This is a genomic window from Peribacillus sp. NPDC096447 (assembly GCF_044762725.1).
In the GTDB taxonomy this organism is placed as follows: Bacteria; Bacillota; Bacilli; order Bacillales; family DSM-1321; genus Peribacillus.
Genome location: NZ_JBIWEV010000004.1, coordinates 165,689 through 223,359 on the forward strand (window position 1 = coordinate 165,689; position 57,671 = coordinate 223,359).

52 protein-coding genes and 2 riboswitches are annotated in these 57,671 nt (G+C 42.2%); of the genes, 12 read left to right on the plus strand and 40 right to left on the minus strand.

Going from position 1 to position 57,671, the window contains the following annotated elements; all coding sequences use genetic code 11:
* Nucleotides 1-59 precede the first annotated feature (59 nt).
* The 4 genes from ACIQZD_RS15225 to ACIQZD_RS15240 all read right to left on the minus strand — a co-directional run bounded on the left by ACIQZD_RS15225 (nt 60) and on the right by ACIQZD_RS15240 (nt 6,050).
* Complete coding sequence (locus ACIQZD_RS15225; RefSeq protein ID WP_063234020.1) at nt 60-416, minus strand: arsenate reductase family protein; 357 nt, start codon at nt 414-416, stop codon at nt 60-62.
* A 141-nt stretch (nt 417-557) separates the two neighbouring features.
* Complete coding sequence (locus ACIQZD_RS15230) at nt 558-2,345, minus strand: acyl-CoA dehydrogenase family protein (protein ID WP_402904145.1); 1,788 nt, start codon at nt 2,343-2,345, stop codon at nt 558-560.
* Between the two features lie 69 nt (nt 2,346-2,414).
* Entirely contained in the window at nt 2,415-3,593 is a 1,179-nt protein-coding gene (locus ACIQZD_RS15235; protein ID WP_402904148.1) for an acetyl-CoA C-acetyltransferase, read from the minus strand.
* A gap of 72 nt (nt 3,594-3,665) precedes the next feature.
* Nucleotides 3,666-6,050 carry a 3-hydroxyacyl-CoA dehydrogenase/enoyl-CoA hydratase family protein gene (locus tag ACIQZD_RS15240; protein ID WP_402904151.1) on the minus strand — a complete coding sequence of 795 codons (2,385 nt, stop codon included), beginning with the start codon at nt 6,048-6,050 and terminating at the stop codon, nt 3,666-3,668.
* Between the two features lie 207 nt (nt 6,051-6,257).
* Here ACIQZD_RS15240 and ACIQZD_RS15245 point away from each other — a divergent pair, with 207 nt between their 5' ends.
* Entirely contained in the window at nt 6,258-6,392 is a 135-nt protein-coding gene (locus ACIQZD_RS15245) for a YuzL family protein (protein WP_072273724.1), read from the plus strand.
* Between the two features lie 49 nt (nt 6,393-6,441).
* Here ACIQZD_RS15245 and ACIQZD_RS15250 read toward each other — a convergent pair whose 3' ends face one another.
* Nucleotides 6,442-7,359 (minus strand): proline dehydrogenase family protein, encoded by a 918-nt coding sequence (locus ACIQZD_RS15250; RefSeq protein ID WP_230176187.1) that lies wholly within the window; start codon nt 7,357-7,359, stop codon nt 6,442-6,444.
* A 149-nt stretch (nt 7,360-7,508) separates the two neighbouring features.
* Here ACIQZD_RS15250 and ACIQZD_RS15255 point away from each other — a divergent pair, with 149 nt between their 5' ends.
* Nucleotides 7,509-7,787 (plus strand): hypothetical protein, encoded by a 279-nt coding sequence (locus ACIQZD_RS15255; RefSeq protein WP_350302971.1) that lies wholly within the window; start codon nt 7,509-7,511, stop codon nt 7,785-7,787.
* A 13-nt stretch (nt 7,788-7,800) separates the two neighbouring features.
* The gene (locus tag ACIQZD_RS15260; RefSeq protein WP_350300490.1) at nt 7,801-8,136 is read left to right on the plus strand and encodes a spore coat protein; all 336 of its coding nucleotides are present in this window, start codon (nt 7,801-7,803) and stop codon (nt 8,134-8,136) included.
* Between the two features lie 82 nt (nt 8,137-8,218).
* On the opposite strand, the gene ACIQZD_RS15265 is transcribed toward ACIQZD_RS15260, so the two are convergent.
* The 5 genes from ACIQZD_RS15265 to ACIQZD_RS15285 all read right to left on the minus strand — a co-directional run bounded on the left by ACIQZD_RS15265 (nt 8,219) and on the right by ACIQZD_RS15285 (nt 13,042).
* Nucleotides 8,219-9,391, minus strand: a complete 1,173-nt coding sequence (locus ACIQZD_RS15265; RefSeq protein ID WP_101223666.1) for an FtsW/RodA/SpoVE family cell cycle protein — start codon at nt 9,389-9,391, stop codon at nt 8,219-8,221.
* A 147-nt stretch (nt 9,392-9,538) separates the two neighbouring features.
* The gene (locus ACIQZD_RS15270; RefSeq protein WP_402904156.1) at nt 9,539-10,420 is read right to left on the minus strand and encodes a metal ABC transporter permease; all 882 of its coding nucleotides are present in this window, start codon (nt 10,418-10,420) and stop codon (nt 9,539-9,541) included.
* On the minus strand, nt 10,417-11,340 hold the full coding sequence (locus ACIQZD_RS15275) for a metal ABC transporter permease (protein ID WP_402904159.1): 924 nt from the start codon (nt 11,338-11,340) through the stop codon (nt 10,417-10,419). Before ACIQZD_RS15275 ends, ACIQZD_RS15270 begins: the two co-directional genes overlap by 4 nt.
* A gap of 10 nt (nt 11,341-11,350) precedes the next feature.
* Nucleotides 11,351-12,106: a metal ABC transporter ATP-binding protein gene (locus ACIQZD_RS15280; protein ID WP_101223669.1), complete on the minus strand. Its 756-nt coding sequence runs from the start codon at nt 12,104-12,106 to the stop codon at nt 11,351-11,353.
* A gap of 12 nt (nt 12,107-12,118) precedes the next feature.
* On the minus strand, nt 12,119-13,042 hold the full coding sequence (locus ACIQZD_RS15285) for a metal ABC transporter solute-binding protein, Zn/Mn family (RefSeq protein WP_402904163.1): 924 nt from the start codon (nt 13,040-13,042) through the stop codon (nt 12,119-12,121).
* Between the two features lie 650 nt (nt 13,043-13,692).
* Between ACIQZD_RS15285 and ACIQZD_RS15290 the strand changes: the two genes are divergently transcribed.
* Together ACIQZD_RS15290 and ACIQZD_RS15295 are read left to right on the plus strand one after the other, a co-directional pair.
* Nucleotides 13,693-14,655 carry a LacI family DNA-binding transcriptional regulator gene (locus tag ACIQZD_RS15290; protein WP_402904166.1) on the plus strand — a complete coding sequence of 321 codons (963 nt, stop codon included), beginning with the start codon at nt 13,693-13,695 and terminating at the stop codon, nt 14,653-14,655.
* 255 nt (nt 14,656-14,910) lie between these two features.
* Nucleotides 14,911-15,095, plus strand: a riboswitch (Lysine riboswitch).
* 95 nt (nt 15,096-15,190) lie between these two features.
* Entirely contained in the window at nt 15,191-16,642 is a 1,452-nt protein-coding gene (locus tag ACIQZD_RS15295) for an amino acid permease (protein ID WP_402904169.1), read from the plus strand.
* A gap of 49 nt (nt 16,643-16,691) precedes the next feature.
* On the opposite strand, the gene ACIQZD_RS15300 is transcribed toward ACIQZD_RS15295, so the two are convergent.
* From ACIQZD_RS15300 to ACIQZD_RS15330, 7 genes are all read right to left on the minus strand, one after another.
* Nucleotides 16,692-18,371, minus strand: a complete 1,680-nt coding sequence (locus tag ACIQZD_RS15300) for a glycoside hydrolase family 13 protein (RefSeq protein WP_402904172.1) — start codon at nt 18,369-18,371, stop codon at nt 16,692-16,694.
* A gap of 84 nt (nt 18,372-18,455) precedes the next feature.
* Nucleotides 18,456-19,538: a Ger(x)C family spore germination protein gene (locus ACIQZD_RS15305; RefSeq protein ID WP_402904175.1), complete on the minus strand. Its 1,083-nt coding sequence runs from the start codon at nt 19,536-19,538 to the stop codon at nt 18,456-18,458.
* Entirely contained in the window at nt 19,535-20,635 is a 1,101-nt protein-coding gene (locus ACIQZD_RS15310) for a GerAB/ArcD/ProY family transporter (protein WP_402904178.1), read from the minus strand. Before ACIQZD_RS15310 ends, ACIQZD_RS15305 begins: the two co-directional genes overlap by 4 nt.
* A 23-nt stretch (nt 20,636-20,658) precedes the next feature.
* Nucleotides 20,659-22,170, minus strand: coding sequence for a spore germination protein (locus ACIQZD_RS15315; RefSeq protein WP_402904180.1), 1,512 nt, complete (start codon nt 22,168-22,170; stop codon nt 20,659-20,661).
* 144 nt (nt 22,171-22,314) lie between these two features.
* The gene (locus tag ACIQZD_RS15320; protein ID WP_402904183.1) at nt 22,315-22,860 is read right to left on the minus strand and encodes a YhcN/YlaJ family sporulation lipoprotein; all 546 of its coding nucleotides are present in this window, start codon (nt 22,858-22,860) and stop codon (nt 22,315-22,317) included.
* A gap of 54 nt (nt 22,861-22,914) precedes the next feature.
* Nucleotides 22,915-23,235 carry a quaternary ammonium compound efflux SMR transporter SugE gene (sugE, locus tag ACIQZD_RS15325; protein ID WP_402904186.1) on the minus strand — a complete coding sequence of 107 codons (321 nt, stop codon included), beginning with the start codon at nt 23,233-23,235 and terminating at the stop codon, nt 22,915-22,917.
* A gap of 48 nt (nt 23,236-23,283) precedes the next feature.
* Nucleotides 23,284-23,382: riboswitch (guanidine-I (ykkC/yxkD leader) on the minus strand.
* Between the two features lie 40 nt (nt 23,383-23,422).
* Complete coding sequence (locus ACIQZD_RS15330; protein WP_241592669.1) at nt 23,423-23,752, minus strand: DUF948 domain-containing protein; 330 nt, start codon at nt 23,750-23,752, stop codon at nt 23,423-23,425.
* Nucleotides 23,753-23,868: 116 nt separating this feature from the next.
* Here ACIQZD_RS15330 and ACIQZD_RS15335 point away from each other — a divergent pair, with 116 nt between their 5' ends.
* Entirely contained in the window at nt 23,869-24,048 is a 180-nt protein-coding gene (locus tag ACIQZD_RS15335; protein WP_402904191.1) for a hypothetical protein, read from the plus strand.
* Nucleotides 24,049-24,383: 335 nt separating this feature from the next.
* Entirely contained in the window at nt 24,384-25,004 is a 621-nt protein-coding gene (locus ACIQZD_RS15340) for an RraA family protein (protein WP_402904194.1), read from the plus strand.
* A 55-nt stretch (nt 25,005-25,059) separates the two neighbouring features.
* On the opposite strand, the gene ltaS is transcribed toward ACIQZD_RS15340, so the two are convergent.
* From ltaS to ACIQZD_RS15370, 6 genes are all read right to left on the minus strand, one after another.
* Nucleotides 25,060-27,027 (minus strand): lipoteichoic acid synthase, encoded by a 1,968-nt coding sequence (gene ltaS, locus ACIQZD_RS15345; protein WP_402904197.1) that lies wholly within the window; start codon nt 27,025-27,027, stop codon nt 25,060-25,062.
* A gap of 416 nt (nt 27,028-27,443) precedes the next feature.
* On the minus strand, nt 27,444-27,575 hold the full coding sequence (locus tag ACIQZD_RS15350) for a hypothetical protein (RefSeq protein WP_402904200.1): 132 nt from the start codon (nt 27,573-27,575) through the stop codon (nt 27,444-27,446).
* Nucleotides 27,576-28,126: 551 nt separating this feature from the next.
* Nucleotides 28,127-29,071, minus strand: coding sequence for a siderophore ABC transporter substrate-binding protein (locus ACIQZD_RS15355; RefSeq protein ID WP_483878407.1), 945 nt, complete (start codon nt 29,069-29,071; stop codon nt 28,127-28,129).
* A gap of 212 nt (nt 29,072-29,283) precedes the next feature.
* Nucleotides 29,284-30,042: an iron ABC transporter ATP-binding protein gene (locus ACIQZD_RS15360; RefSeq protein WP_402904206.1), complete on the minus strand. Its 759-nt coding sequence runs from the start codon at nt 30,040-30,042 to the stop codon at nt 29,284-29,286.
* Nucleotides 30,036-30,983 carry an iron chelate uptake ABC transporter family permease subunit gene (locus ACIQZD_RS15365; RefSeq protein WP_402904209.1) on the minus strand — a complete coding sequence of 316 codons (948 nt, stop codon included), beginning with the start codon at nt 30,981-30,983 and terminating at the stop codon, nt 30,036-30,038. The genes ACIQZD_RS15360 and ACIQZD_RS15365 overlap by 7 nt, the downstream gene beginning before the upstream one ends.
* Nucleotides 30,976-31,926, minus strand: coding sequence for an ABC transporter permease (locus ACIQZD_RS15370; RefSeq protein WP_402904212.1), 951 nt, complete (start codon nt 31,924-31,926; stop codon nt 30,976-30,978). The genes ACIQZD_RS15365 and ACIQZD_RS15370 overlap by 8 nt, the downstream gene beginning before the upstream one ends.
* Nucleotides 31,927-32,192: 266 nt before the next feature.
* Here ACIQZD_RS15370 and ACIQZD_RS15375 point away from each other — a divergent pair, with 266 nt between their 5' ends.
* From ACIQZD_RS15375 to shc, 3 genes are all read left to right on the plus strand, one after another.
* Nucleotides 32,193-32,534, plus strand: coding sequence for a DUF1450 domain-containing protein (locus ACIQZD_RS15375; protein WP_402904215.1), 342 nt, complete (start codon nt 32,193-32,195; stop codon nt 32,532-32,534).
* A gap of 218 nt (nt 32,535-32,752) precedes the next feature.
* On the plus strand, nt 32,753-34,402 hold the full coding sequence (locus ACIQZD_RS15380; RefSeq protein WP_402904218.1) for a M14 family metallopeptidase: 1,650 nt from the start codon (nt 32,753-32,755) through the stop codon (nt 34,400-34,402).
* 168 nt (nt 34,403-34,570) lie between these two features.
* Nucleotides 34,571-36,466: a squalene--hopene cyclase gene (gene shc / locus ACIQZD_RS15385; RefSeq protein ID WP_402904221.1), complete on the plus strand. Its 1,896-nt coding sequence runs from the start codon at nt 34,571-34,573 to the stop codon at nt 36,464-36,466.
* Between the two features lie 226 nt (nt 36,467-36,692).
* On the opposite strand, the gene ACIQZD_RS15390 is transcribed toward shc, so the two are convergent.
* From ACIQZD_RS15390 to ACIQZD_RS15470, 17 genes are all read right to left on the minus strand, one after another.
* The gene (locus tag ACIQZD_RS15390) at nt 36,693-37,175 is read right to left on the minus strand and encodes a tetratricopeptide repeat protein (protein ID WP_402904222.1); all 483 of its coding nucleotides are present in this window, start codon (nt 37,173-37,175) and stop codon (nt 36,693-36,695) included.
* Between the two features lie 267 nt (nt 37,176-37,442).
* Nucleotides 37,443-37,991 (minus strand): PepSY domain-containing protein, encoded by a 549-nt coding sequence (locus ACIQZD_RS15395; RefSeq protein ID WP_402904225.1) that lies wholly within the window; start codon nt 37,989-37,991, stop codon nt 37,443-37,445.
* Between the two features lie 65 nt (nt 37,992-38,056).
* Complete coding sequence (locus ACIQZD_RS15400) at nt 38,057-39,412, minus strand: sensor histidine kinase (RefSeq protein WP_402904228.1); 1,356 nt, start codon at nt 39,410-39,412, stop codon at nt 38,057-38,059.
* Nucleotides 39,409-40,104 (minus strand): response regulator transcription factor, encoded by a 696-nt coding sequence (locus ACIQZD_RS15405; RefSeq protein WP_402904231.1) that lies wholly within the window; start codon nt 40,102-40,104, stop codon nt 39,409-39,411. The genes ACIQZD_RS15400 and ACIQZD_RS15405 overlap by 4 nt, the downstream gene beginning before the upstream one ends.
* A gap of 745 nt (nt 40,105-40,849) precedes the next feature.
* Nucleotides 40,850-41,371 (minus strand): peptide-methionine (S)-S-oxide reductase MsrA, encoded by a 522-nt coding sequence (gene msrA, locus ACIQZD_RS15410; RefSeq protein ID WP_402904234.1) that lies wholly within the window; start codon nt 41,369-41,371, stop codon nt 40,850-40,852.
* Between the two features lie 102 nt (nt 41,372-41,473).
* Nucleotides 41,474-42,082, minus strand: a complete 609-nt coding sequence (locus ACIQZD_RS15415) for a response regulator transcription factor (protein ID WP_057278094.1) — start codon at nt 42,080-42,082, stop codon at nt 41,474-41,476.
* 12 nt (nt 42,083-42,094) lie between these two features.
* Entirely contained in the window at nt 42,095-43,216 is a 1,122-nt protein-coding gene (locus ACIQZD_RS15420) for a sensor histidine kinase (protein ID WP_350300515.1), read from the minus strand.
* 94 nt (nt 43,217-43,310) lie between these two features.
* Nucleotides 43,311-44,363, minus strand: coding sequence for a Delta(5) desaturase DesA (desA, locus tag ACIQZD_RS15425; RefSeq protein WP_402904240.1), 1,053 nt, complete (start codon nt 44,361-44,363; stop codon nt 43,311-43,313).
* Nucleotides 44,364-44,652: 289 nt separating this feature from the next.
* Nucleotides 44,653-45,360: a response regulator gene (locus ACIQZD_RS15430; protein ID WP_402904245.1), complete on the minus strand. Its 708-nt coding sequence runs from the start codon at nt 45,358-45,360 to the stop codon at nt 44,653-44,655.
* Entirely contained in the window at nt 45,317-46,948 is a 1,632-nt protein-coding gene (locus ACIQZD_RS15435; RefSeq protein ID WP_402904248.1) for an ATP-binding protein, read from the minus strand. The genes ACIQZD_RS15430 and ACIQZD_RS15435 overlap by 44 nt, the downstream gene beginning before the upstream one ends.
* A 77-nt stretch (nt 46,949-47,025) precedes the next feature.
* Entirely contained in the window at nt 47,026-48,552 is a 1,527-nt protein-coding gene (locus tag ACIQZD_RS15440) for a tripartite tricarboxylate transporter permease (RefSeq protein ID WP_402904251.1), read from the minus strand.
* An 18-nt stretch (nt 48,553-48,570) separates the two neighbouring features.
* Complete coding sequence (locus ACIQZD_RS15445; RefSeq protein ID WP_101223697.1) at nt 48,571-49,026, minus strand: tripartite tricarboxylate transporter TctB family protein; 456 nt, start codon at nt 49,024-49,026, stop codon at nt 48,571-48,573.
* Nucleotides 49,027-49,083: 57 nt separating this feature from the next.
* Nucleotides 49,084-50,106 carry a Bug family tripartite tricarboxylate transporter substrate binding protein gene (locus ACIQZD_RS15450; protein WP_402904254.1) on the minus strand — a complete coding sequence of 341 codons (1,023 nt, stop codon included), beginning with the start codon at nt 50,104-50,106 and terminating at the stop codon, nt 49,084-49,086.
* 159 nt (nt 50,107-50,265) lie between these two features.
* Complete coding sequence (locus ACIQZD_RS15455) at nt 50,266-51,192, minus strand: AEC family transporter (RefSeq protein ID WP_402904830.1); 927 nt, start codon at nt 51,190-51,192, stop codon at nt 50,266-50,268.
* A gap of 155 nt (nt 51,193-51,347) precedes the next feature.
* The gene (locus ACIQZD_RS15460; protein ID WP_402904257.1) at nt 51,348-52,220 is read right to left on the minus strand and encodes a LysR family transcriptional regulator; all 873 of its coding nucleotides are present in this window, start codon (nt 52,218-52,220) and stop codon (nt 51,348-51,350) included.
* Between the two features lie 147 nt (nt 52,221-52,367).
* A complete protein-coding gene (gene fdhD / locus ACIQZD_RS15465) occupies nt 52,368-53,165 on the minus strand; it encodes a formate dehydrogenase accessory sulfurtransferase FdhD (RefSeq protein ID WP_402904260.1) in 798 nt (265 codons plus the stop codon).
* Nucleotides 53,166-53,219: 54 nt separating this feature from the next.
* On the minus strand, nt 53,220-53,582 hold the full coding sequence (locus ACIQZD_RS15470; protein ID WP_095390832.1) for a Na-translocating system protein MpsC family protein: 363 nt from the start codon (nt 53,580-53,582) through the stop codon (nt 53,220-53,222).
* 333 nt (nt 53,583-53,915) lie between these two features.
* Here ACIQZD_RS15470 and fdhF point away from each other — a divergent pair, with 333 nt between their 5' ends.
* A complete protein-coding gene (fdhF, locus tag ACIQZD_RS15475; RefSeq protein ID WP_402904263.1) occupies nt 53,916-56,855 on the plus strand; it encodes a formate dehydrogenase subunit alpha in 2,940 nt (979 codons plus the stop codon).
* An 18-nt stretch (nt 56,856-56,873) separates the two neighbouring features.
* A complete protein-coding gene (locus tag ACIQZD_RS15480) occupies nt 56,874-57,350 on the plus strand; it encodes a helical membrane plugin domain-containing protein (RefSeq protein WP_402904266.1) in 477 nt (158 codons plus the stop codon).
* Nucleotides 57,351-57,671 lie beyond the last annotated feature (321 nt).

Genomic DNA, 57,671 nt, shown 5'->3' on the forward strand with positions numbered 1-57,671 from the left:
CCATTATAAGGTAGATTGTTTGTTTAAGTAAGGAATCAACCAAATATTTCGAGAAATTTTCAGTTCCAAACCTGTTCGAATTGCTCCTCTTTGAAACCTACCGTCACTTTGGTGCCATCCGTAACAATCGGCCTTTTCAGAAGCATGCCATCTGTGGACAATATATCAAGCATCTCTGCTTCAGAAGCTTCTTTCAGCTTATCCTTTAAGCCCAGCTCCCGATATTTTTGACCGCTAGTATTGAAAAACTTCTTCAACTCCAAATTGCTGATTTTATATAGTTGTTCTATTTCTGTTCGCGAAGGAGGATTTTCCGCTATATGGATTGCTTCATATTGCAGTTCATGATTATCCAGCCACTTCTTCGCGTTACGGCATGTGCCGCATTTTGGGTACCAATATAATGTTAAGCCCATCATTTCACCACCTATCAATAGAATACCCGTTTTCATCACGCAATACAACGAATTGTCTTTTGAATTTCCAATGCGATTTCATCAAAGGAAATAAAGGGAATGCCTTTACGGGCATTCCCTTTACAGATTTTGATTCATTGCTTAAAGAGCATATTTTTCAGCTTCGATTACCTTGACGGAAGCTTCACGCTTTTTCGCAATGACATTGATTGGATTATGTCTTGTCAGCTTGCGGAGCGACGCAAGCATGATGCGAAGAGTATCGCCTGTTTCCACTGCGATTAACGTTTCCTTTGCGTGCTGTTCTATTTCATTGAAAGCTTCCTGAACGAAGATTTCAGTGTAAAGCACCTTTTGTTTGTTCTTCTCCAGACCTGTAGCTGCTATTGCTTTTTCCGTACGCAATACCACGGATTCCGCTGCATAGGCAAGGGATGCGATATCAGCAATGTTGGAGAGGATTTCTTGTTCTTGATCAAGAGTTTTGCCGTATTTCTGTGCAGCAAGGCCAGCTGCCAGAATCCCGATTTTCTTAGCGTTTCTAACAAGCATTTTTTCTTGTGCCAATGGCCCATCGCCAGGTTCTTCCGGCATCATCATCATTAATTCCTCTTGCAGGCTTTGAGCCTTTTGAAGAAGCGGCAATTCCCCTTTAAGTGCTTTCTTCAGGAAAGTTCCAGGGACAAGCAATCGATTGATTTCATTTGTACCTTCAAAGATCCGGTTAATCCGGGAATCACGATATGCTTTTTCAATTTCATACTCCTGCATGAAACCATAGCCTCCATGAAGCTGTACGCCTTCGTCCGTAACATAATCCAACACTTCGGAAGCGAAGAATTTATTCAATGAGCACTCAATGGCATATTCAGCGATTGCAGCCGCCATTGATTTCCCATCTTTCACTTGCTCATCCGTCAATTTGCTTTGTCTTTGTTCATAAAGGCCAACGGTACGGTATACAGAACTTTCTGCTGCATAAATTTTGGATGCCATTGTTGCAAGTTTTTCTTTCGTTAAGTTAAAATCGGAAATTTTCGTTTTGAACTGTTGACGTTGATTCGTATAGGCTGCTGTAATCTCAAGGGCACGTTTAGATCCGCCGACAGCACCGACGCCTAATTTATAACGGCCGATATTCAGGATATTGAAAGCGATGACATGTCCTTTCCCGGCTACGCCCAAAAGGTTTTCGACTGGTACATGTACATCTTCAAGGATTAATGTACGTGTAGATGAGCTTTTGATTCCCATTTTCTTCTCTTCAGCACCAGTTGATACGCCATCATAATCACGCTCAACAATGAAAGCGGAGAATTGTTCGCCGTCGATTTTGGCGTATACACAGAAGACATCTGCAAAACCTGCATTTGTAATCCATTGTTTTTCACCATTTAGAATATAGTGTGTTCCTTCGGCATTCAATTTCGCTGTCGTTTTTGCTCCCAAGGCATCTGAACCTGAGCTTGGTTCCGTTAAGGCATACGCAGCAATCTTCTCACCCGTTGCCAGTAAAGGGAGGTATTTTTTCTTTTGTTCTTCATTCCCGAATAATACGATCGGCAAAGATCCGATACCTACATGTGCACCATGGGTAATTCCAAAGCCGCCTGAAAGTGCCATTTTTTCTGTAATCAATGCCGAACTGATTTTATCAAGACCCAATCCGCTGTATTCCTCAGGAACGTCAGCACCAAGTAAACCGATTTCACCTGCATGCTTCAGTAATTTAACGGAACGGTCAAATTCATGGTTTTCTAAATGTTCAACCTGCGGCAGAATTTCATTCACTACGAAATCCTCGGCAGTTTTGGCGATCATTTTATGCTCATCAGAATAATCCTCCGGTGTAAACACTTTATCATACGTAATATCTTCTACTAAAAAGGCTCCGCCTTTAATGAGGTTATCTGTAGTTTGATTGGACATGTTATTTCCTCCTAAGTATTTAAGATAGTAAACCCGCCGGAAGCATGACAGCTTCCGGGAGGGGTGGGATTACGCCAATAATTCAAATACTCCAGCAGCACCCATTCCGCCGCCGATACACATTGTCACGACTCCGAACTGTTGGTTTCTGCGCTTCATTTCATGTAGCAGGCTTAATGTCAATTTTGCCCCCGAACATCCTAGTGGATGGCCTAAGGCGATGGCTCCGCCATTTACATTGACAATCTCTTCATTCAAACCGAGCTCACGAATGATTTGAATGGATTGGGAAGCAAAGGCTTCATTCAATTCAAATAAACCAATATCCGATAACTCAAGACCCGCTAGCTTCAAAGCTTTAGGAATGGCTGCAATCGGTCCGATACCCATGATTTCAGGCGGTACTCCTGCTACAGCAAAGGAACGGAACTTACCCATCGGTTTCATCCCTAATGAAGAGGCCTTTTCCCCATCCATGACCATGACCGCGGCTGCACCATCACTCGTTTGTGATGAATTCCCTGCTGTTACGGATCCTGTAACAGAGAATGCAGGTCTTAGTTTTTTTAGCACTTCAGCAGTGGTGCCTGGACGAACGCCCTCATCCTGTGTAAATGTAAATGATTTTTCCTTTAACTTAAGATCTGGTCCCACTGAACGAAGGGTTACGTCAACCGGTACGATCTCATCCGAAAACTTTCCTTCTGCAATGGCCTTCGCCGCCTTTTGATGACTACGAACAGAAAACGCATCTTGATCGTCACGGGAAATGCCGTATTTTTTTGCAACGGCTTCAGCAGTGTGACCCATACCCATATAATATTCCGGTGCCGTTTCCGCAAGTCTCGCGTTCGGACGTGTTACATGGCCCATCATTGGCAAAAGGCTCATGGATTCCGCTCCGCCTGCAATGACAGTATCACTTTGGCCGAGCATGATCCTTTCCGCTCCATAAGCGATGCTTTGAAGCCCGCTTGAACAGTAACGATTAATCGTTATGGCCGGTACTGTATAAGGCAATCCTGCCAATGCCCCAATGTTACGAGCCATGTTCAAGCCTTGCTCCGCTTCAGGCATTGCACAACCGATAATCAGGTCATCGATGGAGCCTTCATAATTCCCTGCACGCTTTAACGTTTCCTTTACAACAAGAGCCCCTAAATCATCAGGACGTACACTGGCAAGAGAACCTTTTTTCGCTCTTCCTACCGGAGTCCTTGCTCCAGCTACTATTACCGCTTCTTTCATGAGGATCCCCCTTACTCATTTTTAAGCTATCGATCTATTAATCTTCGTTTTGGCCATTTCTTCGTCTATTCATCAATTACGGAGTGGTTTGCCTTTAACAAGCATATGCTGCATCCTTGCCTGGGATTTCGGAGTCGAAATCAGTTTTAGGAATGCCTGTTTTTCTAAGTTCAAGATATACTGTTCATCTACTTCCGTGCCAAATGGGAGTTTTCCCCCTGCCAGGACGTATGCAAGCTCTTTGGCTATAACAAGGTCATGCTCTGATAAGAAACCTGAAAGGCGCATGGATTCCGCCCCTAATAGAAGTGCGGCATATCCCGTTTCACCTACGACAGGAATCTTTGTGCGGGACGGAGCAGTATAACCTTGTTCATGCATGGAAAGTACCGCCTGTTTCGCATCATATAGCTGATGATCCGCATTCACGCTTATTCCATCCGCTGAATCAAGGAAATTATTCCCTCTCGCTTCCTCGGCGGAGGTCGAAACTTTTGCCATGGCGACCGTTTCAAATACTTGGTTGGCCACTTTCTGTAAGTCGAAGTCGATACCCTTCGGCATATTCCTCAACGTCTTGACATAAAGTTCTTTAGTCCCGCCGCCGCCTGGGATCAAACCTACACCAGCTTCCACTAGTCCCATATACGTTTCAGTCGTTGCCTGGATGCGCGCTGCCGGAAGGGACACTTCAGCACCCCCGCCAAGTGTCATATTAAACGGGGCAACCACTACAGGAACTGCACTGTACTTGATTTTAAGCATCGCCTTTTGGAATTGGCTAATGACCATATCGAGTTCAAAAATATTGTCATCCTGCGCTTCCATCAGCATCATTGCAATATTAGCGCCTACACAGAAATTCTTTCCTTGGTTTCCGATGACCAAGCCTTTAAAATTCGCTTCCGCTTCGTCGACCGCCGCATTGATCATTTGTATGATATCCAGACCGATTGCATTATTCGGTGAAGTGAATTCAAGAAGAGCCACTCCATCGCCGATATCCATCAAGCTTGCACCACTGTTTTTCTTGATTACGCCTTTTTGTTTCTTGATCGCTTTAAGATTGATCACTTTAGGATTTGCAACAAGTTCCTTATATTCACCATTATTATAATAGTGAACTATGCCATTTTCTTCTTTATAGAAAGAAGTGATGCCTTTAGCGAGCATATCCTTCACCCATTGCGGAACGGTGATGCCTTCCGCTTCCATTCGGGCTACCGATTTTTCTACCCCTATCGCATCCCAGGTTTCAAAAGGGCCTGTGGACCATCCGAAGCCCCATTTCATCGCTTGATCGATCGCCACGATGTCATCCGCGATGTCCCCAAGCAGTTGGGCAGAATACACAAGCGCCGGATTCAGAACATTCCAAAGTAATTGGCCGGCACGGTCTTCGCTATAAACAAGCGCTTTCATTTTATTTTCCAAGCCCTTGGCCTGTTTAGCCATTTCGATTGAAGGCGTTTTTAATCTTTTTCGTGCATCATATTCAAGGGTTTCGGGATTCAGTTCAAGGATTTCCTTTCCTTTTTTCAAGAAAAATCCTTGGCCTGACTTGCTTCCAAGCCACCCATTCTTAAGCATTTCATTCATGAAATCAGGTATTTTGAAAACTTCTTTTTCTTCTCCATCCACCTGTTCATATACGTTTCTGGCAACATGTGCAAAGGTATCCAACCCAACTACATCAAGTGTCCGGAAAGTCGCGCTAGTTGCCCTTCCAATCAACGGACCTGTAACCGAATCGACCTCACCAACACTGTATCCGCCTTTTTGCATTTCCCGTAGAGTGACCAATAAACCATAAGTTCCAATGCGGTTTGCGATAAAGTTAGGGGTATCCTTGGCTTCGACGACACCTTTTCCCAGTACATCTTCGCCGAATCGTTTCATGTATTCGAGCACTTCTGGTGAAGTTGCTTCAGTTGGGATGAGCTCCAACAACTTAAGATAACGCGGCGGATTGAAGAAGTGGGTTCCCAGAAAGTGCTTTTGAAAGTCCTCCGAACGGCCTTCTGCCATCGCTTCAATTGATATTCCGGAGGTATTCGATGAAACGATGCTTCCTGGTTTACGATGCTGATCAACCTGGGCGAACACACTTTGCTTAACCTCAAGCTTCTCAACGACCACTTCGATGATCCAATCGACATCCTTTAAACGACTTATATCATCTTCCAGGTTTCCTGCCTCGATCAACGCAATGTTTCCCTTAGCCGAAAGCGGAGCTGGTTTCTGTTTTAAAAGTTTCGTAATCGCTGTTTGGCTGATGCGGTTACGCACTTGTTTATTATCTAATGTCAGTCCCTTTTTCTTTTCATCCTCAGTAAGTTCACGAGGTACAATATCCAATAATAAAGTCGGAATGCCGATGTTAGCAAGGTGTGCAGCAATCCCTGATCCCATAACTCCTGACCCTAGAACAGCAGCCTTTCGTATTTGTCGAACCAAGTTCATATCCCCCTTACGCAATTTATTGAATGAATACTCATTCATTTTTAATTCAAAAAAATTTTGAATATTTTTTCTTATTACTAATATAGAATATATTTGGAAATTCCGCAATGATTAAACAGGAAAAAAATATTTTTTTCTCCGAGTTCCTTTGGTTATTTCTCCTCCGTTCAGTAAAAAATAACCGGGGTGGAGGTGACTTATATAATGAAGCGTAAAGATAATCCTTCTAAAGCAGCCGTAAGCGCAGCAAGCGTTAAAGGCAATGCCGGCCCTGGTGCTGAACGTCAACACGGAATCAATAAAGTGAACAGCCAGAACAATCAGTTCAAAAGATAATCCTTCTTAATTTGAGCAGCCGTCCCTTATCCGGGGCGGCTCTCGCTTCCTATTTCTTGAATAGGCCTTTTAAAACGAAAGCAATATTGGCCGGTCTCTCCGCAAGTCGGCGCATGAAGTATCCATACCAATCCGTACCATAAGGAACATACACCCTCACCTTATATCCTTCTTTAGCAAGTTCGAGCTGCTTTTCATTGCGGATGCCATATAACATTTGGAATTCAAATCGATCACGGGGAATTCCCTGATCTTTGACCAAGTCCCTCGTATAATCAATGATTTTGTCATCATGTGTGGCAACGGCTGTGTAATTGCCATTTTGCATATGCTTCTTGATGATTTTCTTGAAATTCTCATCCACATCTTTTTTCTCGGGAAAAGCCACTTCCCTTGGTTCTTTATAAGCCCCTTTAACAAGCCTTAGATTCGGATGGTATGCATCCAGCTCCTCAATATCCTTCTCAGTCCGATACAGATAAGCTTGGATGACAGTCCCCAATTCATTATATTCAGACTTTAGGTTTTTGAATACATCCAAAGTCGGCTGACAGCGCGGAAAATCTTCCATATCAAGCGTCACGAAAACCTGATGGGCCTTAGCTTCATCCAAGATCCTCCGCATGTTATTCATTACGACTCGTTCGGACACATCCAAGCCCATCGAGGTCAGCTTCAGGGATAACTGTGAATCCAGTTCATTTCTGCCAATCATGCGGATTGCTTCAATGCACTCATCTGCCATCTTCCCTGCTTCTTGTTCATCTTCAATGAATTCACCTAAATAATCAATAGTGACGGCAAGCCCTTTCCGGTTAAGATCTGCAATCACTTCACATGCCATATCCAAGGATTCTCCTGCCACGAAACGAGATGCCCCAAACCGCAGCCCGTATTTTTTCGCTGCCTTTGTCATGCCTTTGTTCTTTGATAAAAAAAGGAAAAGATTTTTCAATATTCTTTCCATCTGCATTCCCCTCCAAATCATTTTGGAAAATAGATGCACAAGATTATTTTACCATTTAATTCACTTTTCAGATATTTAGAATCAAGAATAAAAAAAATCCAGAAGGGAAAATTAAGCTCGTTTAAAGAACACTTAAGGAGGTAGCAATGATGGAACAGCAAAATTCGTTTAACAGCCAACAGCAGTCCACCGGCTTTATGAAACAGCCGCCGGAAATGGTTACGGTGAAAGATAGCTTATACTTAACCGATATGCTTGCATGGAATCTGAATGCAGTTAAAAAAGCACATTTTTTTGCCACACAATGCAAGGACCCGCAAATCATTGATGCGTTAAATCGGTGCGGACTCATGCATCAACGCCATTATGATACCATTTTGAAACATTTGAACCCCGACCAAAATCAGGGTCAACAACAATACCAGTAAGGGAGGGTCCTTGATGCCCAATGAAAACAAAGTCCAAAATCCAGAATCTCCCGTGGCAAAGACACCGCAAATGAATGACAGGGATTTTATAAATGATATGCTTTCAACTGAAAAGTACTTTTGCAACTCCCTTTCCGTTGCCCTGCATGAAATGAGTAACCAAGCATTATTCCAAGACATTTTCTCCGTTGCCAAAGAAAATCAGGAGATGCAGCGTGAACTCTATAACCTTATGTTCGAAAAAGGCTGGTATAGTTTAGAAAAGGCGCAAGCTACCAGCTTAGGCCAATCGTATCAACAATTTTCCGGTTATAAAAATCAATTTCCATCTGGAACGAACATCCAATAAGCAAACATTCAGGGGAGTGGATTCTGCTCCTTTTGTTTTTTTGCTACAAATAAAGCCGGCCCATCGAGGGCCGGCTTTATATTTAGATATCCGTTGAAAACATATACTTCTTATAGTGATACCGAATGCTGAATATTAAGCCCATGGCCATCATGTTCCCCATTAACGAGCTTCCTCCATAACTGACAAATGGAAGCGGAATCCCCGTTATCGGTAAAAGGCCTACAGTCATGCCGATATTTTGAAAAACGTGAAACGTCAACATGCTTATAACGCCAACACAGATATATGTATAGAAGTTATTTTTCGTGTCCATTCCCGTTTTTGTTATATGGTAAATCAATAGGAAAAACAAGGAAATGATGATACTTGATCCGATGAAGCCGAATTCTTCACCGATGATGCTGAAAATGAAATCCGAATGACTCTCGGGCAAATACACTTCCCTCGAGCCGATTCCCTTGCCTGTGGTCTGGCCGGAGCCGATGGCCAGTAAGGATTTGGTTAAGTGATATCCTTCGGAGCTGGCATAATTATATGGATCCAGCCAAGAATAGATACGGCCGAATTGATAGGATTTTACCCCTAGGTATTTTTCCAGGATTTCCGGCTTCCAAAGTACAAAGTACAGGACCGCTGAAGCGACGACAATTCCTCCCGAAACGATCGGCAGCAGGATCTTCCATGTTACCCCTGAGATGAAAATCATTCCGAGCATGATGGACATGATGACAAGCGAGGTACCCAAATCCGGCTGTTGCATGATTAACAATAAGGGGGCACCGGTCACTAGACCGATTTTAATAAGCAGCCAGATATCCGTTTGAATCGTTTTCAGCGTGTTTTTGAGATGATGGTTTGAGATAACATTCGCTAAAGCCAGGATGAGGAAAACCTTCATGAATTCCGATGGCTGAATCGAACCGATTCCCGGAATGATGAACCAACTTTTCGCACCATTCCGGACAGGAACGATGCTTTCCGGCATAATGATCAGCAAAAAAAGCAAAAACAATCCGAAGCCATAGGCGTACCAAGATATTTTTTTCAACTGATCAGAATCCAAGGTGATGAAACCTAATACGATTCCGATTCCAACTATATACCAAAAAATTTGTTTAATTAAGAAGTTTTCAGCGTACTGTCCAGTCGTTTGGGCACTATAGATTGCTAAGCAGCTTCCAACGCATAATAACAGCAATATTGTGACCAAAGAAAAATCTATTCGTGATGAAAATTTATTTTGTTCTTCCATACTTAACTCTCCCTTAAAAAGGCTCCTGCGATATATCTATAAATACACTTATTCATTATACTTTAAACAAATAAAATCACAACTATATAGAAGAATAGTTTACAGGCTTCATGGAGTTATTTCCATGAAGCCTGTAGGCAGGGAGAGTTATGCATGTGATTCCTTTGATTTTCTCCGTTTCAGCAATAGGCTGACCAATCCATGGCTTGGGGAAAAGAGAAAGGCCAATCCGAATAATATGGCGGCCGAACCCACCATGCAGCCTGATATCGAGGCATCCAAAATGGTGGCTGAATAGTAGCCGATGACGGAACTTAGCACCCCGACCCCGATACTGACCAATATCATGCTGCTTAAACGGTCTGACAGCAGATAAGCCGTTGCCGCAGGTATGATGAGCATTCCAACTACTAAAATGGAGCCTACACTATCAAAAGAAGCTACAGTCGTCAGTGAAATGAGGCTCATCAATAAGTAATGGAAGAACAGTACAGGAATTCCCATTGCAGCCGCAAGTGATGGATCAAAAGAAACGAGTTTAAACTGTTTGAAGAAAAGGAAGATCAGTATGAGGTTCAGGATAAAACAACTGCCGACTATCCAAACAGCTTTTGGTCCAGCCTCGATTCCCGCGATTGTCATCGTGTTCCAGGGAGTATAAGCTATTTCGCCATAAAGGACATGTTCAAGGTCAAAATCTATTTGTTGCGTATACAGGCTCACGAGTACGATCCCCGTTGCAAAAAGGGAAGTGAATACAATCCCGATCGCCGCGTCGGATTGAACGCCCGACGATTGGAAAAGCTGGATCAAGAATACGGTAAGCAAGCCGAGCGCAGCAGCCCCGATCAGCATTGGAACGGAGTCACGAGTCCCGGTTATTAAAAATGCCAATACGATTCCCGGCAAAACGGAATGACTGATGGCATCCCCAATCAATGTCATTTTCCTGACTATCAAAAAACATCCTAATACACTGCAAGAACCGGCCACCAATGCTCCGACTAAGATAATCCAAAAATCATTCATGATGTGTGGCTCCCTTTCCTTCTATCCTTTTCGAGAGAATATTTCTTTTTCGCCGATACCCTTCTCCATACAGATGAAAGCACTCCGCGTTTAGGTGCAAAAAGCATGGAAAAGAAAAACCATACCGTCGCGGATAAGACAATTAACGGTCCTGTTGGCAAATCATTGACAGATGTACTTATCAACGTTCCAGACACACCGCTCAACATTCCGAATATACCAGACAGGATGACCATGATATGCAGCCGCTCCGTCCAATACCTGGCAGAAACCGCAGGCGTGATCAGTAAAGATGCCATCAGTACGACGCCTACAGCCTGGATACCGATCACTACAGCTGCCACGATCAGCATCATGATGAAATAATCCAGAAAAACAACCGGCAATCCCATCCCCTTAGCAAACCCAGGGTCAAAGGACAGTAATTTGAATTCTTTAAAAAATACGGTACAAGTGAATATGAGAATAAAGGAAACCGTCATCATCATATATACATCGGACATGACCATTGACGCCGTCTGCCCGAATAAAAAGGTATCCAATCCACTCTGGTTTCCATACTCGCTCTGCTGGATCTGCGTAAGCATGACAATTCCGAAGCCAAAGAAGGAAGATAAGACGATTCCCAAGGCCGCATCCTGCTTGATCTTGCTGTATCTCGTAAGCACACTGATCAAGAAGACAGCCACTAAGCCAGCAAAGGCGGCACCTATTAGAAAGTAGGAAGTGGATTTCACTCCAGTTAACATAAAGGCCACACAGATACCGGGTAATGCTGCATGTGCGAGCGTGTCACCAAGCAAAGACTGCTTTCTGAGGTAGGCAAAGCTGCCGATGACCCCGCTGCTTAATCCGAGGAACATCGTGCCAAGCAATATCCACCTTGTATTTGGATCAGTAATAATATCCAGTATGTTCATCGTGTACACCTCATTTTAATAAAAGGCCGGACTTTGTGTCTGATAGTATCGCTAGGCGGCCTCCATATGTTTCCTGTAAGTATTCGGGAATGAACACTTCTTCTGTCGGACCTATTTTCATCACCTTTTTATTCAATAACATCGTCCAGTCGAAATATTCCTTCACGGTGGATAGATCATGGTGCACAACCAGAACGGTTTTGCCTTTTTCCTTCAATTCCATCAGCAATTGTATGATTGCTTTCTCCGTTGCGGCATCCACCCCTACGAACGGTTCATCCATAAAATAAATATCCGCTTCCTGTGCCAATGCCCGGGCCAGGAATATCCGTTGCTGCTGTCCGCCTGATAGCTGGCTGATCTGGCGGTTAGCATATTCAGCCATCCCCACCTTTTCCAGGCACTCCATCCCCTTCTGCCTTTCGGACTTACCTGGCCGCTTCAGCCATCCGAGATGACCATATCTGCCCATCATCACGACATCGAGTGCGTTGGTCGGAAAATCCCAATCCACTGACTCCCGCTGTGGTACATACCCGATACTCTTCCTCATCGATTTATAAGTAGAACCCTTTATTGTGATTTGCCCCGATATTTTGGGGATCAATTCGAGTATTCCCTTTATCAAAGTGGACTTCCCTGCTCCATTGGGGCCTATGATACCAATTAAATTCCCTTCCGGCACCTCAAATGAGACATCTTCGACAACCGGCTTCTTATGATAAGCAATCGTTAAATTCTCGACCTTCAAAGCTGCTTGATTCATAGTTTCTCCCCCTTATTTCAAAGCACGGACGATGGTGTCGGTATTATGACGGACCATCCCGATATACGTTCCTTCTTCCGTCCCTTTTTCACCCATTGCATCCGAGAACAATTCCCCGCCGATTTCCACTTTGTGACCCTGCTTACCTGCCCCTTGAATGACAGCCTCGATTGCCTTCCTTGGTACACTTGACTCTATGAAAATCGCTTTTATTCTGTTCTCCACAAGATAATTCCGCATATCCGTCACATCTTTTGATCCATATTCCGATAATGTATTGATTCCTTGGAGCCCTCTTACGTCCAGGCCATATGACTGCCCGTAGTATCCAAAAGCATCATGTGCTGTAACGAGCACCCGTTGATCTTCCGGTACTTTATTAATTTCCTCTTGAACATATTTATCAAGTTCCTCCAATTGCAGAATATACTCCTCATAATTTTCACGATACTCTGCTTCATGTTCCTGATCATTGGCAATCAATTCTTTCTTCACTGCCTCCGCCGCAACGATCCAAAGCTTTACATCAAACCATACGTGGGGATCATGTTCCGTCGCACTCACTTTGCGTAGCTGATTCTCCTTGAAGTCTTCCGTTACGGCAATCGTTGGTTTATCCTTGCTCATCATTTCAAATATATCCGTCATTTTCCCTTCAAGATGCAATCCGTTATAAAAAATCATATCAGCCGAATCCAGTGTCTTAACATCACCCTGTGTCGCTTTATATAGATGGGGGTCGACTCCCGGTCCCATTAAACTGGTGACCTCGACATGTTTACCGCCGATATTCTCAACCAAATCCCCAATCATTCCCGTTGTTGTAACGACATTCAGCTTGCCATTGCCTTTATCCCTATCGGCCGTATCATTGCCGCACCCCGTTAAAATCAGCAATGCAGCAAGCACGCCCCCAATAGATTTTAGAAAACCCATCCATATTCCCTCCCTTTTTCATCTTTCTAAAATAGTTTGCCATGTGCAAAACTAAGTGTAAATTTTTTTACATTGTCGTAAATGCTAAAAAGTTTCCTCTACACAACTTATTTTATACTATACACAAATATACAAAAAAAGTGCAACTATTTTTTAACATTTCAAAAAGGCGAATGACTTTTTACACAAAGCAAAAACTGTCAGGAATCTCCCCAAGAGAGCTCCCTGACAGTCAGTCATTCCGTACATGAAACGTAACGATGAAGTTATATTTATATTGTGGAGTTTTTATGGTGAATATAAACCATGGGGGCTATTTCGGGACGACGTGAAATTCATGAGTAAATGTTCGGTTCACGAGTAAACGCGGATTTCACGCATTCAAAGTGCATTGCCACTCATTTTTCCTGTTTCAAGGAAATTGCCAAGTACGCAAATCCCAATTCAATTCCGCAAAGCACAAACAGGGTGATTAAGGTTTGGAACATCATGATCTCCTCCTCCTCTAAGACTTAAACCAATCTTAAAGGATGAAACCAATACCAGAACAAGACCTTATTTGAAGAAATCTTCAGCAGGCTCACTCTGATCTCTTGCCCTGAAATGGGTTTCATACTGTACAATATAAAAAAAGAAAAAACGGTGATACCATGACAAATATTAAAGAAATAGCTCAATGTGCCGGTGTATCTGTCTCAACAGTGTCTCGTGTATTGAATGATCATCCATATGTAAGCCCCGATAAAAGAAAGAGCGTCTTGGAAGCGATCGATCGTTTGAATTATACGAGAAACATCAACGCCATTCATCTTTCAAAAGGCAAAACTAATCTTATCGGCATCATCATCCCCTTCAACAATCACCCATATTACGGGGCAATCGTTAACGGAATCACTAAACAGGCAAATGCAATCGGCTGTCATATCGTCATCTTTCAAACAAATTATGACAGAGAGAAAGAAATCCAGGCTTTTAATATGCTGCAAATGAAGCAGCTCGATGGCATCATCGTTTGTTCAAGGATTTCAGAAATGAAAATCCTCTTGGATTATCAAAAATACGGACCGATTATTTTATGTGAAGATACAGCCCAGGCTGAATTCTCATCCATAAGCATTGATCATTATGCAGCTTTCTCCTGTGCCCTTGAGTACGTGATTGCTAAAGGATATAAGAAAATTGGATACAGCCTCGGCCGTAAAAAGAGCAGAAATAGTTCTCATCGAACAAAGGCCTTTAACGATATCATGAGAAAACATAAACTGTTAAACAATAAGGAATGGCTGTTTGAAGGCAGTTATCACATCAAAGACGGTGAACAATTGTTTCAGGATTGGAATTCAATGATGGACAAACCTGAAGCTCTCATCATCACGAATGATGACACGGCAGCAGGCTTCATTCTTACCGCTAAGAAATCGGGTATAAGGGTACCGGAAGATGTGGCCATTCTCGGCTTCAATAATGATAGCCTGAGTGAAATGCTCGACATCACGACCATTTCCTTACCGCTGGAATGGATTGGTAAAATGGCAGTGGATCTATTTGAGAATCCTGAAGTGGTCAAACATGTAAAACTGGACTATGCCCTTATAAAAAGGCGTACCGTTTAGTTATCAGAATGCTTTATTTTGGTATATCGTCATTTGAATTCTTCCTTATTGCCATCTTTGATTTACTAGGAAAAAATAACCACATAAAATAATCATTGCGATATCCCAGAAGTTATTTTATAATTTTGATATAGTAAAGTTTACTCAATTACTAGCAATCTATTAACGATTGCATGAATTTCATGAGTACAATCGTCCGACGTCACTTACAAGCTGGCGCAACGATATTAGAAAATTGAATACTTCCTCATTTACCGATGAGTTAGAGGCTGCAGCTTATAAAAGTAAAACGGACGAGATTCTGGAAAATTAAAGACTCCGTTTGAAAGGATAAGTTGCCGAAGTTAGGGTATATTCCAAGTATATTCTTGCTGGCGGTGTTACCGAACAGGAACACCACTGTCACGTTTTTTCACAAAGCGTGGGGAGCTATCTTCGGAAGGATAAACGGGTTTATTATAAACAGCCGTCGATCTTTTTCGACTGCTGTTTTTTATTTTTCGTTCCCTTCCAATAAAAAGGAGTGTAACATCAATTGTCAAATTCACAATCAGCATCAAGCCCTACTGAACTGAAAAGGAGCCTGAAAGCGCGTCATTTAATGATGATTTCATTAGGTGGAACGATTGGAACAGGTTTATTTTTAGCTAGTGGCGGGGCCATTCATTCAGCCGGACCCGGCGGTGCCTTGGTGGCATACGCGATCATCGGCATCATGGTTTATTACTTAATGACAAGTCTTGCAGAAATGGCTGCGTTCATGCCAGTGGCCGGTTCGTTCCGTGTCTATGCATCCAAATTCGTAGATCCGTCTTTCGGTTTTGCGATTGGTTGGAACTACTGGTATAACTGGGCAATAACCATTGCCGCCGAATTGGCAGCCGTTGTCTTAATTATGAAGTTCTGGTTCCCGGATAGCCCTTCATTCATCTGGAGTGCCATTGCGTTAATCACTATGTTTCTTATCAATTACATGTCAGTTAAAGGTTTCGGGGAAACGGAATTCTGGTTTGCCATGATCAAAGTCGTGACAGTCGTCATTTTCTTGATTACGGGTGTTCTGATCATTCTCGGAATCATGGGCGGGAATGACCCAATTGGTTTTTCCAATTTCACAATGGGCGAAGGTCCCTTTAACGGAGGGTTCTTCACGATTCTTGGCGTATTCATGGCTGCCGGCTTTTCATTCCAAGGAACGGAATTGCTTGGAGTGACTGCTGGTGAAAGTGAAGATCCAGAAAAAAATATCCCTAAAGCGATCAGATCCGTTTTCTGGCGCATCCTCTTGTTCTATATCCTTGCAATTTTCGTTATTGGAATGATCATTCCGTTTACGGATTCACGTTTATTGAGTCAAGATGTTGCCGTAAGTCCATTCACGCTTGTATTTGAACGTGCCGGCCTTGCATTTGCTGCATCCATCATGAACGCGATCATTTTATCATCCGTACTCTCTGCAGGTAACTCTGGCATGTACGCTTCAACCCGTATGCTATGGGACTTGGCACGTGATGGTAAAGCACCGAAGTTCCTAGGCAAGTTAGATAAAAGAGGCGTACCTGTGAATGCACTTATCGTGACCTCTTTAGTTGGCTGCGTTGCATTCTTAGCTTCATTTTTCGGTGATGGCGTCGTTTATATCTGGTTATTGAACGCTTCAGGCATGGCGGGATTCGTCACCTGGGTAGGGATTGCGATTGCCCATTATCGGTTCCGCAAAGCTTACGCTGCACAAGGCCTTGATATGAATGCTTTACCATTCCGTGCAAAAGGCTTCCCATTCGGGCCTATATTCGCACTTGTCCTTTGTATTATCATTATCATCGGACAAGGCTATCAGGCTTTCAGCAGCGATGGGATTGACTGGAATTCAATGTTCGTTTCCTACATTGGCTTGATTCTATTTTTCGTCCTATGGTTCGGCTATAAAATTAAGCATAAAACGAAAATCATTCCCCTAGAGGAATGTGATCTTAAATCAAAATAATACGCAAAGGACCTGTTCTTCCCTAATCGGAAAAGAACAGGTCCTTTTTTCATTTCAAATGATAAACACGGCATTCATATGGTTGCAGGGGTTTACTGGAGATTCCTTCTTCCTCCTGATCATAATTGCCGATCAGCTTTGTGGCAGAATATGCATGCAGCTCTTCAGGCAAAGTATAGGGAGCCTGCTTTTCTTTAAAGTTGCATAGCACCAACAGCTTTTCTTCTTCCAATGATCTCGTGTAGGCAAATATTCGTTCATCATCCGGCAACAGCAGTTCAAAACGGCCATAAACGACGATATCATGTTCCTTGCGTAATTGGATAAGCTTTTTATAAAAATGAAAAATGGAATTGTGATCATTGTAGGCCTTTTCTGCATTAATCTCGGGAAAATTGGGATTAACCTTAATCCAGGGAGTCCCTTGCGTGAATCCTGCGTTCCGGGAGTCATTCCACTGAATCGGTGTTCTCGCATTATCCCGGCTGCGGGCGTGGATGGCTGACATCATCCGCTCTTTTGACCAGCCATGAGAATTGACGAGTTCGTCATATGAATTCAATGTTTCGATATCCCGGTATTCATCAATGCTTTCAAATGCAGCATTGGTCATGCCCAGCTCTTCCCCTTGATATATATAAGGTGTACCCTGAAGCATATGAAGACAAGCAGCAAGCATCTTAGCGCTTTCAATACGATACTTTCCATCATGACCAAACCTTGAGACAACCCGGGGCTGATCATGGTTGTTCCAGTATAAACTGTTCCAGCCATCCCCCTCCAAACCAGTCTGCCATTTGGAGAGAATTCGCTTTAAATCGGTTAGCTTCCATTTATCGTTACTCCATTTCCCTTCTGGTCCGCTCCCTAAATCCATATGTTCGAATTGAAAGACCATATGTAGCTCACCACGATCTTTACCTGTGAATAATTGCGCGTCCTCCGGTGTGACGCCTGGCATCTCCCCAACCGTAATTACGTCATATCCAGAAAGTGCCCGTTGATTGATTTCCTGCAAATACTCATGTATGCGCGGGCCATTCAGGAAAAACGGGCTTCCGTCACCAAACTGCTTCTCATGATGAACGGCTCCATCTGAATAGCTTTGATCTTTTGAAAGGAAGTTGATGACATCCATCCGGAAGCCATCGACACCCTTATCCAGCCACCAAGTCATGATGTTGTAGATTTCTTCACGGAGCTTAGGGTTCTCCCAGTTTAAATCCGGTTGTTTCCTGCTGAATAAATGTAAATAATATTCATCAGTTCCTTCATCATATTCCCATGCTGAACCTTTAAAAATGGACTCCCAATTATTTGGCGCTTTCCCATTCCTGCCAGGTTTCCAAATATAATAATCACGCTTCGGATTATCTTTTGACGATCGCGATTCCTTGAACCACTGATGTTCATCTGAAGAATGGTTGACCACCAGGTCCATCATGATCTTCATTCCACGTTCATGAACTGCCTTCAACAACCTATCGAAATCAGCCATGGTCCCGAATTCAGTCATGATTGCTTTATAATCACTGATATCGTACCCATTGTCATCATTGGGAGATTGATAAACTGGGGATAGCCATATCACGTTCACACCCAGCTCTTGTAAATAATCGAGCTTCATCAAGATCCCGTTTATATCCCCTATCCCATCGCCATCACTATCCATAAAACTTCTTGGATACACTTGATACACAACTGCCTCTTTCCACCATGCTTTGTCCATGCCTTTCCCCCTCTTTAGCCGCATTGACACAATCATTACACCAATACCCTATTATAAAGAGGGAAACTCCAGAATATTCTACTTTTATTCAGCTATTCCGGTTTGAATCATTTCAATATCCAGATCGACCTCGATTGGAATATCGGGATATTCCTCCTCCCAATGTTTTTGATCGAAATTTCTTGTTTTACTTTTAGCGTAATCACCGAGTGCAATTGGATCTATATTGTTCTCCTGAAACATGGTTACCATCTCGTTTAATTTTTTACCAATGACATGCTCGGCCCTGGCCTCTATTATATTCAGGTCCACCGCTTTGCCCAAGTCATAGCCTTGGACCTCTAGCAGACTCGCTTTTATTTTCACTTTAATCCTGACCTTGGGGTCTTGATTGGCATTCGAAATATGATAATGGACACGTGACTCCACGTTATTGATATCAGTAAAGTCATTTTCCTTCCATTTAATTTCATAACTCCCCAGCTTAAAGTTTTCACTAAGGACCTTATATAAAAAGCCGTCTTCATAAGGGATATATTTACCAATATAACGATCCTTTTTAAACAAGGCGATCCCTCTTACCCGTATTTGGTCTCCTGCTGTTTCCAATAAGGGCAAGACCGGATCGATTCCTTTACCATGACACGCATATAAATACCTGTGAAGATCTACATCAGGCAAATTAGTCCTTATATTCTGTTCGATCAGCTCTTTCACTTGAACCCCTGGAGTTTTAATCAACTTCGGCTCCATTTTAACTACATCCTCCGCCTTTCCATGAACGACCGCTAAATACAAATCCCTTCCCACCATCGGGTCACGCCTATATGTATCGACATAATCATTCAACCCCTTACCTGCCAATTCTTCACCATATAGAATGACATTCAGTCTCCCGCCGACAATCGGGTATGGTGTTTTTGCATTTTCTTGCTGGCGGGCCGCCTTTATATCATGGGAGTTCGCTTCATATACTTCTTTACCCAGATCTGCTTCCTCCCCAGGCTGAGGAACGCTGACAACGACCGTACCTTTGATTTTATTGTCTTCGGCATCATCATAACCTACGACTTCAGCAATTAGAATATCCTCTAATATTTGCTTTTCCACGCCGCACGCCGTCATCAAAAAGCCTGCGAATGTTATCAAGAGAAGTTTGATTTTCATGATTTATGACCCCTGACTTTATAGACGATCGACTGCCATATGAATAAGAAAGGAAGATACAAATAAACGATATAAAAACCAATTTGCGAACTGATCGTGTTAAACTTATCGATTCTATAGCGGTTATCCAAAAAAACGCAGGAAACTAAGATGATAATCAGAATGAAAAACAACATTTTTTTCTGTCTTAATCCAAATACTCTTTTTGCTGTCCTGCTCGCTGCCCAAACCCCTATGCAAACATTCGGCAGCACCATGAACAGCCAAATGGAAATCCCTATGTATTCGAACCGTTCTATGAATGGAAGGTCTACGATTTTCCATAACGTCAAAGTTGCCCAAATTACATCTTTCAGCTGATCTTGATGATAGTAGGCTAATGAAACAATAATCGATACTAAATAAATCGACATAGTAAACAACGCCCCTAAGTGAGCCCACTTTTGAGATTTTTCACGATTTTTAATGAATGGATAATAAATGAGGAGTAATTCAAAACCAAGGTAATTCAGGGTCATTTTCTTACAGGCCTTCATGATTTCCAAAAAGGAATGATCAAGAAAAGGACCCAAATTTTCAAAGTGGGCATACTTCAATGGGAAATAGTTCAAAAGGAATAATGGCGATCCGATAATAAGCCCGATTATGCAAAAACCAGTTATGACCCTGAAACCTCCCTCCACAAAACTATACACGAGAATGAGAATGATGGTTATTAGCATCAGGACATTGACACCAGGGAACATCCAAACCTGAATGACTTCTAAATAAGTCCTGATAAGAATGATGGAGATCATTATAAAGTAGAGGATGAATAAAATATTGAAAGCATTTCCGACCCATTTACCAAACAAATCCTTGTGGATGGCGACCAAGTCAATTGTTTGGGGACCCCTGCCTAAAAGCCTGAAACACATCCAAAGCAGAACATTTATGATCAACCCTGATATGAGGACCGATATCCATGCGTCTTGGCCAGCCTCTTTCGCTATGATCCGTTCAAACCCCAATATCCCTACTCCAATCTGCATGCCGGGCATCAGGAAAAAAACAAAAAATGGAGATATTTGTTTTGTTTCATTTGGTTTGACTTCCATACCTTCTCACCGCTTTCTACACCTTATTCATCAATATCGTTATGGGAGTTTCGCGTTTCCGCCTCCTTCCTTATCCTTAGTGGATTTTCCGTCCGCAGAAACTGCGGGCGTTTTTTCTGCTTTGAAAAAGGGAGGCGAATCAGACTATCTTTAAAGTCATGAATTCTTAACGGGTAAAGAGGATCTAAATATGGACTGCCAAGCGAAGTCAATCTCAATAAATGACTTAAAATGAATGCACTGCATAAAGCTATTCCAAACAGACCGTATAACTGGGCTGCAATTAGAAAGGGAAAGCGGATAAGGCGAATCGTATTGCTGATTTGGTAAATCGGCACCGTAAATGAAGCCAAGGCAGCCAAAGCGACAAGCATCAACAAGACATTACTGACAAATCCCGCTTCCACAGCGGCTGTACCAATGACTATACCGCCAACAATGCCGATGGTGGAGCCTACCTTAGCAGGCAGCCTGACCGCCGCTTCCCTCAGCAATTCAATCGTCCCTTCCAGCACGATCGCTTCCAAGATCGGCGGAAAAGGGATTACGCCCCTGGATGAGATTAGGATGGGCAGCAAATCCGTTGGAATCACTTGATAATGATAGGTTAAAACGGCAACATACAGAGGTGATGACAACACGGAAAACAGCACCGCGAAAAGCCGGATCAAACGGAATGAAGTACCGAGATTCCAAATTTGAAAATAATCTTCAAATGACGAAAAGAACGAAATGATGGTATTGGGACCAACTAATGCATGAGGAGACCCATCCAGCATGATTCCTATTTTCCCTTCCGATAATACACTGGCCAGATGATCAGGCCGCTCCGTATCAATCAGTTGCGGAAACATCGAATTCCGATTATCCGTGATCATCTGGCTTACAAACGAAATATCGACGATCGTATCATATTCTATATCTTCTATTCTTTGCATGACTGTCTTAACGATCTGTTGATTTACTATCCCATCTATGTAAAGTACCGCTAACCTTGTTTGCGAGATGCTCCCGACCCGAAATTCGTTGGACTGCAATTCAGGAGTGGGCAGCCGGTTACGGATCAGATTCAAATTCGAATCAAGCGATTCAACAAAGGCCTCCTTGGACCCAACGACCGTATATTCCGACTCGGGGGTGGAAATTTGCCTTTTCACACTGTGAACACATGGAATCAGCAAACACATTTCATCATCTTGCTTGTATTGGATCATGATCGATCCTGTCAAAACCAACCTTTGAATGTCTTTTAGATCAGCCGTCATTTTCATATCTTCCATCGGAATATCGCCTTTTAGTTGCTTAAGGACCTTCTTTGGTTGATTCGACATGACTGCCAACACTTGTTCATGGAGCTGTTGTGCACTAACCAGTGAATTGAAGTAGGAGATGATATAGCCATCATCATTCGGGAATTGGAAGGTAAGAAAATCATTAGATGCTTTAAACTTTTTAAAGAGTTCCCGAAAATCCTTGGAAGTAACCTGAAAGGATGCTGAATCCATTTCCCTCCTGCCCTTAAATAACCTCACCATCCCACCCCCCATTACAAAGTTTTTAGTTCATTCGATTATTGTAACCACCCTATTTAAAGTTAGTCATGATTCACCGATATCCTTAAAATAGGAAAAGACCTATCCGGAATCCACCGGATAAGTCTTTAATTCGATAATAACCAATTACCTTGGACTTGGAAAAATCCGTGTTACAAATTCACGGAACTCTTCAGCGAATCCTGCAACGGGTTTTCCATTCTCGATATCATTCGCATACCCTTCCATTCTTTGAACAAAGTCCGGATTTGCCGACACATAAACTTGGTCTACCGATGGATCGGCTCCCCTTACTGTATCAGCAACCCTTTCTTTAAGGTCATTCGAGATATCCTTATCCCCGCCATCTTTTAATACTGCCCCTACATAAGCATTATTTTCAGTCACGATGACACTTGCGTTACTTACTTCCTTCATGGCTTCGACTCGATTTGAGATATCCTCGGAGACCCTCATATCGTTAATACCATTATCATTATTGTTGTTATTATTAGCATTATTTTCATCATTAACATTTTGCCTTGTGTCGCTAACATTCATCGGATTATCTAAATTATCCTGATGAGTACGATTCAGGCCAAGGTTTTCACTGGCACCTTCTTTATCATTAGTTGCACAACCTGTAATCACTAAAGCCATCATTGCACTTGATACTATCACTTTATAATTCACATTCATCACTCCTCAAAAATCATTTAATATTACTATTTGCGAGGAGTGGATAGTTTATTCAGAAGAAGTAATCTTCAAGCCGATAATTCCTACCAAAATTAAACCGGCGAATACCAAACGCATCGCATCCTTAGGCTCGTTAAATACGATGATGCCTACCAGAACAGCTCCAAGGGCCCCTATTCCGGTCCAAATTGCATACGCTGTTCCCATAGGCAGGGTTTTTATCGCCGATGATAAAAAATAAAAACTAATGACCATACCGGCAATCGTTATGATAGAAGGTAATAATTTCGTAAAACCCTCGGTATACTTTAAACTTGTCGCCCATACCACTTCAAATAATCCTGCAATAACCAATTGAATCCATGCCATCTATCTTCCCTCCAATTACAGAAAAAGCCCGAAAGGTCATAAATCATAACCTCCCGGGCTTTTTTCCCTCCGTGTACGCAGATTCCTGCGCGTTTCTCTTGGACCATTCCGGTAAAATTCAACCGAGGAACCCTAGAAACTTATTATTTCCATACTATATCATGTACATTTCATATCGGTCAAACACTCATGCATCGCTTCTGTTTCTAAGCTTCCACTTGTCACCTTTAATTGAAAACCAAATATTTTTAAAGGGTTCAGGTATTTCTTTAGCCGCATCAACCGTATATTGTACAGACTCTTTTTTATATTGAACATCTTCAGTGATTTCTTGCTGTGTCATGGCGAGTTGGTCCGTCTCCGATTTAATCTGGTCCGTTTTGGCCTGGATGCGTGTAACGGTTTCAGTCACATTTTCAATTGTCGGTTTGGAATCCTTAAATGTTTTAAAAGCAAAAAACGCTAAATAGATAATCGATCCGATAAAGAGGGCAAGACTAATATATACAATGATCACCTAGATTCCTCCTTTTATTTTACCTTTACTATACCCGTAATAATTGGGCAGAAAACGAATCCCTATGTATTTTCTTTTATGCCTGGTCATATTATTGAAAAAAAGGAGGAATGAAAATGAATCAAATGCCTCTGCTTAAAGCCTGTTTTAAAGCTGGACTCCACTTCATCAGACATATGACCATACAGCAGGCTGCCACTATTGCAGGAATCATTTTTTTAATCATTCATCCAGAAGTTTTCAGCCCCCTTTGGCTTACACTGGCAACATCCGTCTTGATTCTGCTCCTGCTTTGAAGATTGTAAGTAGCCTTCCACACTGGTTAAGTTATGGAATTATTCGCTGACACCCACATCAGGAAGCAACATTCAGAATTACATAGGAACCAAGCAGGCAACAGGCAGTCACGTTGGATTTCACCCCCTTCATAACGATGATCTATAAAGTTTAATCAATCGATTGATTAAACAGGAATTTGACTTGAACCCCTTGTGACAGAAGAACTTCCCTCCCCCTTCATATATTGATTACACTACATTTACCATTTTATCAAACGGAAATTTATTAGAAAATTACAAAATTTGTGTATAATTAGGCTATATTCATTAATTCTTAAGGAGGAATCATAGTCATGGATACTCTTATTCAACAGTTCAGGAATTTGCCCACCACGGCGATTTCTGATGCAATGGAAGGGTTGAGCAATTTGGAATCGGCGATTAAACCCTTAAAGGAAGAATTTCGTCTGGCCGGACGAGCTTTGACCGTACAGATGCCCGTCGGTGATAATTCAGCCGTGTTAAAAGCAATCGGCGAAGCCAAGCCTGGGGATATAATAGTCGTTGACAGCAAGGGTGATACATACCGGGCTATAGCAGGAGACTTTGTCGTCGGCATGATGCAGACCATGGAAGTTGGCGGTCTCGTTGTCGATGGAGTCATTCGCGATCTTGAAGCAATTAAAGAATTGAATTTCCCTGTTTTCAGCAAAGGGACGACGGTTGCCTCAAGCGGCAAGGCAGGTGTAGGCCAAACCAATATCCCCATTTCCTGTGGAGGTGTCACCGTATTTCCAGGTGACATCATCATAGGTGACATGGATGGAGTCGTGGTCGTGCCACAAGCCAAGGGTGAAGATATCCTGAACAAAGCGAAGGATAAAATCATGAAAGATGAACAGCGTGCTGAAAAATATGCAGGAAAGCCTGATCAAATTAGAAAGTATATTGCCATGATGACCAATAAAGGATGACGCATATAAAAAACAGGCAGGAAGCGATGGCTTCCTGCCTGTTTTTTCATTAGCCTTATTTATCGGTCTTATCTTCCTTTGAAGCCTCTTCATCATATGTGTAATCATAATCAGCAGGGTCTATCGGTTTAAAACCATTTGGAGTATAGAAACGGAGTAAGTCGCCGTTCACTACTTGGTCTGATAAATTGAGCATCGTTTCAGCTCTCGTTTTATAATTGAGGATGTCATCATTTTCCTCGACCAATTCTCCTGTTTTAGTATCGTAGTATTTCCCTTTGATGGAAGTGACATCCGGTGTTACAAAATCACCATTCCTGAAAGGTACTACTTCATTATGATCTTTTGACAATAAATCGGAACCGAATTGTACATAATCTTTAGATTCAATTCCTAACAGATGCAATAAAGTCGGGAGAAGGTCAATCTGTCCTCCGTATTGGTGCATTTCCCCGCCTTCAACACCTGGAACATGAATCAATAATGGTACACGTTGCAATTGGGCATTCTCAAATGCGCCAACATCCTTGCCAAGCACTTTTGACATGGCTTCTTTATGGTTTTCGGAAATACCATAGTGATCACCATACATAACGATTACCGAATTATCATAAAGACCGGATTCCTTCAGATAATCGAAAAACTCTTTAAGTGCCTCATCGGCATAGCGTGCAGTTTGGAAGTAACTATCAACGGAAGCATCGCCTGTCGTATGCTTACCGATTGTTGCTTTTTCCTGGTCCATGGAATACGGGAAATGATGAGACACCGTTATGAATTTTGTATAAAAAGGCTGTTTAAGCGTTTCTAACATTGGAATCGATTCCTTAAAGAAAGGCTTATCCATTAATCCATAACTTAGTACTTCCTCTTTATTTTCCATATTATAATGGTTAGCATCAAAGAACTGGTTAAAACCAAGAGACTTATACATATTATCCCGGTTCCAGAAAGATTTGTAATTACCATGGAACACAGCAGATGTGTATCCTTGTTGTCCTAAAATAGCTGGTGCCGCTTGATACGTATTTTGGGAACGGTTTGTGAATGCTGCCCCCTGTGGTAAACCGAACAGGGAATTTTCAAGCATGAATTCGGCATCTGCCGTTTTACCTTGGCCTACTTGATGGAAGAAATTATCAAAGTGCATGAAATCTGACTTATCTGCTGCAAGTGAGTTCAAAAATGGAGTTACTTCTTCCCCATTCAACTTATAATCGATCAGGAAATTCTGCATCGATTCCAAATGCAGGTAGATGACATTCTTACCTTTGGCTGCACCAAAGTACTCAGGGTTCGGTTCAGCGCTTGTTGCCTTCGTATAGTTGACGACTTCGGCGATATCCGTGCTGTTTGCAGTGGCACGCTGAGCGTATGTTTTAGTATTCTGAACGGCATCATAAACCGTATAGTTGAACATGCCCAAATATTTGACGATATAGTTCCGGTCGAATGTTCTTGATAATAATTGCGGGCGATCCTTTTCAGCAAGTCCCAAATTGATGGCGAAAATTGCAAGTCCCGCTAGGTAAACCATTCCAACTGTACGGCGTTTGACTTTGAAGTCTTCCACTTTAAAGCCTTTGAATCTGTACAGCACGATCAAAAGAATCGTATCAAGGAAATAAAATACATCATGGCCTTTAAATAATTCTAAAATACTCGGCCCCAAATCCCCCGCATTTTGCACTTGCGTAAGGGTTGGCAATGTAATGAAATCGGTAAATGACCGGTAGTATACAATATTGAAGAATAACCATAGTGACATCAATAGATTCAACCTGATGATCCATTTAAACGATTTTTTGCCTCTAGCCAATAGTGCCAAGCCAAAGAATAAAATGGCTGAACTAATCGGGTTTATGAACAGCAAGAACTGTTGCAGGCCATTTTCAATACCCAAGTTAAATTCAATTCGATATCCAATATAGGTTTTTATCCAAAACAAGACTACCGCAATAAAGAAAAAGCCTAGTATGTTATCTGCAAATAAATGCCGGCTTTTTTTAAGAAAATTATTCATGCTTTCACCTCTATTAATCTAGTGGTTTATTTATATAAATTTTTACATACTTACAAAAGACGGAAAATCCGAAACCTTATAATAGCATTCTTACACTCGGATAGTCAAGATTGTGAAAACCACCTTTTGTCACATCCATAACTCTTATATCCAGAACACTTTTTTAGCTTATGAACAAGCCTTTGAAAAAATAAACAGAGCTTCGCCCGTCTCGAATGCTCAGCGCGCCTATAACAAATATATAGGAACTCCCTGTCTTAATCCAATAAATATCACCGTAACTTTTTGGGGTTAATGCGGATGACAGTACAATTTAATTTCACGTCCTTCAGGCTTTTACCATTATAAACGACTCTTTATAAAAAAACCAGTACATTACAAAATATGTAAAGATATAAATCTTCAATTATTGAAAGCTATTGATTTATCCAGGATTTCTTTCCCGATAATTCGACAGTTGAAAATGGATTGCCGGTTACATGGATGCATCTCTCCTCCGCACTTTTGATACCCCATTCAAAATCCAAGCCTGCAAAAGTTTGACTCATTCAAAATTGCATCCTGCCGCTCCGAAATCCCATAAAATAACAAATAGATTTCGTGTAATATCGACATCATTCCCCTCCGGCTTCTTTATTAGCTTTTTTCAAAAAAATTTCCTGAAAATCCTGATCATATTATTTTTATATTTTCACTTTCAGGATAATTTTTATCATCCATAAAAGATTTGATTTACCAAAATTAACTTAAAATACAATTTGAAAAACTCCTCTTGGAACCGGAAAGCTTCAAGTATCCATGGTTTTGACATTATAATAGGAAGAAACTGAATTTTTTCATATCGGCTGAAGGGTTACATTCCTTCGATTGCAGCCCATATGAGCCATAAAAAGCAACTGGAGTGGATATCCTTGTCCTTTTCCCATTTCCCCTTAATTTGGTCGTAGGGGACCTTATAAGCTTACCTGTACTTTGTCACCTTTATATGTGAATTCTTTTGTCCCCTTTGTTAGTATATTGGTTTCATCCAGCTTTATTATAAAAAATAAAAAAATCCTGCCCTCGATCGAGGACAGGATTTCATTTAACAATATTTACATTACTTAATGCCTTCAGAAACTTCTTTAACCATAGCGTCAACAGATTCTAAGCCGCCGCCTGATAAGTACCAGTAGTTAGGGTCTAGATAAATGATGTTACCTTCTTTAAATGCTTTTGTATTTTTCACAATGTCATTTTCAACAGTATCTTTTGCTGCAGCTCCATCACCGGCAACCGCATCTCTGTCTACAACGAATAGGTAGTCAGGATTCTTTTCAGCAATATATTCGAAAGAAATACTTTGACCATGTGTCGATACTTCCAATTTATCATCTACTGCAGGTACTCCGAATACATCATGGATGATTCCAAATCTTGAATCCGGTCCGTAAGCACTTACTTTTCCACCGCTGGCAAGAACGATTAAACCAGTTTTGTCAGTTGGAGCTTTTTCTTTCAAAGCATTGATGTTTTCTTCAACACTTGCCAATTCTTTAGCCGCTTCGTCTTCTTTATCGAAGATTTTACCTAAAAGTGTTACGTTCTCTTCAAATGATTCCATATACTTTGTTGTATCTACACCAACAAAAACAGTAGGGGCAATTTTGCTTAATTCTTTATATGCTTCAGATTGACGGCCAGAAATAAGGATTAAGTCAGGAGCGATTTCGTTGATTTTTTCGAAGTCAGGTTCTTTTAATCCGCCGGCATTTTCAGTTGTACCTTTATATTTAGAAAGGTATTTTGGAAGGCCATCATGAGGAACAGCTGCCACTTCCACACCCAATTTATCAAGAGTATCAAGAGCACCCATATCGAATACAACGACTTTTTCAGGGTTTGTTTTTACTTTCGTTTCGCCTAGTTGGTGCTTAACTGTAATTTCTTCGCTTTTAGCACTTTCTTTTTTCGCGCTTGATTCTTCTTTTTCCTTATCTGATCCACAAGCTACAGCCACTACAGCCAGCATTGCAACCAAAAGAAGTAAAGATAATTTCTTAATCATTATGGTCACCTCGAATTTTTTTATTTAAAATTACATATTGAATCCTCACCTTCACAGAATTCACCTTCATCACTTCCCTGCCATATGACAGGAGGCGGCTATTACCTTTGGGCGCCCGCCAACTCTTACCAGCCTAAGAAGCGTATGTCGTGATTTCTGGGACGGCTATGAAAACTGAAGTAATTTAAAACCAAATGGAACTAACTGTCTTACGTGAAGTACACACAGATCTTATTGTCATTGATGCTTTGGATTTCAATATCCATATCATAGATTTCCTTTAATACATTGGAATTGATGACTTGTTCGGTAGGTCCATTATGAACAACCTTTCCATCCTTCAATGCGACAATATAGTCGGAATAGCAGGATGCAAAATTAATGTCATGAATGACGATAATGACCGTTTTGCCTAATTCATCGGCCAATCTCCTCAATACCTTCATGATTTGAACGGAATGCTTCATGTCAAGATTGTTCAGGGGTTCATCAAGCAGTACATACTCCGTATTCTGAGCAATAACCATGGCAATGAATGCCCTCTGTTGCTGCCCGCCGCTAAGCTGGTCAAGAAACTTATCCTGCATGTCGGAAAGTTCCATATATTCAATCGCTTCATCGACGTATTTCCAATCCTCTTTAGTCAGTTTGCCTTGTGAATAAGGAAAACGGCCAAAGGCGACGAGTTCACGAATCGTTAAACGGATATTGATGTGATTAGCCTGCTTTAAGATGGCAATCTTCTTCGCAAGTTCATTGCTATTGAATTTCCCCATATCCTTCCCCTCGATCAGGACCTCTCCTGAATCCCGGGTAATGAGACGGCTGATCATCGAAAGGACGGTACTTTTCCCCGCTCCATTGGGACCTATGAAGGATGTGATTTTCCCTTTCATTATTTCAATGGAAACATCCTCGACAACCGTTTTATTATTATATTTTTTGAATAAATTTTTCACTTCTACCATGATTTATTCTCCTTTAATAGAAGATAGATGAAATAAACGCCGCCGACAAAGTTGATGATGACACTTAAGGTGGTTGAGAACGTAAAGATCCTCTCCACAATGAATTGGCCGCCGACCAGGGCAACCACACTGATCAGCATCGCACCCGGGATGATAAATTTATGCTGATAGGACTTAATGAATTGATAAGCCACGTTTGCAACAAGCAATCCGAGGAACGTGATCGGACCGATCAGGGCAGTCGAAATGGAGATTAAAACCGTAACGACGATTAAAACCCGCTTCGTGACAAAATCATAATCCACACCCAAGTTTATGGCTTGGTCCCTCCCCAGGGACATGACATCTAAATACTTCAAAAATCTCATGAAATATATCATTGCCGCTATCATTAGGATAATAGCTAACGTTAACAGGTCCGTGTTGACATTATTGAAGCTGGCGAACATTTTATTTTGAATGATTTGAAATTCATTCGGATCAATCAATACCTGCATGAATGAAGACATGCTGCCGAATAAGGTTCCGAAGATGATACCGATCAGCAATAGGAAGTAAATATTACGGTTTTTCTTGAACATGAATTTGAACAGCAGGCTTGCAAAAATAAGCATGGCCGCAAGTGTAATCAGGAAATTGAGATTTTTATTCATGATCATGATATGCGTTGATCCGAATATGAAAATGACTCCCGTTTGGATCAGCATATACATGGAGTCCAACCCTAAAATGCTTGGTGTCAGGATTTTATTATTCGTGACTGTCTGAAAAATCACTGTTGAAAAAGCTATTGCACAGCCAACCACGATGATGGCGATGATTTTTATAACCCTTCTCGGCAGTGCATAATCCCAATTCGGGCCAAGGTCCCAAAAGATATAACCTGCGGTTAAAACTGCTGCAAGAACAGCCAATATAATGATCCTACTTTTATTATTCATATGCCTTTCTCCTCATTATCAGATAGATAAATACGGCGCTTCCTATGACACCAACCACGAGTCCGATCGGGATTTCAAATGGATATATGAGGATCCTGCCCAGAATATCGCAGATCAATAGGAATACTGCCCCTAGCAATGCTGTATGAGAAAGACTCTTTTTCAAATTGTCACCAAGGTAAAGGGATACAATATTTGGTACGATCAACCCTATGAAAGGAATCGTTCCCACCGTTAACAAAACGACAGTGGAGGACAATGCCACGATGATCAACCCAAAATTGACTATAAGCTTATAATTGAGTCCTAGATTGATAGCAAACTCCTCACCCATCCCTGCCACAGTGAATTTATTGGCAAAGAAGTATGCGAGAATGACGAGAGGGATACTTACATATATAAGTTCGTACCTTCCCGACATGATCATCGAGAAATCCCCATTCATCCATGTGTTGAGGCTTTGAATCAAATCATATTTATAGGCAAAGAAAGTCGAGATGGATCCGACGATATTACCAAACATCAAACCAACCAATGGAATGAAAATCGTATCCTTATATTTCACTTGATCAAGAATTTTCATAAACAAGAATGTACCTGCCAAGGCGAATATGAAAGCGAATGCCATTTTCTCAATAAGTGCTGCCGATGGAAAAATGATAATGGCAAGAAGAAGTCCCAGCCTTGCAGAGTCCATGGTACCGGCAGTCGTCGGGGATACAAATTTATTGCGGCTCAATTGCTGCATGATCAGACCGCTTATACTCATCACAATACCGGCAATGACTATGGTCACCATTCTTGGGAAACGGCTTTGCAGCATGATTTGCACTTTATCATCACTTAGATCCAATAAATCCAGGGGGGTAATATCTTTTACGCCAATGAATAATGACGTAAATGATAAAACGATTAATGCCATGACTAAATATCTTATCTTCATCTACATTTCCTACTCTTCCTATCTCAGTTAATAAAGCGATATAATATTTTTAATTAAATATATTTGAATACAGACTACCGCAAAGTCACCTTTTGAAATGGAAATCATGAAGTCGCAATAGTTACAAGGTTTCCCCACTCGTGATAATGAGATTCATTATCATTAACTCTAATTCTATCATTTCTCAGACATGTGTCAATATATACAAGGGAATTCCTTTGATATTCTCCAAATAGTCAGATTGTAATGAATTTTGATGAACAATCATGCATTTCGTTACAGGAAGTGATAAAATCAAAATAACAAATATTTACTCTTCCAATGAAAGAAGCGATATGATGAAAAACTTGCTATCCAAAGTGTTCTCAAAAAAGGCGAAAATCCAGATTGAATTTTGCCAAAATAATCTTGACCGCTTCCTTAATGAAAAAACAGTTGCCGATTATGGCAAGTTCTTAGCGAATCCAAGGATTCAATATAAGGAATATGAATGTTTGAGTGAGTGTAAACTTTGTCAGAAAACCCCATATGCAAAGGTGAACGGCCAGATTATGAGTGGCGAAGATTCACATGATCTTTTAAATCGGTTACATGATGAATTGAAATGATACGGGCCAAACTAATTGCTTGTTCCGTGTCATTTTGACTACTTACCTGTAATTATACAGAATACAGGTGATGAACATCTATTAAAAGGAATTGCGAATTTAACATTGAATTATTAATCTAGTCGTTACTTCCTGTTTTTCACTATTTCCTACGTTTTCACTGTATAAATAGCTTGAAATATGATAATTTATGGAAAAAGATAGACAGGAGGACGTCCATGAAAAAAATCATTCCTACCATCGTTTCAGTCGTAACACTAGGTCTTGTCACTGGATTGCCTGGCCCTATCGCCGAGGCGGAAGAATTCACCCCTTATTATGGAAATGGTCCAAGCTACATTCAACCAGATAACCTCTCCCACCTTTTCCCTGACCCTAATGTTTCTTTCAAGACCCCTGCCTTTAAACAAAACAAGGCCGCCTTTACGAGCCAGGAAGAAATGTTGGATTCCATCAAGTCCCTCTCCCATAAAAACAAAAACATCCAGGTCAAGACGATAGGTAAATCCACAGAAGGACGCGACATCCCGATGCTTCTTTTCAGCAAGGATTCAAAAAGGCCGATTAAGAATTCCCATAAACCATTGATTTGGATTCAAGGTCAAATCCATGGCAATGAACCCGCTTCAGGTGAATCTACATTAGTCCTTGCACAATGGCTGGCTGAAGGCAAGCTTGGTGATGTCCTCGATAAAGTGAATGTTGCCATCGTTCCACGCGTGAATCCTGATGGCTCATATTATTTCAAACGATATACCGTAAATGACATGGATGCGAATAGGGACTACTTAAAAGTGGAGTATCCTGAAGTGCAGACGATTCATCAGTCAATCGATGATTATGAACCAGAAGTCATTCTGGATGTACATGAATATACAGTGAATCCCGCCCCCCTGAAAAAGGTGGGAGCAAATGGATCGATCGCTTCCTATGATTTACTCATCTCCTCAGCCAAGAATTTAAATATTCCCGAACAGCTTCGAAAAGCTTCCGATGAACTGCTTTTGCCTAATGTTTTTAAAACATTGGAAAAAGAAAAGCTTTCCTATCACGATTACTATACACTGGCCACTTCTGATGATGGAGTCCTTACCGCCACAGAAGGAAGCACAGAAGCCCGGATTGGCCGAAACGCCCTCGGTTTGAAAAATACAATGACCTATTTAATTGAAACAAGGGGGATCAATATTGGCCGTACGGATTTTAAACGACGTGTTTTTGCACAAGCCACTGCACAGGCAGCATTCATCAAAACGGCAGCTGAACAGGCCAGTAAGGTTAAAAAAGCCGTTAGTCAGGCAGAAACTGAAGTCGTGCAAAAAGGGCGAAAAGCAAATGATAACGATGAAATTGTCATCACCAGCGAAAATAAATTGATTAAGGATCAAAAACTGACTGTAGTCGATTTAGCGAAAGCAAAAATGGTCGATGCCTCCATCGATTGGCTGGATTCTACCGATGCCTATCCTACCCTTGTCAGAGATCGTCCGACAGCCTATATCCTTCCACCTGAATTTAAAAATATCGCCAAGAAACTTCAGCTATTGGGAGTGGAAGTGAAAAAGTTAAAAAGACCTATGAAAGTAGCTGTTGAAAGCTATAGGGTCAATGATTTAAAAGTTTCCGCTGAACTGGAAAGCGGACATTCCACAAGGGAAGTCACGACCACCGTTACTTCAAAAACTCGGGATTTCCCAAAAGGAAGCTATGTTTTCGACATGGCCCAGCCTGATGCCAACTTCATCTCCCTTGCCCTCGAACCTGAAGGCATGGACAGCTATGTGACATTCAATTTCATCCCGGCTGCCAAAGGAAAAGAACTGCCGATTTACCGCTATATGCAGCCATCTTCCTTACCAGTTAAATGATGCATAGTATCTAAATGACGCTTTGGCAGCTTTCATTGCCAAAGCGTTTTTAGTTTCCCCCCTCCTTTATTCAGTCGGAACGATGCGCCTGACATGATTTCTTGAATGCAACGACAAGTTTTGAATATACATATAAACGGAAAATGTGTTTTTAGAGGAGGAAAGTCATTGAACCAACATGTACAATTGGAAATCAACCGCCTTGTTCATCGCTTGAAACAAGACCAATCCGCTGATGGTTCGTGGAATTATCCCTTTGACACCGGGATAACGGCAGATGCCTATATGATCATATTATTGAAAATTTTAGATATGGAAGACACTTCTCTTATAGAGGCTTTAGTAAAAAGAATTGAAAGCAAGCAAACGGAAAACGGTTCATGGAAACTTTTCCAAGACGAGAAGGACGGCAATGTTACGGTTACGATCGAGGCTTATTATGGCCTTCTTTTTAGCGGACTCCGCAATAAGAATCATCCCCATATGAGGAAAGCCAAACAATTCATTCTCTCCAAGGGCGGCATCAAACAGGCCAAAATGTTAACGAAAATGATGCTTACCGTCACCGGACAATATCAATGGCCGCGCCTATTCCCCATTCCTCTCGAAGTGGTCTTACTGCCTCCGACCTTTTTCGTCAGCATTTATGATCTTTCCGTATATGGGCGGGTCAACATGATTCCATTGCTATTGCTTGGCCATAAAAGGTTTCAAATCAAGACCCCTGACACGCCAAATCTAAAAGATTTATTTCAAACAAGGGAGGACCGATCCGAAGAGCGTATGTGGGAAGAGTATCGTACCGAAGAATATCGTTCCTTTTTCTCCAAACTTCAAACAGGTGTCAAAACCTTGATTGGTTATCCGGATTATTTGCATTCCTTAGCCTTGGATTCAACGAAAAGGTTTATGCTCGACAGGCTGGAACCAGACGGGACACTGTACAATTATTTCGGTTCTACCTTTTTCATGATCTTTGCCCTCCTTTCAATTGGGTATTCGAAAAGAGATCCAGTGATTCTAAAGGCCATGGCCGGTCTGAAAGGGATGGCCTGCTCTATTGAGGGACACACACATATCCAGTTCACGACGCCCCATGTTTGGAATACCTCCTTAATAAGCTACGCCCTTCAAGAAGCGGGCATGCCTTCCAAAGACAAAGCGGTCAAGGCCGCCAATCAGTACTTACTGTCACGCCAGCATTATATGTATGGAGATTGGCTGATCCATAATCCTAACGCGATTCCAGGCGGCTGGGGGTTCTCGGATTTAAATACCATGAATCCGGATGTCGATGATACGACCGCCTCACTGCGGGCGCTGGCTAAGCAACTGCAAGCAAAACCGGATAATCGGGACAGCTGGCAGCGCGGTGTCTCCTTCACGATATCCATGCAAAATGATGATGGTGGATTTCCAGCCTTCGAACGGAATAACGACCATAAATGGCTGCAGCTTCTTCCTATAGAGGGTTCGAAATATCTCCTGAGTGACCCTTCTACCGCTGATCTGACAGGAAGAACGCTGGAATTCCTGGGGAACTATACAAATATGAAGAAGCCGGAGGAAGTCAGTAAAAGAGCGGTGGATTGGCTATTGGAAGACCAGAAGCGTGATGGCTCCTGGTATGGGCGCTGGGGCATCTGCTATCTATATGGCACATGGTCTGCACTGACCGGCATGAAGGCAGCAGGGCAAGCCACTGGACATCCATCCATCCAAAAAGCCTTAACTTGGTTGAAGAAAATTCAAAATGAAGATGGCGGCTGGGGTGAATCTTGTTACAGTGATATCAAGCAACGATATATCCCCCTCGGAACAAGCACACTGACACATACAGCCTGGGCTGTGGATGCATTGATATCGGCGTCAGAAAAGCCGACAGCCGAGATCGAAAAAGGCATTGCCTATCTCATCCGTGCAGGTCAACAAGAAAGCTGGACCAATGATTATCCTGCAGGCCAGGGAATGGCAGATTTTTTGTATATCCATTATCATAGCTATCGCTATATTTATCCCCTTTTAGCCTTAAGTCATTACAATAAAAAATTCCTGAAGACTTAATCGCCAGTGTTTATTATCATATTAAAGGTGAATATGTGGATTACCTGTGGAAAAGTAGTGAATAACACCGGAAAGTTATCCACATTCCGAGGTTATCCACATTCATTTATCCTTAAAAGTGCCAAATGCAAGAAATTCCCCGTCATATTGTTGATTAATTCATTTCAGCTATGTAAGGATGACTTGTTTTATACAGGTTTTGTGGATAGTTTGGGGATGATCACTATTATGTGAAAACTTTATCCAGCTTATCACTATAAAATTTTATGGCCTTAGCATAAGAGTGTATTTCTTGATCACTCGAGGTTTCGGCAATTATCTTCAAAAGAGATTCCATTGCAAGATCATGGTGGCCCAAATTATAAAATGCCATGGCCCTGAATACCAATAAAGCCTTATCCTCAGGAAACTTCGCCAGCCCTGATTCCAATGCCTGTCTTGATTTTTCATATTCCCCTATGGTGCGATATGTGCTCCCCAACCCTAGGTAGGCCCCTTTTGCATCCTCCTTTGGCAAACCTAATTTGAGTGCCGCTTCATAATAGGACACCGCCTCTACCTCAAGTCCGAGAATATCCAAACTCCAGCCACACTGATACTGTATGACTGCATCCCCGGGATTTTGCTTTGCCAGATCCATCAATAATCGATTGGATTTTTCGAATTCTTTCTTTCCCCTTAGTGACAGTGCCTCTTCCAAATTTCCCATTGCCATTCCTCCATTGTATAAGATTCCTTATTGCCCCTATTCGCGATTCCTCTTTTTAATTCCTTTATAACCGCAGATTTTTTCAAGGTATCATCAGCTACATGTTGGTTCTTCCACCCATACGCCTCTTCATCGAAAGGAAGTTTCTTCTTCCTTCTCCCTAATTTCGCTTGAGATTCATAATCGCAACTAAAAAAGGATCTGCCACTTGGCAAATCCCTCTCATGCATTTCAGGTCAAGTCCATTCATATAACACATATTGCTGATTAATCATCCAACTGGTTTTTCAATACTTTACCCGTGGTTGCATCCACCACAACATCATATTCCTTTTGTCCTTGTTTTATTTCCAGCTCGTACACAAGGGTGCCATTCTCTGAATCCAGCTCCATATCCGTTACTTGACCATCCACCGCTTTCAAGGCAATCTTTTCAGCTTGATCTCTGCTGACTTTTGCAGTTTCCACGGCTTGTTGTGTGCTCATATCTTCATCGTAATCGTCTTCCATCTCCTGAGAAAGAATCTCTCCCTTTTCAGCATCAACATCAACGTCTTGATAGCCTTCTTTTGTTTTAACGGTCATCTCATAGGTCATCGGCTGGTCCCAATCCTTTTCAAATTGAGTAACTTCCCCGCCTAGTTTTTCTGAAATCATTTTGACAGCCTCATCCTCGGATAGGTTCCCCTTATTGACTGCATATACCGCCGTTCCAGCAGCACCGCCGAAAAGCAATACGGAAGCTATGGACACCGTCATGATTACCTTTTTCCTTTGATTGATACCTTCTTTAATCGTACTCCACTGTTTTTTCATGAATGAATTCCTCCTTTAAGTTGTTACCTTAATAATAAGCACCCTTCATGAAACGAACATGAGCGTTAGATTAGAATTTGATGAGAAAGAGTAAGAGTCACCAACGTTCCCTCTCCCACCTCACTTTGAATCTCCAATTTACCGTCGAATGACTCGACAAGCGTCCGGGCGATGGAAAGCCCGAGTCCATTGCCTCCCGTTTTCCTTGCCCTCGATGAATCCACGCGATAAAAACGTTCAAAGACATGGGGGAGATGTTCTGGTGATATCCCTCCGCCGTGATCTTTCACACCGATGAGAATTTCATTATCCTGTTGTTTTATCATGATCTGTATACTTGATTCACTGTATTTCATTGCATTGTCCAATAGGATGACCATCACCTGTTCAAGCTTACTGGAAACGGTCATTGCATATATTTCCTTAAACTCTGATTCTATCGTTATTTCACGATTTCCCGTCCTTCTGAATGTTTGGGCAATCCCTTTACAAAACGAAATAAGTTCTATTTTTCCTTCCACATCAGCTGAAAGTTCCGTTTGGGAGGCAGACTGCAGAAGATGCTCCGTCAGCTTTTTCATCCGGACGGCTTCATGGTGGATTGCCTCCACCGCCTCTTCCTGAATCGCCTCATCCTTCATTCCCCAGCGTTTCAATAGAGAGGAGTAGCTTTCTATGACCGTAATCGGTGTTTTCAATTCATGTGAAGCATCTGAAAGGAATTGCTGCTGTTGGTTATAATTCCGCTCCAGCCTTTCTATCATCCTGTTGAATGCCGCTCCCATCACCTGCAGCTCGTCCTTTGATTGATCCGATAGCGGTATCCGTTTGAATTCTCCGCTTTTCTCAATATCCTTCATCGTTCCGCTCATGATCGATATCGGTTTGAGGATCAGATTGGCCAGCCACTTACCGGCAAGAATGGATAAAATAATGACAAAAAGGGATGCACCGCCCAAAACGAGGGCAAGCGTCGATAAATTATCAAGAAGGGTATCCTGCGGCTGTGTGACCTCGATCACCCCTAGCTTCTTCCCTTCATCAGGATAAGGGTAACGGTAGGTCAATACATATTCCCCGTCAGCTTTGGTAAAATCATATCCTTTCTCGTTAATGGCTTTAACCGCAAGCCCCTTAAGGTCCTCTTCATCCGTAAATGATTTTACCAACCTTCCATCAGTGTCGAATATCCGCACCATTCCATCGTCGGGGATATACAGCTCCATTAAATCGGGATCACCGGAAATCAAATCTTTCGTCAGGATATTTTCTTCAATTAATGAGGCTTGATCTTCAAGCAAATCCCGTTCCCTCTCTACCGATATCCAAAGAAAGGCGATTAAAACGATGATACTCAACAATATAAGCATGACGCTTAAAAAAAGACTGGAATACGATTGGATTTTCGTCCGAATCTTCATACTGGCTCCTTCAAGCTGTAACCTACACCGCGGTAAGTATGTATAAGCTGCAGGTCAAAGGGATAATCTATTTTTTTGCGCAAATAACGGATATACACATCAACCACATTCGTATCCCCTGCAAAGTCAAATCCCCATACATGTGTCAGGATTTGCTCCCTCGAAAGTACTTGATTTTTATTTTGCAAAAGATAAACCAGCAAATCGAACTCGCGGGAAGTCAGCTCAATCCTATTGCCTTGCCTGTGAATGTCCCTTGTACCAAGGTTCAACTTCAGATCATGGATTTTAAGTTCATCCACTTCACCTTCGGATTGGCTCTCCCGTACATTGGTACGAAAACAAGCACGGATCCGTGCCAGCAGCTCTTCAATTTCAAACGGTTTCGTTACATAATCATTCGCACCATGGTCCAGGCCATTCACCTTGTCTGGCACAGCATCCCTTGCGGTTAGAAGGATTACCGGTGTCGATCCATTCTTTTTCCGGTAACGCCTAAGTACTTCTATGCCATTCAACTCGGGCAGCATCACATCCAATAAGATTAAATCCCATTCTTCGGCTTCTGCCCTTTCCAGACCTGTTTTTCCGGTAAAAGCCGATTCTGTTTGATAACCCTCATGATTAAGTTCCAGCTGGAGGACCCTCGCTATTTTTTCTTCATCTTCTATTATTAAAATTCTCTTATTCATGATCATCACCACCTACCCCTTAGTGTACTGAAGAAATATGAAAATATCATGAGAAATTGACCTCTCCGCATAAAAATCCGATGAAATAATGAATTTAATTTTTGTGCCTATAAAAGGGCAACAAAAAGAACCGGATGTGTATGGTCCATGCCAAACACATACAGAGATTCCCCATATCTAAATAACGGTTAACCATAATAAAAAGAAAGACTATGGAATATTTCCATAGTCACAGTTTGTCGACAAAATGGGGTTCGGAACTGCCTCACCCCGAATAACTGGCTTGCCGAGACCACACTGCCACTTGCGGCAAGGAGGCTTGGCAGACAGTTGGCGGAAAGAGAGCGGATTTTTGATAATAGCTAGAACGTTGATTTCCTCTCCAGGCACTCGCTTTCCGCGGGCGGTCCGGGAGCCTCCTCGGCGCTCTTTGCGCCTGTGGGGTCTCCCTTGGACACGCTTTTCCCGCAGGAGTCTCGTACCTTCCGTTCCAATCAACTGGATTGCCTTTAAAAGAAAAAACTGTAGTCTGGTCTCATCCCTGACTTTGATTAAGAAATGGTTACACTTTGGGTTTTTTATTGTTTAATGAAACCTCATTTGATTGAAGAAATATGCGACACTCCTGCCGAAAAACTGGCTAGCCAAGACCCCACAGGCGCTTGCGGCAAGGAGGCTTGGCAGACAGACGGCGGAAAGGGAGCGGATTTCTGAAATCAACTGGAAATTTTAATAATGTTCCATTTCATTCACCGTTCCAATGCTGGTCAATGAATTCATCGCGTCCCGATTTCGCACGGTCCGCTTTATAATCATCTATGTTTTTTTTATGATAGCCTTGATGGTATTCTTCGGCAGGGTAAAAGGTTTGGGCCGGAAGGATTTCCGTTACGATTGGTTTCTGGAACTTCCCGCTGGCCGCTACCTTTTCTTTCGCTTCAAGAGCCAGTTTTTCTTGAGCTTCATCATGATAGAAGATGGCCGTCCGATATTGGCTTCCTCTGTCATGGAATTGACCGCCATCGTCGGTTGGATCAATTTGCTGCCAATATAGCTCCAGTAATCTTTCATAAGGAAATAACTGAGGATCGAAAGTGATTTCCACGACTTCATAATGTCCCGTAGTTCCCGTCTTCACTTCCTCGTAAGTCGGGTTTTCAACATGTCCTCCCGTATAACCGGATACGATTCCCCCAATCCCCGGTTGTTCTTCAAATGGTGTCACCATGCACCAGAAACAGCCTCCAGCAAATGTAGCCTTTTGCATAATGGTCATCCTCTCCTATATGTAATAAAAATTAATATACCATATTTCAATTCTGACACAGTGCTTTTTTGATTTGCAAAGCCGCCAGGGATTTACCTTTGATCAATCTTTTGACCAGCCCTTTTCCTTGAATCTTACAATCGCTTCAACGCGGTTGCTTACATCCAATTTATCAAGGATGACCGATATATAATTACGGACCGTTCCATTGGTCAGATAAAGCTGGCTTGCGATTTCCTTTGTGGTCTTACCATCTGCGATCAATTTGAGCACTTGGCACTCTCGTTCAGTCAAAGGATTTTCTTCTTCGAAAGCCATATCCACCAGCTCAGGAGCATAAATGCGCCGACCATCCATGATGACACGGATCGAGTTCGCCAGTTCCTCACTTGGGCTATCCTTCAGAAGATATCCGCCTACCTCGGCCTTTCTGGCTCTTTCAAAATACCCAGGACGTGCAAAGGTGGTCAAAATGATGACTTTGCATTGGTGGCCTTGATCCTTGATCTCCTCCGCTACATCGAGCCCGGTTTTAACTGGCATTTCAATATCGGTTATGCAGATATCCGGCTTTAATTGATTGACGAGATTCATTGCTTCTTCCCCATTGCTCGCTTTTCCTACAACTTCCATATCACTTTCCAAATCAAGGATGGAACCTAGCGCGCCAAGCAGCATCCGCTGATCTTCGGCAATTACGATTCGAATCAAGGTTAATCCCACCTATCCATTATTTTTTATAGCATTCGGAACCCTTATATAAAGTGTCGTTCCCTCTGTTGATTTAATATCCAAGCTGCCATTAACAAATTCTAGCCTTTCTTTCATTCCTTGAAGTCCATTGCCTTTAATATACTCTGATCTATGTGAAAGCCCCACTCCATTATCCTGTACTGTGATCGTCACTCCTGTTTGTAATTCTTCGATGACGATATTACAGCAGTCGGCACCGCTATGTTTGACGATATTGGTCACAGCTTCCTTCAAGCACATGCTCAAAACCGTTTCAACAAGCAATGGGGTATCTTGCAATTCTGTGGTCCCTTCCAACTTGAATTCTATCTCTGCGGCTTTCAATATTTGCTTGACCCGGATAATTTCATCGCTTAGCTTGGACCCACGCATTTCCGACACCATTTCACGTACTTCCTTGAGTGCCGTCCTCGCCGTTTGACGGATATCCTTGATTTCCTTCTTGGCCGTCTCCGGATTCAAATCGATCAATTTCCCTGCAAGGTCACTTTTCAAGCCAATCAAAGACAGCTTTTGTCCAAGTGTATCATGTAAGTCACGGGCAATCCGCTGACGTTCTTCCATTTTGCCAAGCTCTGATATTCTTTTATGAGCGTCCTCCAATTGTTCTTCCAGCATGCCCCGTTTATTCCGATTATACGTGTTGAAAGGGAGCAGGATCACGCCTACCACACAAATGAGCATAAAGGGAAATTGCGAAAAGAAGGTAGGGTCTTTCATGATGAAGCCAATATTGACAGACACGATGGTAGCCAATAGCTGGATCGAATATAATACGAAAAAGCCAACCTTATTTTGAACATTCCCAATAAAGAATGCTAAAAAAAGTGAAAAGTAAATGTAGCTGAAAAATATGGTCATCGATATGGAAATGATTATTTGTATCGCGGTCCATACGTATACGGGCCATCCCTTCGAAACGAATGAGAGACCATATGATATGAAAAACAATATGATCATGACGATTCCAAAGACTATCTCCAACATCGAAGAGGATTTGAAGATGAAATAAAAAGGAAGGATACAAAAAATGATCCAGACATAAGGGCTCAGCCCTGTGTTTTTCGGAAAGATATGATACCAACTTTGCATTGCGCCGCCTCTATTTCTTTTTATCCTAGTATATACTAAGGAGTTTCATCAAAAAACCATCCAATGGGAATCGAATGGTTTTTTGGTGAACAATTTATTTTTTTTGAAGACTTGGACGTTCATTATTGATTTCCATTTTTGATTTTGTTTCATTTAGACGTTCCTTAATCTCTTTAAAACTGACAAACGTCTTGTTTTCGCCATCATAAAGGCGGAAGCGAAGTGATTTTAAACTTGAACTAAGGGTGATTGTCGTTGCCTGCTGCAAAGGCAGGGTGGATTCATGGACTTTTTCCAGATTATAGTTTGGCACTCTTGGACTAAGGTGATGCACGTGGTGAAAACCGATATTACCAGTTACCCATTGCAAAACCTTTGGAAGTTTATAATAAGAACTTCCATCGATGGCAGCCTTCACGTAATCCCATTCAGATTCCTCTTCGAAATATGAATCTTCGAACTGATGCTGTACATAAAACAGCCAGATGCCCAATGATCCCGATATAAAAAGAATCGGTACCTGAATCATCAGGAATGCCTGCCATCCGATAGCGAGGCATAAAAGACCATAAATCGCTACGATTGCGGCATTAGTCAAATGCGTATTTCTGCGTTCTTTCTTTTTAGCGCCTTTTTTATTAAGACGGTTCGATACAAGGAATAGATAGAATGGACCCAATCCAAACATGACGATCGGATTTCTATATAAACGGTATGCTAGACGTCCCCAGAATGAAGCATCCACATATTCATCAACGGTCATGACCCAAATATCTCCTGTACCGCGTTTGTTTAAATTACTGCTCGTTGCATGATGTATGGAATGACTATGCTTCCATTGCTCATACGGAAATAATGTGACGATTCCACTGATCGTACCCAGGATGTTATTCGCTTTCCTGCTTTTGAAAAACGACTGATGACAGCAATCATGGAAGATGATGAAAATCCTGATTACAAACCCTGAAGCAAGTACGGCAAATGCAAGGGTCAGCCAGTATGAGATGGTTAAGCTCTGATAAGCTAAAAACCATAACAGGAAAAATGGCGGAAATGTATTTATGAGCTGTTTCACGCTTGATTTAGTATTGGATTTTTCAAAAGGGGCAACATCTTTTCTCAATTGTTTTTGATTATGACTACTCATGATTTCCTCCTCAAAAAAATATAGGAATGAAGTGTTTAAATAGATTGGTTATGCTTGCATCTCTTCTTTAAGTATAGAAATAATAACCGATTTTCTATAGTCATAAACGTCAAATCCCTGCCATGACACTTGTCATATACTTGTCTGCTTCAAAACTTTTCACACGTATTTTTCCTCATTCATCATTTTCACACTTAAAAAACGTTGAATTCCCATCAATCTGATTCCAAGAAAAATCCTTACATTTATTCGAGCAAATAAAAAAAGATCCGCCGCTTGGCGAACCCATTTATATCTTGATGGCATAAACCCGTTCAGGCCGTCCTACCGTGCCATATGTTAAATCAGCATCAATTTTTTCCTCTGACATCAAGTGCTCCAGATAACGCCTTGCCGTTGTCCTGCTCACCCCGATTTCCTTTGCCACTATTTCGGCAGTTAACCCTGGGGAGGATTTCCCCAACACAACCATCACCTTCTCCAAAGTCATCCGATCGATCCCTTTTGGCAGTGAAGTCTGTTCCTTCTCTTTTTCTTTCATTTCCTTTCGCAAAAGCTTATCCACCTGTTGCTGCGTTACGGGAAAATTGCCCTTTTCCAATTCAGACAGTTTGGTGTGATACTCTTGATATCGGAGTAGAGACTGCTTGAAACGTTCAAATGCGACAGGTTTGATAATATAATCAAATATGCCGATCTTGATGGCTTCCTGGACTTTTTCGATTTCTTTAGCCGCCGTTATCATGATGACATCCATTTGTTTGCTTTGCTGCTTGATTTCTTTCAGGATATCGAGCCCATTCATATCCGGAAAATACATATCGAGCAGCAATAGATCCGGCTGAATGATTTCAATGAAGCTTTTAGCCTCGTCATAGCTTGAGGCGATCCCAATCGTTTGAAACCCCTCAAGCTTTTCGAGGAATAGCTTTTGTATCTCGGCAATCCGCAGGTCATCTTCTACGATCAAAACTTCTATATCGCGACTGGCCATCATTTAATCCCCCTCTGTTTTTTGGTATGGCAACAGTAAAAATCGTATATTCCCCTTCTTTCGTCGAAAAAGTGATATATCCCCCTAATCCATCAATCGCTTCCTGAACAAGGCTCAAACCTATACCTGAATTGGTTTGATGGCTTTTCGTCGTAAAACCGTTCTGGAAAATCAGTTCGGTAACATCTGAGTTCATCCCTTTTCCATTATCTTCAACCTCTATGATCAACTCTTTACCCAAGTCCGTGACGAACAACGATACCCTTTTTTCTTCCCTTTCGTTTTCCCGTACAGCTTCAAAGGCATTATTGATGAGATTGCCGATGATCGTCACCAATAAATCCCGATCTATTTCGGACGGAATATCTTTTAAACTGCTTTCTCTATCAATAGTAAAATCAATTTTCAGCTCGCTGGCTAAACTTACCTTCCCTAAGATGAACCCAGCAATGATCGGATCAGGTACTTCCTTCATTAGAAAGTGAATGAAGCCTTGGGTGACATCGACTTCCTTCGATATGAAATCCATCGCTTCTTTATATGAACCGAGTTGAATCAAGCCTAGCAGTGTATAAAGCCGATTCGAATATTCATGTGTCTGGGCCCTCAGCCCTTCTGCATACGCCTTTACATGTGATAGCTCCTTAAGGAGATTGGATAGTTCCGATTTATTTCTTAAACTTGCAACTGCACCGATGATTTCACCCTGTCCATTCAAAATGGGGATCCGGCTTGCCAAAAACACTTCACCGTCAATCATGAATTCCTGATCATACTCGGCCCGTGCCGTGCTAACTACATCAAGCAAATGTGTATGCGTTATGACTTCTTCGATTTTTTGCCCGCGAAGCATGACGTCTTTAGGGATATGAAGGATTTTATGTGCCGTTTCATTGACGACCGTGATCTTCCCATGAACATCAATGGCAATGATGCCTTCATGAATGGATTCCAAAATGGCATGCTTCTCTTGAAACATCCAGGCAATCTCTTTCGGCTCCAGACCCAATATCGCCTTTTTTATATTGAATGAAATGAAAAAGGCAATCAACAAACCGCCTATTAAAATAAAAGAGATGATCCAGACGATCTTTCTTTGTATACTGAACACTTCTTTTTCAATATCATCCTGAAGGTAGCCAACAGAGACGACACCAATGACCCTTTCATTTTCGATTATCGGGGATTTTCCTCTTATGGAAGGACCCAATGTCCCAGTAGACTCAGTGATGATGGATTTCCCATCCCAAACCTCGGCGTTATCCCCCCCTACCATTTTCTTCCCTATCAAGTCTGTATTTGGATGCGACAGCCGAGTTTCATTCTCATCTCCTATTACTATGAATTCCGCATCGATCTGCCTGCGAATTTTTTCCGCGATGGGCTGGATGATTACAGAAGGATTATCCGATCGAAAAGCTTGTTTAATTTCAGGCAGCAAAGAAACGGTCTGGGCAACCGACAATGCTTTTTCCCCTGTTTCCTGCTTCAGGTTTTTTTCCAAGATATTTATAAAAATCACTTCGAAAATTCCACCCATTAAGATGATTAACGTACAGATGCCCAGCATCAACTTGGTGTGTAAACGCATTCAATCACCTCTTCTACATCATATAAAAAAAAACCCCTTTAAAAAAGGGGTTTTTCGCAACATTCAGAAAATAACAGTTAGCCTTCAACATTGATGACAACATCCTTCCCTCTCTTCTTAAGTAACACCGGGATGAGCAGCCATAATGCCGTTATGATCAGGAATGTCAGGGAAAGCGGCCGAGTGAAAAACAAACTGTAATCACCATCGGATATCGTCAGTGCCCTGCGCATATTGTTTTCTATCATCGGTCCTAAAACCAGTCCTAATACCAACGGGGCGATTGGATAATCATTTTTACTTAAGAAATACCCCAAGACCCCGCATACTAGTAATAGCAATAAATCATAAGTAGATACTTGTACCGCATAAACGCCAAAAATGGAAATCGCGATAATGATCGGAATCAAATACTTCTTTGGCGTTTCTATGATTTTCGCAAAAACCTTAACGAGCGGGATATTAAGGATGAGGAGCATCAGATTCCCGATGAACATACTGGCGATAAGTCCCCAGGCCACCTGGGGATGGTCCTCGAATAATAATGGCCCTGGCTGAACATTGTACATCATGAGTGCACCCATTAAAATCGCCGTTGTACCGGAACCCGGAATTCCCAGCGTCAATAATGGAATCATCGCACCGCCAGATGCCGCATTATTGGCCGTTTCAGGTCCAGCCACCCCAGCGATCGCCCCTGTACCAAATCTCCAAGGTTTTTTTGAAATCCGTTTTTCCATAAGATATGAGAAGAAAGAAGCAAGAGTAGCCCCTGCACCCGGCAGGATCCCTACAAAGAAACCTAAGAGCGACCCCCTCGCAATGGGACCAGCGGATTCCTTGAATTCTTCTTTGGAAGGAATCAAATTTTTGATCTTTGCAATTTCCCCGTCATCCTCTTCTTTTTCCAAGATTGTCTTGAATACTTCTCCAAGTGCGAATAGACCGACTGCGATCGTCAGGAATTCGACCCCTTGATACAGCCAAGGAATGTCGAATGTAAAACGGGCGATCCCTGATACATTATCGATGCCTATCGTCCCGATCAACAAACCGCAAACCGTCATGATCAGTGCCTTGGTTACGGATTTTCCCGCGAGGCCGCTGACAGCCGCCAACCCTAGAAGCATGAGCGAAAAATACTCAGCCGGACCGAATTTAATGGCAATCGTCGATAATGGCTGAGCCAAGGCAATCATGGCGACAAGGGTGACAATCCCTCCGACGAAGGAACCGATTGCCGAAATCGATAAAGCACTTCCTGCTCTTCCCTTCTTGGCCATTTGGTAGCCATCCAGTGTGGTGACGACAGAAGAAGATTCACCAGGTGTATTCAATAGGATTGAAGTTGTCGATCCACCATACATCGCACCATAATAAACACCTGCAAGTAAAATGATGGCGCTTGTTGCCGCTTGCTCTGGGGGAAGTCCCCCTGTAATCGAAGCGGTTACCGGAATTAAAAGAGCCACACCGCTCATCGGCCCGATCCCCGGCAAAACGCCGACAGCCGTACCGATCAATACTCCGACAAATGCAAAAAGTATATTATACCAAGTTAGTGCCGTTTCAAAACCATGCATTAAATAATCAAAAGTGCCCACTTCACATCCCCCTCCCCTTTATGAAAACCAGATTGGCCAACCCGGCAGTGTTCCCTTTAAAACATTCACGAATAAATAATAGATGATCCCGGAAAATCCTGCGGAAATGATGAGCGATGTCACCCACTTATTTCGTTCCATCGTTTGAAAGCAAACAAACAAAAACAGAAAGGTCGTAATGACATATCCTATCGTTTCCAATGTCAAAATATAAATCAAGGTGGAGAGCAGAATGATGATAAAAGGTTTATATTCCAGCTTTCCCTTACCCGATTCCTGCACATTGCTCCGAAATGCCTCATAAAACAGGCGAATACTTAAAACAGCAAGAACGAGCCCCAATACAAAAGGGAAAATGTCCGGTCCCACGGAACTTCCATAAGAAGAACTGGCCAGCTTCCTGCTTCCTATCATAAACAGCACTCCGACAGCCAGAAAGGCTACAGATGCAAAGCGATCAAATTTAACATCCATCACTATCCCTCCATTTCAGAAAATAAGAAGAAGGTGAAAGCACCCCCTTCTTCTCCATTATTTTTCCATGCCTAAAGCTTCCAATAATTGCTGCACCTGTTTCTCCTGTTCTTCTAAAAACTTGCTGAATTCTTCACTATTTTTATATTCTTGTTCCCATCCTTGAACTTCCACTTCCTTTTTCCATTCAGAAGTTTCAACTAGCTTTGCAATGGTTCCGTCCCAAAAGGTTTTCGCTTCACCAGACATATCCTGAGGTCCAAAAACGCCTCTCCAAATCGTGAATTCAGCATCAACACCCTGTTCCTTTGCCGTCGGTATGTCTTTAAGATCCCCACCTAAACGTTCCGTCGAAGTTACTGCCAACACTCTAATCTTTCCTGCTTTTAAAAATTCCCTGACACTGGATGCATCCGTTCCGATCACATCCGCATTTCCCCCAAGCAATGCCGTAATCGCTTCCCCGCCACCGTCGTACGAAACATATTTAAGTTCGGTTGGATTCAAGCCATATTCATAGGCTGGAAGAATGGAAATCAAATGATCCATGGATCCCGGAGCCGATCCTCCTGCAAAGGTCAACTTACGCGGATCTTTTTTCACCGCTTCCAGCACTGATTTCAAATCCTTGAATTCAGAATCCGCCTTTACCACTATCGCCCCATAATCTTTTGTCAGCTGCGCCAAAGGAGTCGTATTTTTATATCCATATGGACTGTTGCCTTCTTTTTTAAGGTTATTGATGATGACAGGCGGTGAATTCACGAACAGCATGTCATTGTTATCCGCTTGCTGTGTTGCATAATCCGCCATGAAGACAGCGCCCCCGCCACCGGGTTTGTTTTCGACGGTCAATGGCTGGTTCACCAGTTTTGTCTCACCCAAGACCTTTGTAAATGAACGGGCGGTTAGATCCCATCCTCCGCCTGCGCCCGATGGAGCAACGACCGTTATGGCCTTTTTCGGATAACCTGTACTTTCTTTCTTTTCTCCTGATGTACCCGAACTGCTGCATGCACCTAAACTTAAAGCTAACGAACCCGCCAATATGACCGCTGAAATCTTTTTACGAGAAAACATAATAATCCTCCTTTTGAAAGCGTTTTCTTAATTCTACAAAAATATCTTCCTTTTCTTTGATTATTAACCTAAGATGCATAAATTCCATAACCTCTATAATGTTCATAAAGTTTTATCGGGAGACATGGGAAAAAGGCCCACCCATTAAGGGCAGCCCTGCTAGAATAGTATTTTTGATAGATATACGACCACCGTTACCGTTATACTGCTGAATAAAGTCGACATCAAGACTGCCTGTGCCGCATACTCCGGATGATTGTCATATTCCAAAGCGAATAATGCGCTGTTTCTCGATGTTGGAAATGAGCTTGCTATAAACAACCCTTGGGCGACAGTTCCTTCCAGGCCCAGCAGGATGATGATCAGGAAGGCGATGGATGGCGAGAGTATTAACCGGCCAATCAAGCTAAGGATAAGCGGAAGCGGAAATTGCGTCATTTTCAAATAGGCACTCTGTGCACCCAATGTAATCAAGGCAATGGCTATGAAAGCACTCGCGATATTTTCAATCGGGGTCCATAAGAACAGCGGAATGTCGAAAGAAGCGGAATGTAATAGAAAACCGAGTAATAAAGCATAAATGACGGGGTTCTTCAAGAACTCGCGAATGGCGCCCTTCGCACTTTTTGTATGGACGGAAACGGAATTCATCAATCCATAGGTATAGGTCAACAGGTTTTGAAAAATGATCACGATGACTTGGATCGACAGGCCAAGAGGATTCCCATTAAAAACCATCTGGCTGACGGGTAACCCGAAATTGGCTGAGTTATTCAGGACTACACTATTTTTAAACGTGGCAGAAAGACTTTGATCAAACCTGGCAAGTTTGGCAATCACTGTACTCACGATGATGAGGCTTACTGCTTGAAGAGCAAGGAAGCTGAATATCTGGACGATCATCCCCCCGCCCATTTTACTTTGATATATATTGACAAAGCTAATGGCCGGCATGAGCAGGAAGTGATTCAATTTAGACAGCGTATTCATATCCAACTTGAATTTACGATGCAGGATGGCCCCAGCCCCTATTAGGAAAAAGACCGGCACAATGACATTCAATACGATCAGAAACAGGACACTCACTTGACTTCCTCTCCATTCCTTAGGCAAATTCATGATGATTTACTTCTCTCATCTATCATAATCCCGGGATAACCATAGTTAAAATACCAATAAATTATCGTTAACCATTCAAAAAAGGAATGACAAAAAAAGCACAGAGGTTCCTGCGCTTCCAGTTAAATATCAATCATGAAGTCGACGTCTTTGACAAATTCGACAAACGCTTTGACCAGTTTTAATTCCAGCGACTTTTCATGATATAACATCCACGTATTCCTGATAAGGGGATTACCTTGCTTATCCTTAAGGTCCATTTGACGGAGATTTTGGTCTTTCTCCAATAAAACACTGGGGAGGATGCCATATCCCAGGCCATTCCTGACCATTTCTTTGCATGTATCGCCTTTGTCCACTTCCATCCCCACCAAAGGAGGTCCCGAAAAATTGTCTCTCCACCAATTATCGATCATTGTTTTTAAAAAAGCATCCGTCCCATAATCAATCCTCGGGTGGAAAGGCAGGTCCCGGACTTCGATTTCTTCCTTAGAAGCAATACAAATCGTTTCCTCAAAAAGATGGTGCCTTGATCCTGCCCATTGATAGTCCCCCCGAACGATCCCGACATGCACTTCTTCCCTGTAAATGAGGTTCAGTACTTCTTTACTCCAACCAGTGGTCACATGGAAATCCACTTTAGGATATCGCTCACGAAATAATCTCAACAGGCCAGGCAATTTATGCAGCGTGATATAATTGGAAACACCCAGCCGTAATGTCCCACTGATTTCCTGACCCATATTGAACGCTGTCTCTTTTATCTGCCGGAGCCTGATCAGCATCTCATCTGCACAGTTGGCCAAATATTCCCCTTGAGGCGTGAACTGCACTCCCCTTGTTCCCCGCTCCACAATCTTTAGATTGAACTCCTTCTCTATTTGTTGAATTCGTTTCGTTAAAGAAGGTTGCGATATATATAGACTTTGCGCCGTTTTAGTAATATTCTTGTGTTCATGCAACACCTTTAAAATATTCCAATCCCTTTCATTCATAACCCTTCCCCCGATACAAATTTCCTTGAATGTTTTATCCAAACTGTACCACAAAAGGCCTGTTGGATATATCCTTTTACAAGTACACAAAAAGCCCAAACCATGTGGCAAGGACTTTCCGATAAGTACCTTTTAAGCGAATGATGCTCATTCATTCAATTGAATTCTTTCAGGGCATGTGTAGATATTCAGTGAATCATTACGAATGAATCCGACCGTGGTGATTCCCAATCCTTCAGCCAACTCCAAGGCCAATTCGGTTGGAGCGGATTTCGAGAGTATCAGTTCACAGCCGATTTTCGCCACCTTCAAGAGAATTTCCGATGATATCCGGCCGCTGAACACGATAGCTTTTCCTTCTATCGAAATACCATTTTTCAGGCAATAGCCGTATATTTTGTCCAATGCGTTATGCCGTCCGATGTCCATCCTGCTTAATACGAGGCCATCGACATCACATAAAGCGGCATTGTGGACTCCGCCTGTGTTCTGGAAGGTGACGGCAGAATTTTGTAAATCCTTCATCAAGCGGAAGCAGTCATCAGGAGTCAGTTTCACCGAAACATTATCCATTTTCTTGGCAGTCAATGCATCATTTACAAAGACGAAACCTTGTCTGCTCATTCCGCAGCATGATGTAATATACCTCTTATTCTGAAAATCCTGGAAGTAAGGATTCACTTTATCTGTCTTCACATGAACAAAGCCTTCTTTTTCCTGGACCCAGATTTCTTTTATCTCATCATATTTTTTGATGATGCCTTCCGAAGCCAAATAACCAATCACCATATCCTCGATGTATTCGGGTGTACAAACCATCGTGACGAATTCCTGGCCATTTATTTTGACAGTAACGGGATGCTCCGTTACGATCGCATCTTCCGTCCGCTCGATGTTACCTTTGGTTATCCTGATGATGTCCCTCTTGATTTCAATCGCTTTCATGTTCCCACTCCTTTTAATATCCAGGAGCCAATTGACCAATATGTAGGAACATGGTCAATGCCCGTTGAGTTTGTCCGCTATATTCTTATCAAAAACGAATACGGAAATCGCTATGTTCTCTTTGATTTTGATGTCTGAAAACAAATGGAGCAGTTTAGCTCCAACCAGTTCTTCCATTCCATCAGGGGGACTCTCCGAATACACATCCTGAACCATTTTGGTTCGTGCAGAATGGACCATATCCCTTCCTTCCTCCGATCTTGATATGAACATTTCCGTAGGAGTCAAATTCCCATATAACGTAGAAACGGCCATATTTTCCACGAAAACCGTGTGTATGCGTTCTGGTCCTTTACCGAATAGTTCCTTGCGCAGCTTACGAATCATATCATTGAATTCATGGATAACTTTTGACACCGTTGCGTCACTCCAATTCAAGAAAATTAAGTTCTCAATTTTCTTATCATAAATCAACGCGAAGAAAAACGAAAGGAATTTGGGAATGATACCCTCTTTCCAGGATTGTTTCTTTTAATAATTAAAGGTATAATATCAATGATGAAAGTTGGGAGCATAATAGTGTACTGTTGTGTCCTATCTTTTTTAAAATTATCCATAATGGTTTGGATTGGTATATTGGCAAGCTTTGCTATTAAACTATTCCACCATGACCTACATTTCCGTTCAGAGACGGAGGTGTAATCATGGTGGTTTTTTTGCGTCTTTTTGGCTATAAAAGGGGGAAATATAATGAGCGATTCAAACATCACCATCAAAATCAACGGGAAGGATTATACCGCTAATGAAGGAGCGACAATACTGGAGGTCATCAACCAAAATGAGATGGCTCATCCACAGATTTGTTATGTTCCTGAAGTGGATCCGATCCAAACATGCGACACATGCATCGTCGAGGTTAATGGGAAACTCGTCCGGTCATGTTCGACAAAAGCAGTGAGCGGCATGGATATAGCCTTGGACTCAAGCCAGGCAAAAGAAGCCCAGACCGAGGCCATGGACCGGATCCTGGAAAACCATTCTTTATACTGTACAGTATGTGATAATAATAACGGAAATTGCAAACTGCATAACACAGCAGAATTAATGGAAATTGAACACCAAAAATATCCTTACACACCGAAAGTGGAATTGGGTGCCGTCGATATGTCCCATCCATTTTACCGCTACGATGCCAATCAATGCATCGCATGCGGGCAATGTGTTGAAGTCTGCCAAAACCTTCAGGTCAACGAGACGCTATCCATCGACTGGGAAGCAGAACGCCCCCGGGTAATCTGGGATGAAGGAACGGAAATCAATAACTCATCTTGTGTAGGCTGCGGACAGTGTGTAACCATTTGTCCATGTAATGCATTAATGGAAAAATCGATGCTGGGTGAGGCTGGTTTCATGTCAGGTTTGAAAAACGATATGCTTGAACCAATGATAGACCTTGTCAAAGAAGTGGAGCCTGGATACAGCGGGATTTTTGCCATTTCGGAAATTGAAGCGGCAATGCGTGATACACGAACGAAGAAGACAAAAACGGTCTGTACGTTCTGTGGGGTAGGATGCACATTCGAAGTCTGGACAAAAGACCGTAAAATCCTTAAAGTCCAACCTACTCATGAAGCACCCGTCAATGCGATATCCACATGTGTCAAAGGGAAATTCGGCTGGGACTTCGTAAACTCGGAAAAACGTTTGACAAAGCCCCTGATTCGGAAAAATGGAAGATTCGTTGAATCAAGCTGGGATGAAGCACTTGATTTGGTTGCATCCAGACTGGGGTCGATCAAACAGCAATTCGGCGGAAATTCAGTAGGCTTCATTTCCTCTTCCAAGATCACGAATGAAGAAAACTATGTAATTCAAAAACTGGCACGGCAAATGTTCGAAACGAATAACGTCGACAATTGCTCTCGTTACTGTCAATCGCCGGCAACAGACGGACTGTTCCGTACAGTCGGCATGGGCGGAGATGCTGGTACGATCAAAGATATCGCCGCAGCTGGTCTTGTCATCATCGTTGGGGCTAACCCGGCAGAAGGCCATCCCGTACTGGCGACACGCGTTAAACGGGCTCACAAGCTTCACGGTCAAAAACTGATCGTGGCTGACATCCGCAAAAACGAAATGGCCGAGCGTTCCGACATCCATATCAGTCCAAAACAAGGAACGGACCAAGTTTGGTTGATGGCGGTTACAAAATATATGATCGATCAAGGCTGGCATGATCAAAAATTCATCAATGAAAATGTTAACTTCTTCGACGATTATAAAGAAGTACTTGAGAAATACACCCTGGAATATGCTGAAACACACACAGGTATTTCAAAAGAAACATTGATCCAAATAGCTGAGACCATTCGCGATGCAGATGGAACATGCATTCTTTGGGGAATGGGCGTTACACAAAACACCGGTGCTTCCGATACTTCGGCTGCAATTTCCAACCTGCTATTAGCTACAGGTAACTACCGTCGCCCAGGGGCGGGAGCTTATCCGCTTCGCGGCCATAACAATGTACAGGGCGCTTGCGATATGGGCACCCTTCCAACATGGCTTCCTGGATATCAGCATGTTACCGATGACGCAGCACGTGCTAAATTCGAAAAAGCTTATGGAGTGAAAATCGATGGAAAACCAGGCATGAACAATATTGAAATGCTTAAAGCGATAGAAAAAGGCGACATGAAAGCCATGTACCTTGTAGGTGAAGATATGGCACTTGTTGATGCGGATGCAAACCATGTTGATAAAGTGTTATCCGGATTGGATTTCTTTGTTGTCCAGGATATTTTCCTTTCAAGGACAGCCCAATATGCCGACGTGGTATTGCCCGGAGCTCCATCTCTTGAAAAAGACGGAACGTTCACCAATACGGAGCGCCGTGTACAGCGTTTATATAAAGCCCTTCCCACTATGGGAGATTCTAAGGCGGACTGGGAAATCACTCAAGAGATCGCAAACCGCTTAGGTGCAAATTGGAACTACACTCACCCTAGTGAAATCTATGATGAAATGGCAAGCCTGTCACCGATATTCAGCCAAGCGAATTACGAGGTGCTGGAAGGATGGAACAGTTTCCTATGGGGAAGCCATGATGGATCAAGCACGCCGCTTCTTTATGTGGATGGCTTCAACTTCCCTGATAAGAAAGCGCGCTTTGCACTGGCTGACTGGGTGGAGCCGCATAAATTCCCGAAAGAATATGACCTTCATATCAATAATGGACGCATGCTGGAGCATTTCCATGAAGGAAATATGACGAACAAATCCAATGGAATCCAATCGAAAGTACCTGATATTTTCGTTGAGGTTTCACCGGAACTTGCCAAAGAACGTAAAGTCAGTGATGGCGGACTCGTTCGCTTAGTGTCTCCATTCGGGGCCGTTAAGTTAAAAGCCCTGATCACAGACCGCGTGAAAAATAATGAGCTATTTTTACCGATGAACTCCGTTGATAAAGACTCTGCCATTAACTTCCTGACTGGTCCTATCTATGATCAACGCACAAGCACGCCTGCTTACAAACAGACGATGGTCCGCATGGAAGTATTAAGCGCAAGCGGGGATATCCCATTACCGGGTACCAATCCACGGAACAAGAAACGCCATCCTAAAAATGGTGTCGAGGTTGAACGTAAGTGGGCCCGTCCAGGGTATGTTCACTTAACGGATAAATAAAAAAGGAGGGTGAAGATCATGGCAGCTCCTATTACGGAAATCCATAATCCCATTACTGAGGAAGAAGTAAAGCTACAAAAGCTCGAAGAACTTAAAACGCTGATCACCAATAATGAAGATGCCTTAAATAATATGTTTAAAATCGTCAATGAACTGAATGACTCGGGAGTATTCGAAGCCGCGACCTCCATGCTCCAAGGAAAAGAACAAATTGCCAAAATCGCACTTCAACAAGTCACAAGACAACCTGTAACAAACCTGATCAATACCCTTATGGGAGCAACAGGAGCCTTGATGAACGCCGATGCTGCACAATCCACCAAACTGCTTAACAGTGCACTTGCAGGAATCGATGAAGGAAACAAATTCCTTCAGGCCGATAAAAAGATCGGCGTTTTGGATTTAATGAAAACATTGAATGACCCAGACATAAACCGGGCGATCGGCTTTGGCGTCCACTTCCTAAAGGGAATGGGCAAGGAATTAAAAGAATAGAATCGGAACAAAGACTCAAGAGAAGCTTCTTTTGAGTCTTTGTTCTATCATATGGCTTATAGCTGCAAAACTGCTGAAAGTGCAGCGTATTGGATAAGATTAGCATTGGAGTGGATGATTTAATGAATCAAGAAGAAAAAATTAAGGAATTAGAATACGAATTGTTTTTATTGAAGCATGCATTTTTAAAATTACATGATAGTATAACCCCGAATTTAAAGTCTAGGTATTATGAGTTATTATCACATGGCTTTACAGAGTAAGAGGTCAGTGAGTTAGATAGATTTTTCATGTCGGTTTACGGCACAAAAAATTATCCCA

Bases quoted from the DNA above. Each gene is read 5' to 3' on its own strand.
- ACIQZD_RS15225 (WP_063234020.1), bottom strand. From the start codon at position 416: ATGGGCTTAACATTATATTGGTACCCAAAATGCGGCACATGCCGTAAC.
- ACIQZD_RS15335 (WP_402904191.1), top strand. From the start codon at position 23,869: ATGAATCAAATGCCTCTGCTTAAAGCCTGTTTTAAAGCTGGACTCCAC.
- ACIQZD_RS15420 (WP_350300515.1), bottom strand. From the start codon at position 43,216: ATGCAAAGTTGGTATCATATCTTTCCGAAAAACACAGGGCTGAGCCCT.
- ACIQZD_RS15275 (WP_402904159.1), bottom strand. From the start codon at position 11,340: ATGAACATACTGGATATTATTACTGATCCAAATACAAGGTGGATATTG.
- ACIQZD_RS15460 (WP_402904257.1), bottom strand. From the start codon at position 52,220: ATGAATGAAAGGGATTGGAATATTTTAAAGGTGTTGCATGAACACAAG.
- ACIQZD_RS15260 (WP_350300490.1), top strand. From the start codon at position 7,801: ATGCCCAATGAAAACAAAGTCCAAAATCCAGAATCTCCCGTGGCAAAG.
- ACIQZD_RS15405 (WP_402904231.1), bottom strand. From the start codon at position 40,104: ATGAATAAGAGAATTTTAATAATAGAAGATGAAGAAAAAATAGCGAGG.
- ACIQZD_RS15315 (WP_402904180.1), bottom strand. From the start codon at position 22,170: ATGGTGAGGTTATTTAAGGGCAGGAGGGAAATGGATTCAGCATCCTTT.
- ACIQZD_RS15250 (WP_230176187.1), bottom strand. From the start codon at position 7,359: ATGGAAAGAATATTGAAAAATCTTTTCCTTTTTTTATCAAAGAACAAA.
- ACIQZD_RS15350 (WP_402904200.1), bottom strand. From the start codon at position 27,575: ATGAGTCAAACTTTTGCAGGCTTGGATTTTGAATGGGGTATCAAAAGT.
- ACIQZD_RS15445 (WP_101223697.1), bottom strand. From the start codon at position 49,026: ATGGATGTTAAATTTGATCGCTTTGCATCTGTAGCCTTTCTGGCTGTC.
- ACIQZD_RS15290 (WP_402904166.1), top strand. From the start codon at position 13,693: ATGACAAATATTAAAGAAATAGCTCAATGTGCCGGTGTATCTGTCTCA.
- ACIQZD_RS15265 (WP_101223666.1), bottom strand. From the start codon at position 9,391: ATGGAAGAACAAAATAAATTTTCATCACGAATAGATTTTTCTTTGGTC.
- ACIQZD_RS15340 (WP_402904194.1), top strand. From the start codon at position 24,384: ATGGATACTCTTATTCAACAGTTCAGGAATTTGCCCACCACGGCGATT.
- ACIQZD_RS15255 (WP_350302971.1), top strand. From the start codon at position 7,509: ATGGAACAGCAAAATTCGTTTAACAGCCAACAGCAGTCCACCGGCTTT.
- ACIQZD_RS15430 (WP_402904245.1), bottom strand. From the start codon at position 45,360: ATGATGGCCAGTCGCGATATAGAAGTTTTGATCGTAGAAGATGACCTG.
- msrA (WP_402904234.1), bottom strand. From the start codon at position 41,371: ATGCAAAAGGCTACATTTGCTGGAGGCTGTTTCTGGTGCATGGTGACA.
- ACIQZD_RS15390 (WP_402904222.1), bottom strand. From the start codon at position 37,175: ATGGGAAATTTGGAAGAGGCACTGTCACTAAGGGGAAAGAAAGAATTC.
- ACIQZD_RS15435 (WP_402904248.1), bottom strand. From the start codon at position 46,948: ATGCGTTTACACACCAAGTTGATGCTGGGCATCTGTACGTTAATCATC.
- ACIQZD_RS15230 (WP_402904145.1), bottom strand. From the start codon at position 2,345: ATGTCCAATCAAACTACAGATAACCTCATTAAAGGCGGAGCCTTTTTA.
- ACIQZD_RS15365 (WP_402904209.1), bottom strand. From the start codon at position 30,983: ATGAATAATAAAAGTAGGATCATTATATTGGCTGTTCTTGCAGCAGTT.
- ACIQZD_RS15235 (WP_402904148.1), bottom strand. From the start codon at position 3,593: ATGAAAGAAGCGGTAATAGTAGCTGGAGCAAGGACTCCGGTAGGAAGA.
- ACIQZD_RS15380 (WP_402904218.1), top strand. From the start codon at position 32,753: ATGAAAAAAATCATTCCTACCATCGTTTCAGTCGTAACACTAGGTCTT.
- ACIQZD_RS15285 (WP_402904163.1), bottom strand. From the start codon at position 13,042: ATGGGTTTTCTAAAATCTATTGGGGGCGTGCTTGCTGCATTGCTGATT.
- ACIQZD_RS15270 (WP_402904156.1), bottom strand. From the start codon at position 10,420: ATGAATGATTTTTGGATTATCTTAGTCGGAGCATTGGTGGCCGGTTCT.
- ACIQZD_RS15305 (WP_402904175.1), bottom strand. From the start codon at position 19,538: ATGAAAATCAAACTTCTCTTGATAACATTCGCAGGCTTTTTGATGACG.
- ACIQZD_RS15375 (WP_402904215.1), top strand. From the start codon at position 32,193: ATGCATTTCGTTACAGGAAGTGATAAAATCAAAATAACAAATATTTAC.
- ACIQZD_RS15300 (WP_402904172.1), bottom strand. From the start codon at position 18,371: ATGGACAAAGCATGGTGGAAAGAGGCAGTTGTGTATCAAGTGTATCCA.
- ACIQZD_RS15310 (WP_402904178.1), bottom strand. From the start codon at position 20,635: ATGGAAGTCAAACCAAATGAAACAAAACAAATATCTCCATTTTTTGTT.
- ACIQZD_RS15370 (WP_402904212.1), bottom strand. From the start codon at position 31,926: ATGAAGATAAGATATTTAGTCATGGCATTAATCGTTTTATCATTTACG.
- ACIQZD_RS15280 (WP_101223669.1), bottom strand. From the start codon at position 12,106: ATGAATCAAGCAGCTTTGAAGGTCGAGAATTTAACGATTGCTTATCAT.
- ACIQZD_RS15450 (WP_402904254.1), bottom strand. From the start codon at position 50,106: ATGTTTTCTCGTAAAAAGATTTCAGCGGTCATATTGGCGGGTTCGTTA.
- ACIQZD_RS15395 (WP_402904225.1), bottom strand. From the start codon at position 37,991: ATGAAAAAACAGTGGAGTACGATTAAAGAAGGTATCAATCAAAGGAAA.
- ACIQZD_RS15480 (WP_402904266.1), top strand. From the start codon at position 56,874: ATGGCAGCTCCTATTACGGAAATCCATAATCCCATTACTGAGGAAGAA.
- ACIQZD_RS15360 (WP_402904206.1), bottom strand. From the start codon at position 30,042: ATGGTAGAAGTGAAAAATTTATTCAAAAAATATAATAATAAAACGGTT.
- desA (WP_402904240.1), bottom strand. From the start codon at position 44,363: ATGAGTAGTCATAATCAAAAACAATTGAGAAAAGATGTTGCCCCTTTT.
- ltaS (WP_402904197.1), bottom strand. From the start codon at position 27,027: ATGAATAATTTTCTTAAAAAAAGCCGGCATTTATTTGCAGATAACATA.
- ACIQZD_RS15400 (WP_402904228.1), bottom strand. From the start codon at position 39,412: ATGAAGATTCGGACGAAAATCCAATCGTATTCCAGTCTTTTTTTAAGC.
- fdhF (WP_402904263.1), top strand. From the start codon at position 53,916: ATGAGCGATTCAAACATCACCATCAAAATCAACGGGAAGGATTATACC.
- sugE (WP_402904186.1), bottom strand. From the start codon at position 23,235: ATGGCATGGATTCAATTGGTTATTGCAGGATTATTTGAAGTGGTATGG.
- fdhD (WP_402904260.1), bottom strand. From the start codon at position 53,165: ATGAAAGCGATTGAAATCAAGAGGGACATCATCAGGATAACCAAAGGT.